The following is a 55,739-nucleotide window of genomic DNA, read 5'->3' on the forward strand; positions in this document are numbered from 1 at the left end:
GGACCCGCACTTCGCCGAGGTCTTGGAAAACCTGGAGAAACTGTCCGCCGGCGACCTGGCCGACATCTCGTCAGACGAGACCGGGCAGCGGTGGGTCGTCAGCTTCACCCACGACCGCGATCCTGGGGCCGCGTACTACTACGACCATTCCTCAGGCGAGAGCCGGCTCCTGTTCCGTCCCCGTGGTCACCTGGATCCCGAGCAACTGGCGTCTATGACACCGGTGACGATCACCTCTCGGGACGGTCTTGCGCTTCCCTCGCACCTGACGCTGCCGCTCGGGGTGGAGCCGCACCGACTGCCGCTGGCTCTGCTCGTGCACGGCGGCCCCTGGGACCGGGACAGCTGGGGTTTCAACCCTCTGGTCCAGCTGTTGGCCAATCGGGGCTACGCGGTCCTGCAGGTGAACTTCCGCAGCTCCACGGGGTACGGCAAATCGTTCATGAAGGCCGGTATCGGGGAGCTGGCCGGCAAGATGCACGATGACCTGATCGACGGGGTCGACTGGGCCGTTGCCCAGGGATACGCGGACCCGGACCGGGTGGCCATCCTCGGCGGCTCCTACGGAGGCTACGCAGCGCTGGTGGGCGCCGCTTTCACCCCCGACGTCTTCGCCGCCGCCGTGGACATCTTCGGGGTCTCCGACCTTGCGAACTTCCTGCGCAATCAGCCGGAGTTCGTCCGGCCGGCCCTTGCCGCCAACTGGTTCCGCTGGGTCGGCGACCCTGCGGATCCGCACCAGGAAGCCGACATGCTGACCCGCTCACCGATCAGCCGGGTGGACCAGATCCGCACACCGCTGCTCATCGCCCAGGGCGCCAACGACGCGAGAGTGGCGCAGGCGGAATCCGACAACATGGTCCATGCCCTCCGGGCGCGTGGAGCCCTCGTCGAGTACATCCTCATGGGGGACGAGGGGCACTCCATCGAGAACCCGGAGAACTTGACCGCCGTCTACCGCGCGGTGGAGCGGTTCCTGGGCGAACACCTCGGACCCGGCAGGGACGGATAGCCACTGCGGCCCACTTCCACCGGGCCCCGGGTCAGGAACGGGAAACAGGGGCTCCGACGGCGCTGGCCAGCGTGCGGACCGCGTGGTCTACGGCGGCCCCGGTGGAAGGCTGTTCGGAGTCGTGGACGAAGGCGGTGGCTCCGCGCTGGCTGCCGACGTAGTCGATGAGACCGTGCGTGAGTTGTGTGCGCAGCGCCATCTCGTAGCCGTGCCGCTCGTATGCGCCGGCGTCGGCGCCTGCTATCGGTAGCAGGTGCGTCGTGAGTCGCTGGAGCTTGGGCAGTACTCCTCCTGTGGCGGCGTACTCGAAGGCCCAGCCGTTGACGAAGACCCGGTCGATCCACCCTTTCAGGAGGGCTGGTACGGACCACCAGTACACAGGGAAAACGAGAACGAGGTCGGTCGCCCAATCCAGGCGCTGCTGCTCGCGAACCACGTCGGGTGGGTGGCCGCCGCCCTCCTGGTAGGCGCGACGGTCCGCCGAGGTGAACCGGGGGTCGAAGCCCTCCTGGTGCAGGTCTGCGGCCTCGACGGCGCCGGGGCGCAGGGCTGTGCTGAGACGTTCCGCGATGTAGTGGGTGAGGGAGCCGGGGTCGGGGTGCGCGGTGACAAGAAGGGTGCGAGAGGTCTCGTCTGTGCTCATGGCGGTACGTCCTTAGGTGTGGGCCGGGTTTCGGAGGTCTTCGCGGGTGTGGGTGTGCGGGGATGCGGTCCGTGAGCGGCCGGGGTGTGGTCGGCGCCTCACTGCGGGGCATTCCAGACGCCGGCAGCGGCCGCGCGGACGACGTACTCCTCGAGGGTTCGCGGCGCGCGTTCCAGCACGGTGGTGAGGTCGCCGGTCGTCTCGGAGACCGAGCCGCCCGCCATCAACGCGAACATTTCGGCGACCTCGTCGGCCTCGTGCCGGCTTACGCCTTGCCCGACGAGCTCCGCCACGTACGCGTCACAGGTGATCTGCCGGTAGGTGAGCGTCCGTCCGGATGCCCGCGCGATCAGCTCGACGGCCTCGGCGAACCTGACGGGGCGGGGCCCGCTCAGCTCGTAGACCTGCCGCACGTGCCGGTCACGCTCGGTCAGTGCCGCGACTGCAGCGTCCGCAATGTCCTCCACGTCGACGAAGGGCTCGGGAACGTCCCCGGCCGGCAGCGCCAGTTCGCCGGCGAGCAGCGGTGCGTGGAATACGTCCTCGCCGAAGTTCTGGGCGAAGTTGGACGCTCGCAGCACGGTCCACTCCAGAGGCGCACCGCGGACGGCCTCCTCGGCGGAGACCATGTTGCGCCCGAACATGGAGCCGCCCCAGCCGTCCGCACCGCGGCCGGAGAGGAGCACCAGCCGTCGCACCCCGGCGGCCGCTGCCCGCGCCGCGAATGCGTGCACCGGGCCCGGCACCGGCGGGGGCACCACGTAGGCCGCGTAGATGCCGTGCAGGACGGCGTCCCAGCCAGCCGGCTGGGACCAGTCGAAGTGGACCTGGCTGGACCGGGAGGCCGCGCGCACCGGGATGCCGCGAAGTCGCAGCCGGGCTGCGACACGGCGCCCCGTCCGGCCGGTCGCGCCAACCACAAGACAAGTGTGTGTGTTCATGGCTCCACTCAACACGGGCCGCCCGGACGTTCCCATGGGTGAAGAGCCGCCTTGCCTTTGTAATCGTCTACTCTGGTGGGGTGGACATCACCAGCGAGCTGTTTCGAGGCGTGAGAGCGCACGGCTCACTGTTCGGTAGTTCGACGCTGTCCCCACCTTGGTCCCTGCACTTCGTGGACGGGCCCCCACTGACTCTGTGCACCGTTCTCACAGGCACCGGCTGGATCGTTTTGGACGGCCATCCGCCCGAACGGCTCGGCCCCCACGACACGGTCGTGGTGCGCGGCCCCGCGACCTTCACCTTCGTCGACGACCCGGCAACCACTGCCGAGCCCCTCGTCTGCAGTGAGGAGTGCGCCGCCCCCGAGCAGGGCGGCACCCGCCATCGGCTCGGCTGGCACGAACCCGGCGAGGACGGGGAGGGGCACGGCACAACGACCCTGGTCATCGGCGCCTACCCGATGAGCGGCGAGATTGGCCGCCGGCTGCTGGACAGCTTGCCCGTCGTGCTGCGCGTACCCGCCGGCGGCGACGGCGACCCGGTGCTCGATCATCTCGCCGCCGAGGTCTCCCGCGACGAACCGGGCCAGCAGGTGGTGCTCGACCGGCTCCTGGACTGGATGCTGGTGTGCACGCTGCGCACCTGGCTCGACGAGCCAGGTCGGCGTCCCCCGGCCTGGTGGTCCGCGCAGAAGGACCCGGTGGTCGGCGAGGCCCTGCGCCTGCTGCACGCCGAACCGGCCGCGCCCTGGACGGTGGCCGCACTGGCCCGCCGTGCCGGAGTGTCCCGCTCGACACTGGCCAAGCGGTTCACCGAGCTGCTCGGCGAAGCGCCGCTGGCCTACCTCACCCACTGGCGCATGACACTCGCCGCGGACCTTCTGGCCGAGCAGCCCTCCGCTACCGTCGCGTCCATTGCCCGCACCGTCGGCTACACGGACCCGTTCGCGTTCAGCGTGGCCTTCAAACGGACCCGCGGCGTCACACCCAGCACCTACCGCCGGACCACCGAAGCACGCTGACGCACCCATGTGCCGGACGCCGGACTCACGCAAGAAGTCCGCGACCGGCGAGCTGGGCGTTTGCGCCCCCGCACCGCACGTGCGCCATGACCGGCAGGGCGTGTCAGCTCGCCGAAGTAGTGAGCCCCTCTGCTCGATACCTTTGCTCGGTGTGGTGTTCGACAGCCGCGCGGGAGCGCTGTTCCGGCTCTGCGTGGGAACGGACTCCCTGTGGGAGGGCCGCCGGCCTTGTCCGAGGTGCCGGAGTCGTCTGTGGTCACATCCCGCCGGCGATCCGCATCACCGTGCCGGTCGCGTAGGAGGCGTCGTCCGAGAGCAGCCAGGCGACCGCTCCGGCGATCTCCTCGGGCTGGCCGGCGCGGCCCATGGGGACGAGTGCCGCGATCTTGGCGGGCCGCTGCGGGTCGGCGTGGAAATCGGTCCAGATCGTGCCCGGTGCCACGCAGTTGACCCGGATCCCGTCGGCCGCCACTTCCTTGGACAGTCCCACCGTCATGGCGTCCACGGCGGCCTTGGCCGCAGCGTAATGGACGTAGGTCCCCGGGCTGCCCAGGGTCGCGGCTGCGGAGGAGACGTTCACGATAGCCCCGCCCGCCGCCATGTCCCTGATGGCCCGACGGGCACAAAGCAGGTATCTGAGGACGTTGACTCTCAGGGCCTGTCGCATCCCCTCAGGGTCGGCGTCGGCCAGTGCTCCCACCGGCCCGCTCACGCCGGCGTTGTTCACCAGCCCGGTGACCGGCCCCAGGTACTCGGCAGCAATATCGAACAAACGGTCCACCTCTGCCGCGTCGGCGGTGTCGACCGCGACTGCCACAGCCGCCCGGCCCAGCGCACGCACCCTTTCGGCCACGCCCTCCGCGGCCTCGGCGTCCGACCGGTAGCCCACGGCCATATCGTGCCCCTCGGCCGCCAGCCGCAGGCAGATCGCCGCGCCGATGCCCCGACTGCCGCCGGTGACCACAGTCACTCGCTGGTCCACTTGTCCCACCTTGTCCGGCCCTCCGAGTAGGGACCGATGAATGATCGATCAAATAGTCACTCTACTCACGCGTCTCCTGTGCCGATCCATGCCACCGGAGCGGAGGGCCCGCGGTTCGTGCGGGCGGGCGGGATTTCCGCGGCCGCCCTACGGGTCGCACCGCTGCCGGCTTCCGTGATCGCCGCGCAGCGCGCGACGCGGGCCGCGCAGCAGGAGACTCTGGCGGCGGTCACCCGTGAGCGGGATGCCAAGATCGGTGAGGCCCTCGCCCTGGAACGGGCGGCGATGGCGCGAACTGCACGACATCGTCGCCCACCGTCTGTCCGGAATTTCACTGATGGCCTCGGTCGTCGCTCGGCAGACCGCCTCGGCACCGGGCGAGGCCCGCTCCGGAGCGTTGGAGATCCGCAAGCAGAGCAACGCGATCCTGGATGACCTGCGTCGTCTGGTCGGACTGCTCCGCGGTGTCGGTCACCAAGACGAGGGCGTCAAATCCCTCGACACTCTTTCCGGTCTGATCGAGACGGCCCGTCCCACCGGAGCCTGTGTCGACTTCGATCCGCGGAGCGGCGAACGACGGGACGCCTCCTCCCTGGGTGGTTGATGCCCTTGCTGCGAAGCGCCTATGCACTGGGCGCTTGTGCAACACGGACAAGCGCGGACGGCTGAGTGGCTGGGCGGCCTCCGCGGTGCCGACGGGCCAGAGGGTGGTCGTCACGGGGGTGAGCGCCGAGGTGCAGCGGTGGACAGCCGGTGGACAGATGCCTTTGGACGCGGCAGCACGAGGCAGCACGCCCCAACACGGTGCACCTTCTCTGATCAGCTCAGATGTCTCCAGGCCGCATCACGCTGCACCGGTCAACATGATCGCTCTCGGTCTCGTAATGCGTAGGTCCCAGGTCCGAGTTGCCAGGGACTTTTCAGGGACTTTCAGCTCTGTCGGAGGGACATCCGAGGGAGTTTTCGCAGTACAAGAACGGAAGGCTGCGACAGCGCTGAAAGGCCCAGGGCTTCGGTCCCGCGCATCCGCGCCGTCGCTCCGCAACGCTCCGGCATGGTGTCGGGTCGGCAGGAGGAGACGAGGCTCTTCGGGACGTACACGGTCCTGAACTGGAGGAACGTGCCCCGGCGGGCCTGCCGACGTGAGCGACGGCCCGCCCGGGGGGGACGGTCAGTAGGCGTAGAACCCCGACCCCGTCTTGCGGCCGAGGCGCCCCGCGTCGACCATCCGCTGGAGCAGCGGGGGAGCGGCGTACAGCGGCTCCTTGTACTCGGCGTACATGGAGTCGGCGACCGAGGCCACCGTGTCCAGGCCGATCAGGTCGGCGAGCTTGAGCGGGCCCATCGGGTGGGCGCAGCCCATCTCCATGCCGTTGTCGATGTCCTCACGGCTGGCGATGCCCGACTCGAACATCCGGATCGCCGAGAGCAGGTAGGGGATCAGCAGGGCGTTGACGACGAAGCCCGACCGGTCCTGGGCGCGGATCGCGTGCTTGTCGAGCACGTTCTGCACGACGGCCTCGGCCCGCTTGACGGTCTCGTCGGACGTCGTCAGCGCCGGGATCAGCTCGACGAGGCGCTGTACCGGGGCCGGGTTGAAGAAGTGGATGCCGATGACCTGGTCGGGCCGGGAGGTCGCGACCGCCAGCTTCACCAGCGGGATGGACGAGGTGTTCGAGGCGAGGATGGCGTCCGGCCGGGTCACCACCTGGTCGAGCACCTGGAAGATCTCGGTCTTGACGTGCTCGTTCTCCACGACGGCCTCGATCACCAGATCGCGGTCGGCGAACTCGCCGAGGTCGGTGGTGAAGCTGAGGCGGGCGAGGGTCTCGTCGCGCTCGGCCACGGTGATCTTGCCGCGTTCGGCGGCCTTGGAGAGGGAATTGTGCAGCCGGGTACGCCCTATCTCCAGAGCCTCGCCGGTGGTCTCGGCCACCTTGACCTCGAGGCCGCTGCGGGCGCACACCTCCGCGATGCCTGCGCCCATTTGGCCACAGCCGACCACTCCGACGCGTGCAATGTCGGCCATAGAGTCCGTCACCTCGTGCCTTTCGCTGATCTTCGTGCGGCAGTTCCCGTTTGATTCCGGTGCCCGCCTCGATCCCACGACGTTATCCCGCGACCGGGCTGTTCGGGGCTGCGGGTCGTGAGGTCCTGAGGTGGGCATGATCTGTGTCACGTGCGGACGACGTGGCACCCGGGGAACCGAGAGGCGAAAGGTACACAGATGCGTCGTATGAGCCGGAGGTCATGGGTGATGGGGGCGGCGGGCACGGTGGCCGCGATGATGACGGCGGGTGATGCCGTCGCGGCCCGCAGGCCGTCGCCCCGGCCGTACCGGGGGAGCAGGGCGGACGCGGGCGAGATGCGGGGGGTGTGGATCGCCACCGTGGCCAACCTGGACTGGCCCTCGGCGCCGGGCCTGACCGCCGCGGCCCAGAAGGCGGAGCTGATCGCCCATCTGGACCGGGCCGTCGCACTCCGGCTGAACGCCGTGGTCCTCCAGGTCCGCCCGAGCGCCGATGCCCTGTGGCCCTCGTCGTACGAACCGTGGGCCCAGTGCCTCACCGGCGTGCAGGGCAAGGACCCGGGGTGGGACCCGCTGGGGACCGCGGTGACCGAGGCGCACGCCCGCGGGCTGGAGCTGCACGCCTGGTTCAACCCGTACCGGGTCGCGAACCACACCGACCCGGCCCGGCTGGTGGCCACCCACCCCGCGCGGCTGCACCCGGACTGGGTCCTGCCGTACGGCGGCAAGCTGTACTACAACCCGGGCCTGCCCGAGGTCAGGGCCTTCGTCCAGGACGCGATGCTCGACGCGGTCAGCCGCTACGCGGTGGACGCGGTGCACTGGGACGACTACTTCTACCCCTACCCGGTGGCGGGCCAGACCTTCGACGACGACGCCGCGTTCGAGGCGCACGGCGGGGACTTCACGGACCGGGCGGCCTGGCGGCGCGACAACACCGACCGGCTGGTGCGCGAGACGGCCGCACGGATCAAGGAGGTCAGGAGCGGCGTCCGCTTCGGGATCAGCCCCTTCGCGGTCTGGCGGAACGCCTCGACCGACCCGCTGGGCTCCGACACCGCCGCGGGTGTGCAGACCTACGACGACCTGCACGCCGACACCCGGACCTGGGTGAAGGAGGGCTGGATCGACTACATCTGCCCGCAGATCTACTGGAACATCGGCTACGCCGCGGCCGACTACGCGAAGCTGCTGTCCTGGTGGGCCGGGACCGTCCGGGGGACCGGCGTCGGGCTGTACGTCGGAGAGGCCCTCTACAAGGCCGGCGACCCGGCCCAGCCGGCCGCCTGGCAGGACCCCGCCGAACTCTCCCGGCACCTGGACCTCGCCGCGGACCACCCGGAGGCGGGCGGGCACGTCTACTTCTCGGCGACCCAGGTGAAGACCGACCCCGTCGGGGCCATGGCCCGGGTGGTCGCCGACCACTACCAGGCGCGCGCCCGCGCGCCACGCTGAACCGAGCCGGTCGCGCTGCGTTGACCCGGGCCCGCCCGCCCTGCCCGGCCTGGTGTGCAGGGCGGGCCGGGGCCTGGCGCGCGCGGGACGTGGGCGGCGCGGGTGTCGTGAGCCGCTCGTGCCCCGGCGCCCGCGTGCAGGGCCTGGGACGTCCCTTCCGGTTCCGGATCCCGGTGCGGAGCGGCCCGTCAGCCGCCTTCCCGGACCGGTCGCGACGCTGCGGGCGTGCAGCGTGGACGACATCGCGCGGTACGCGGACGTCCACGGCGCCCAGCCGGTGAACGCCGGATCCCTGTCGGCCGAGCTCGGGGCCGGGCGCGAAGCCGACCGGCCGGGGCCGCCGCCCCGGCGGTCGTGACGGCTGCATCCGCGCCCTCCCGGCCGCCGCACCCTGCGCACCGCGCGAGGCCCACGCCCGACCGGCCGCGAAGCGCTGGGCGCTTCCGCGGGCTCGCCCCGTTGCCCGCGGGCCGACCGTCGTCGGCTTTCCGTCGCGTGCGCGGGCGGGGGCGGCTCGCGGAGGCGCCCGTTGACGTTCCATTAGACCGGTCGTATAGTTCTCGGCATCGGGACGCGGCGCACGCCGGTTCCGCTCACCACTTCCCGAAGGGGTACGTGTCATGGGGCGCATCAAGGTCGGCACGGAGAACAGCACCGACATCGAGCTGCACTACGAGGACAAGGGGGAGGGGCGGCCGGTCGTGCTGATCCACGGCTATCCCCTGGGCGGCAATTCCTGGGAGGGGCAGGTGCCCGCCCTGCTGGCGGCCGGCAACCGGGTCATCACCTACGACCGGCGCGGCTTCGGCAAGTCCAGCCAGCCCGCGACCGGTTACGACTACGACACCTTCGCCGCGGACCTGCACACCCTCATGGAGACCCTGGATCTGCGCGACGCGGTCCTGGTCGGCTTCTCCATGGGGACCGGCGAAGTCGCCCGCTACCTGTCCACCTACGGCTCCGCCCGCGTCGCCAAGGCGGTCTTCCTGGCCTCGCTGGAACCCTTCCTGCTCGTCACGGACGACAACCCTGACGGCGCCGCCCCCGCCTCCTTCTTCCAGGGCATCTCCGAGGCCGTCGAGAGCGACCGCTACGCCTTCTTCACCGGCTTCTACAACGACTTCTTCAACCTGGACGAGTACCTCGGCACCCGGGTCAGCGAGGAAGCGGTGCGCCATGCCTGGGGCGTGGCGGCGGGCGCCGGTGCGATCGCCTCGGCGGCTGCGCCGCTGACCTGGCCCACCGACTTCCGCGCCGACATCCCCCGCATCGACGTCCCGGCGCTGATCGTCCACGGGACCGCCGACCGCACCCTGCCCATCGACGCCACCGGGCGCCGCTTCGCCAAGGCCCTGCCCGCCGCGCGGTACGTCGAGATCGAGGGCGCCCCGCACGGTCTCCTCACGACGCACACCGCCGAGGTCAACGAGATCCTGCTGGACTTCCTCGGTCACTGACCAGCTAGACGACCGGTCTATTCGACGCTAAGGTGGGGACCATGCCAGCCACCCAGGGCGACACGCGTCGCAGCATTCTCGACACGGCCCAGCGGATCATGTCCCACAAGGGGTTCGCCGCAGTGGGGATCAACGAGGTCCTCTCTGCGGCCGGAGTGCCCAAGGGGTCGTTCTACCACTACTTCAACTCCAAGGACGCCTTCGGTGAGGCGATGATGCGGTCGTACTTCGGCGACTACCTCGCCGACATGGACCGCATCCTCGGCGAACCGGGCCCGACGGCGGCGGAGCGGCTGATGAACTACTGGCAGACCTGGCGCGAGACGCAGAGCGTCGACGAGTGCCAGGGCAAGTGTCTGGCCGTGAAGCTCGGCGCGGAGGTCGCCGACCTGTCGGAGTCGATGCGGCTCGCGCTGAAGGAGGGCACCACCGCCATCGTCGACCGCCTGGAGCGGGCGATCGCCGCCGGCCTGGAGGACGGTTCGCTCGCGGTGGACGACGACACCCGCACCACCGCGCAGGTCCTGTACGACCTGTGGCTCGGTGCCAGCGTCATGGCGAAGATCCACCGCGATACCGGCCCCATGGACAATGCCATGACGGTCACCCGCCGGCTCCTGCACCTCTGACACCCCCGCCGCGCCGCCCTGGCGGCGACCTCTCCCCGTACCCGCGTGTCCGCGCGCGGTTTCATGCCTATCAAGAGACGACCGGTCTACTGTAAAGCGGACCGGCACACCACCAGAAGGAGCAGTAACCATGAAGGTTCTCATCGTCCTCACCTCGCACGACGAGCTCGGCGACACCGGCCGCAAGACCGGCTTCTGGCTGGAGGAACTGGCCGCCCCGTACTACCGCTTCCGCGACGCCGGCGCCGACCTCGTGCTCGCCTCGCCCCTCGGCGGCCGGCCCCCGCTGGACCCCAAGAGCAACGAGCCCGCCAACCAGACCGACGAGACCCGCCGCTTCGAGAGCGACCCCGAGGCCATGGCCGCCCTCGCCCACACCGTCCGCCTCGACTCCGTCTCGGTCGACGACTTCGACACCGTCTTCTACCCCGGCGGCCACGGCCCCCTGTGGGACCTGGCCGAGGACGCCACCTCCATCCGCCTGATCGAGACCACCCTGCGGGCCGGCAAGCCGCTCGCCCTGGTCTGCCACGCCCCCGGTGTCCTGCGGCACGCGGTGAACGAGGACGGCACACCGCTGGTGCGGGGGAAGAGGGTCACCGGGTTCACCAACAGCGAGGAGGAAGGCGTCCAGCTCACCGACGTGGTCCCCTTCCTCGTCGAGGACGAACTCGTCCGACTGGGCGGCGACTACTCCCAGGGCGACGACTGGGCGCCGTACGTCCTGCGGGACGGGCTGCTGATCACGGGGCAGAATCCCGCCTCCTCCGGTCCGGCCGCCGACGCACTCATCGCCTTCGTCGCCGAGCGTGCCGGGACCGGCGCGTGAGCGTCCCGGTGTGACGCCGTGCGCGCGGCTCGATGATCCCGCCGGACCGGCGGCCGACACGGCCCCGGCCCGGCGGGCCCCCCCGGGCCGCCCGATCGCGTCGCCGCTCCCCGGCCGGGCCCGTCCGCACCCCTCGACCGCGCCGCGTGATCCCCGGACCCCCGCGGCCCCACACCGATCACCGGCGCCCTTCGGCACCGGAGCAGGGACCGAGAACCGATGCTCGTTCACGCCCCCACCCACGCCCCCGACGCGCCCGCACCCCCGTCCACCGCACCGTCGCCGGCCCGGAGCGGCGGCGGAACCCGCGTTACGCCGGGGGCCGCGCGTCTTGCATGGGCCCGGCCGGCCGCCGCCGTGTTCGTCGTCGGATGGGGAGCGAACATGTTCGCCTCCCTGCTGCACGCCTACACCCACCTGAGCGGGACCCGGGCCGACGGCCTGTTCGGGGCCTACGCACTGGGGCTCGTCCCGGCCCTGCTGGTCGCGGCGCGCGTCTCGGACCGTATCGGCCGCCGCCGGTCGCTCCTGGCCGCACTGCTGCTCTCCGCGCTCGGCTCGGCGGTGCTGTGGCTCTCGGACGGGACGTTCGCCACCGTCCTGACCGGGCGCATACTCGTCGGGATCAGTGCCGGTGCCGCCTTCGGGCCGGGCACGGCGTGGATCAAGGAACTGTCCGACACCGCCCGGACACCCGGCTCGGGAGCACGACGAGCGACCGTCGCGCTGACCGCGGGTTTCGCCGTCGGCCCCCTGCTGTCCGGAGCCCTCGTCCAGTGGCTGCCCGCACCGCGGACCACGTCCTACCTCGTCCACATCGCGCTCGTGGCGCTCGTACTGCCCCTGGTACTCCGAGCCCCGGAGGCCGCCCGGCGCCGGCACGGCCCGGACACCCGCCGCCCGGCGGCGGACCGCCGCCCCGGCGCCCACCTGACCGACCGGGCCTTCCTGGCCGCCGTCTTGCCCACGGCGCCATGGATCTTCGGGGCCGCCACCGTGTCCTTCACCGCCCTGCCCGCAGTGGTGTCTCTCGGCGACTTCGGTCCCGTCGCGAGCGGCGCCGTCGCCGCGCTCACGCTGGGCACCGGCATCGCGGTACAGCCATGGGCGGGCCGGCTCGCGCGTCGCTCCCCGGCCGCCCCCTTCCGGACGGGCATGACCGCCGCGATCGCCGGCATGCTCCTCGCGGCCCTCACCGCGGGCACCGGCTCCCCGGCCGTGCTGGGCGCCGCCGCCGTGGTGCTCGGCTCGGCCTACGGCATCCTCCTGGTGAGCGGACTACGGCTGGTGGAGACGCTGGCCCCCGCGCAGCACGCAGCCACCGCGATCGCCGTCTTCTACAGCCTGGCGTACGCCGGCTTCGCCTTCCCTGTCCTGGTGCAGGCACTGAGCAGCCTGTGGGACGCGGTCCCCGTGTTCGCCGCGGGGGCCGGACTGGCGGCGGTCGCCCTGGCGCTGACCTTCCTCGCCCGGCCCCGCACGGTCCGTTGAAGCTCCGCGGCCGGGCCGTACCCCCGGGTCGTCGGCAGCTCGCGAAGTCAGCACGCGTGTTCCGCGTGGGCCCGGACGGTCCGTGACCGGTACGCCCCGTCCGCCCGCACCGCCAAGAGCCGGCCCTGGAACCGCCTGCCTCACGTGACCCGGACGGCAGCCGTCACCGACCGGATACCGGCCTCGGCGTCCGGTCGGTGAGGGGATCGGCGTCCGAATCAGCCAACGACCGCTTCGTCCGCGCCCGCCGCGCGTCGGCCGACGGCGCGATCGGACCGGCGGTCCGATGCCCGGACGGAACGCTCTAGTGCTTCTCGTCCTCGGGGGCCTTGTGCTGGACGACGCTGTCGGGCCCCGGGGACCTGATCGTCTCGTGTCCGTCCTCGAAGCGCAGCCGGTACGGGGGGCCGCCCCCGTCGCCGAGCACCTCGATGATCTCCGCGACCTGGTCGTGCCGTCCCACGGTCCTGCCGTGCGTCAGCAGCCGGTCGCCCGCGTGTGCCTCCATCGGGAGTGACCTCCTCACGGGTGGCGGTCCATGTCGACAAGTCTATGACCCGACGGGCGAGTCGGCTTCCCTGCGGCGGCGGGCGCCGGGGCTCCCCGCGCGCTGGGTGACGGCGATGCAGACCAGGACGGCCACCGCGGCCACCGGGGCCGCCCCGGACACCTCCTCGCCGAGGACGAGGAACGACCAGACCAGTGTGAGCAGCGGCTGCGCCAGCTGGAGCTGACTCGCGCGCGGGACCCCGATCTCCGCCATGCCCCGGTACCAGACGTACAGGCCCAGGAAGGTGGAGCCGACGGCCACCCAGACCAGCCCGACGACACCGTGCGCCGTGAGGTGCACCGGTTCGAGGGGCAGCGCCACCGCCGCGCCCGCCACCGCGAGCGGCAGGACGAGGACCAGCGCCCAGCCGATCACCTGCCAGCCGGGCATCACCCGGGCCAGCCTGCCGCCCTCGGTGTAGCCCGCCGCGCAGACCAGCAGTGCCCCGAAGAGGTACAGATCGCCGCCGGAGAGCTTCCCGCCGCTCTGCCCGACCGTGAAGGCGATCACGACGGCCGCACCCGCCAGCGCCGCGGCCCAGAACGCACGCGGCGGACGGGCTCCGGTGCGCAGCGCCGAGAGGAGTGCGGTGGTCAGCGGGAGCAGCCCGACCACGACGGCCGCGTGCGAACTGGTGGAGGTCTGCAGGGCCAGCGAGGTCAGCAGCGGGAAACCCACCACCACGCCGCCGGCGACGACCGCGAGGCCGGTCCAGTGCCGTCTCCCGGGCGCCGGCACCCGGCCCGCGAGCAGGGCGCACCCCGCGACGAGTGCGGCGAGCGCGCTGCGCAGGGCGACCAGCGACCAGGGGCCGAAACTCTCCAGGCCCCACACGGTCGAGGGGAAGGTCAGGGAGAAGGCCAGGACGCCGAGCCCCGCGAGGACGACCCCGCTTCCGGGGCCGCGGCGCGCCTCGGAGACGCGGTCGTCGACCGCTATCGCAGTCTCTGGGGTAGCGCTATTCTCTGCTCTCATGCATGAGCGTAGCAGCGTGTCCGAGCTGGTGAAATCCCTTCGGGGTGAGCTGAACCGCTACTCACCGGGTGAGAAGCTGCCGTCGAGCCGGGTGCTCGTCGAACGGTTCAGGGTCAGCCCGGTGACGGTCTCCCGGGCGGTCGCGCAGCTCGCCTCCGAGGGCCTGGTCGTCACCCGGCCCGGCTCCGGGGCCTTTCGCGCCGCCGCCGAGACCGCGGTCCCCGCCCCGGGGGACACCTCCTGGCAGGAGGTCTCGCTCAGCGGGGACGGCGGCCCGGAGGTGGTGCCGCGCACCGTCGACGCCTCGGGTGTCCTCGTCACCCTCGCCGCACCGCCCCCCGGGGTGATCGAGTTCAACGGCGGGTACCTGCACCCCGGCCTCCAGCCCGAGCGCGCCCTGGCCGCCGCCCTGGCCCGCGCGGGGCGCAGGCCGGGGGCCTGGGGGAGGCCGCCCACCGACGGGCTCGCCGAGCTGCGCGCCTGGTTCGCCCGCGAGATCGGCGGCACCCTCACCGGGTCCGACGTCCTGATCACGGCGGGCGGCCAGAGCGCCCTGGCCACCGCGCTGCGGGCGCTCGCCCCGCCGGGAGCCCCCGTCCTCGTCGAATCACCCACCTACCCGGGCATGCTGGCCGCCGCCCGCGCCACGGGGCTGCGGCCGGTCCCGGTGCCGGTGGACGCCGACGGGGTGCGGCCCGACCTGCTGGAGGCCGCGTTCCGGGCGACCGGGGCCCGGGTCCTGGTCTGCCAGCCGCTCTTCCAGAACCCGACGGGCGCGATCCTCGCCCCGGACCGGCGCGCACGGATCGTGCGGGCCGCCCGGCAGGCCGGCGCCTTCGTCGTCGAGGACGACTTCGCCCGCCGCCTCGCCCACGCGGACGCGGGCCCGCTGCCCGCCCCGCTGGCCGCCCACGACCCGGACGGCGTCGTCGTCCACGTACGCTCCCTCACCAAGATCACGTCGCCGAGCCTGCGGGTCGGCGCGCTGGCCGCCCGCGGCCCCGTCCTGGAGCGGCTGCGCGCCATCCAGGTCGTCGACAGCTTCTTCGTCCCGCGCCCGGTCCAGGAAGCGGCACTCGAACTCGTGGGCTCCCCGTCCTGGGAGCGCCACCTCCGGGCCGTGGCCGCCGAACTCGCCGTCCGCCGCACCGCGATGACCGCGGCGGTGCGCACCGGACTGCCCGAGCTCGCCCTGCCGCACGTGCCGTCGGGCGGCGGGAGCATCTGGCTCAGGCTCCCCGGCCCGCCGGCAGGCGAACCCGCCCTGGTCGCCGCCGCCCTCAGGGCCGGGGTCGCCGTCGCACCCGGCCGTCCGTACCACTGCGCCGAACCGCCCGCCGCGCACCTCAGGCTGAGCTTCGCGGCCGTCTCGGGGGTCGCCGAGATCGCCGAGGGGATGCGCAGACTGCGCACCGCCGTCGACGAGCTGCCCACGGTGCGCGACGGCCTTCCCGGATGAACGACGAGGCCCCGCCTCCCGGATGGCCGGACCGCAGCCGGGGGAGGGGCGGCGCGGCCCGGGCGCCCGGGCCGTGACGAGGCGCCGCCGTGACGAAGGCACCGCGACGAAGGCACACCCCGCCCGGGCCCCAGGGCCGTGACGAAGGCAACGCCGCGACGAACGCACCCCGCCCTGACCGTGAACGGCTGAACTCCCTTTCCGTACCGCCCTCTTGACCCGTGGCGCGGACGGCCCCACGATCGCGCCCATGAGTGTTCGGGTGTCCCTGGTCGCCGCAGCACGCAGCTCCGCCCTCCTCGCCGAGCGTTTCGATGACGACCGGCCGCTCGACCACGAGGGCTGGCGCGAGATCCAGCTCGCCGCCCACACCCTGGTCCCGCTCGGCGCCGCCGAGCTCCGCTATTGCTCACCGACGCCCCGCAGCCGCGCCACCGGCGACGCCCTCGGCTTCGCCCCGCTCGTCCAGCCGGCACTGCGCGACTGCGACATGGGCCGCTGGCGGGGGATGACGCTCGCCGAGGTCGCCGCGCGCGAGCCGGCCGGTGTCGACGCCTGGCTCACCGATCCGCGCTCCGCCCCGCACGGCGGTGAGTCCCTGCTCGCCTTCATCACCCGGGTCGGCAGCTGGCTCGACACCCGGCCGGTCCTGGACGGTGCCGTCGTCGCCGTCGCCGAACCCGCCGTCGTCCGCGCGGCCCTGGTCTACGCCCTCAGGGCGCCGCCGTCGACGTACTGGAACGTCGACGTCCGCCCGCTCTCCGCCGTGACGATCACCGGGCTGCCGGGCCGGTGGAGCCTCAGCCTCGAATCGGTCGGTCACTGACCCGGTCACCCGGTCACCCGGTCGAAGGAACCGCGCGCCCTGCGCCTTCCCGCCCGTCCGACCAGTCGGTATGGTGCCTGGCACCGACGAGGGGAGCGCCCGTGCCGCACATCGAAGGCCACTGCGACGACCGGTTCGCCGCCGTGCGCGACGCGTTCGCGGCGAACTTCGCCGAGCGCGACGAGCTGGGGGCCGCGGTCACCGTCCTGCTCGGCGGACGGCCGGTGGTGGACCTCTGGGGCGGCTGGGCCGACGGAGCGCGGACCCGGCCCTGGGAGCGGGACACGGTGGTCAACGTCTGGTCGACGACGAAGGGCCCGACCGCGCTCTGCGCGCACCTCCTCGTCGACCGCGGACTGCTGGACCTGGACGCCCCCGTCGCCGCCTACTGGCCCGAGTTCGCCGCCCGAGGCAAGGAGGCGGTGCGCGTCCGCCACCTGCTCTCGCACCGTTCGGGCGTCGCCGGACTGCGCGACCCGCACACCCTGGCCGAGCTCTACGACTGGGAACTGACCACGGCCCGCCTCGCGGCCACCGAGCCCTGGTGGGAGCCGGGCACCCGCTCCGGGTACCACGCCATCTCGTACGGCTTCCTGGTCGGCGAGGTCGTCCGCCGGATCACCGGTCTGCTGTCCGGGGAGTTCCTGCGACAGGAGGTCACCGGGCCGCTCGGGATCGACTTCACGGTGGGCCTCCCCGAGGAGGACGCGCACCGGGCCGCCGAGCTCGTCCAGCCGAAGTCCGTCGCCCGCGAACAGGCCGCCCTCTTCGCCCGGATGGAGCCGTTGGCCATCGCCTCACTGCTCAACCCGGTGACCGGCACGGCCGCCGCCAACACCCCGCAGTGGCGGGCCGCCGAGATCCCCGCGGCCAACGGCCACGGCACCGCGCGCGCCGTCGCCTCCCTCTACGGCGTCCTCGCGGGCCGCGGCAGCCTCGACGGCAGGCGGATCCTGTCCGAGGAGGCGGCCGAGCGGGTCCGCGAGGGGCAGGGCAGCTGCCGGGACCTGGTGCTGGGGGAGGGCTTCACCCACGAGACCGAGCTGGGCCTCGGGCTCTGGCTGAGCGGTCCGAACGGCTCCTACGGCCCGAACCCGCGTGCCGTCGGCCACGACGGGGCGGGCGGCTCCTGCGGCCTCGCCGACCCGGAGGCCGGCCTGGCGCTCGGGTACGTCATGAACCGGATGGGCCCGCACATCGCCGACGACCCGCGCAAGACGGCACTGATCGACGCGGTGTACGCGGCCCTGTGAGCCCCCTGCGCTGCGGCCGGCCCGACGGCCGCCCGTGGGGCCGGACGGCTACGGCCGGCGGCGGGGCTTCCCGCGCTTGGCGCCGCCCCGCGGATTCTTGGCGCCCTTGCCACCACCTGAACCGCCCTTGCCACCACCTGAACCGCCCTTGCCACCACCTGAACCGCCCTTGCCACCGCCGGAAGCACCCTTGGCGCCGCCGGGCCCCCCCGAGCCCGAACCGCCCCGGCCCGTCCTGTTCCCGGCGGCCTTGCGCGGAGCGGCGCCACCCGTCTTCTCGGCGCGCCCGCCCTTCGGCTGCGGCGGCGTCGGAGGACGGCCCCGGGTGCTGTTCACGGTCCGTCCCCGGACGATCCCGATGAACTCCTCCACCAGGTCGGTGGTCTTCTCCTCCGGCCACGACAGGGCGATCCGCGACTCGGGGACACCGGTCAGCGGCCGGTAGGTGAGGTCCTTGCGGTGGTGCAGACGGGCCAGCGACTGCGGGACGACGAGCAGCCCCACCCCCGCCGCCACCAGCTCGACGGCGTCCGCGGTCGTGGCGGGCCGCTCGAAGGCGGGCCGGCCCGGCGGACGCTCCCAGTCGAGCGTGTCGTCGAGGGGATGGAGCACGATCTCCTCGGCGAGGTCCGCCACCGCCAGCTCCTCGACGGCGCAGGCGTCGTGGTCCTTGGGGATCACCACGACCGTCGTCTCGGTGTACAGGGGGATCGCGCTGAGGCCGGTACGGTCGACGGGCAGCCGCACGAAACCGGCGTCCGCGCCGCCGTCGCGCAGCAGGGCGGCCGCGTCGGCCGCGGGGACGCCGACGAGGGTCAGCGGGGTCCCGGGCAGCCGTTCGTTCCAGATCCGCACCCACTTGGTCGGGGTCACGCCCGGGACGTAGGCGAGCCGGAACGCAGGGGGTGTTTCCGAGCCTGTCACCCCGCCAGGTTACCGGCCGTGGTCGGAGGGGCCGCACACGCTCGATACCCTGGACACCATGACGTCGCACCAGACCACCCAGACGATGAAGCCCGCCACCGCGGCGAAGAAGCTGGGTGTGTACCTCGAAGCCACCCCCGCCGAGTTCCAGGAGGGCGTCGTCTCGCGCGCCGAGCTGAACGCGCTGCAGTCCGACCCGCCCCGGTGGCTGGAGGAGCTGCGCCGCAACGGCCCGCACCCCCGCCCGGTGGTCGCCTCGAAGCTGGGCGTCTCCATCGCCGGCCTCGCGCGCGGCGGTGTCACGGAGCCGCTCACGACGGAGCAGATCGACGCGCTGAAGCAGGAGGGCCCGGAGTGGCTCCTGAAGGAGCGCGCCACCCAGGCCGAGGTCCGCAAGGAGGCGGTCCGCATCAAGGAGCGCAACGCCGCCCGGGCCGAGCGGGCCGACCGCGACTGAGCCCCCCGGCGGGGCGTCCCGGGTCCCGCCCGCCGTGGCCCCCGGGACGCGGCGCGCCGCCCCGGGCCGTCCACTGCCGCCGGTCGAGTGGTCCGTGTCCCATGTCTCGTGGGCCATCGGTCGAGTGGTCCGTGTCCCGTCCGCCGCCGGTCGAGTGGCCCGGGTCCCGTACGCCGTCGGCGCGAGGCAGCTCCGGGCCGGGGACGCTCCCGGCCGCAGGCACCGCGGCGCGCCGCGCGGCGGTACGGGGAGGACCGCGCCGGCCGGGCCGCCGTACCGTGGCCGGAGCGGTCCGCCCTACTCGCCCGTGTAGAACGCGACCGTCGCCACGGTCGTCGCCGTCACGGTCTCCGGGTCGGCCCCGGTCGCGGCGAAGGCACGTCCCCACTCCTCGCCCGAGCGTGTGACGAAGGCCCTCGCCTCGGGCGAGGACTGCCACTCCACGGCCTCCTCCGGGCTCAGCCCGTCGCCCGCCAGGTGCCACCCCAGCCCCAGCAGGGCCAGGTCCCACCCGATGCCGACGGCGCCGGGGCCGTACTGACTCCGGAATTCCTCCGGGACCACGGACACGTGCTCCAGCTCGAACACCGTCGACCCGTCCCGGGGCGTGAGGCGCACCTCCACCTCGCTGAAGCCGGGGTCGGGGCCGAACAGCCAGGACACCCGCAGGCGCTCCTCGGGCACGCACTCCAGGATCTCGCCGCCCGCGTTCCCCTCCAGCTGGTAGCTCCCGCCCACCCGGAACTCACCGGTCACCGGGAGGAACCACCGCGCGATCCGCTCCGGGGAGGTCACCGCGCTCCAGACCTCGGCGGCACCGGCGTCGAAGGTGCGCCGCAGCAGCACCGTGCCGGCCGACTCCGAGGCCACCCGGCGCGTACCGACCTTCCGGTGCACCCGGCCGATCTCGTCCACGATCTCACCCATGCCGCTCAGCCCCTCTCCGTACGCCCGTCCGTCCGTGCCGGACCCGGTGGTCCCCGTCCATACAAGCGGAGTTCCGCCCCTCGCGCCCGACCGGGTGCGACCGAGGCCGGCCCCCTCGGTCGTGCAGAGCGCTCCGCTCACGAGACTCCGCTCGGGGAAGCCTCCGGCGGCGCATCCGTGTCGCACCGGTGCATCCCCGCGGAGACCGCGGTCCGGGCGGGCGCACCCGGACCGACCTGCGACGGCTCGGGTGCCACGGGGGCCGGGCGCCCCGGCGTCGGCCGCCCGTCGGCGTCGGCCCGGCGGCTCTCCGGAGCGGCGGACGGGAGCCGTCACGCAGGGGCGCCGAGCGGCGGGTGGTCGAGCACCCGGGGCGTGTACTCGACCAGCTGGATACGGCCGTCGAAGGTACGGTGCTCGATCATCTCCAGGGCGACGTCCGGATAGCCGTCGTAGATGCGTTCCTCGCCCGTGGCCCCGGTGATCACAGGGAACATCACGACCCGGAAGCGGTCGACGAGTCCGGCTCGGAGCAGGGTCCGGCACAGGCTGAGGCTGCCGAGCGTGCTCAGGAGCCCCGAGCCGCTCGACTTCATGGCGCGGACCGCCTCGACGGCGTCGTCGCGGACGAGGGTGGAGCCGGCCCATGCCAGGGGTTCCTCGAGGGAGGAGGAGAACACCACCTTGGAAGCTCGCGTGAGCCCGTCGACGGATTCTTCTTCCTCGGGCCTGAACTCGTCCTGGCCCTGCGGGACCTCGCCTGCGGCGAAGCCCGACATCAGGCGGTAGGTGTTCGCTCCCATCAGATAGGTGGCCTCGGGCTGCTCGCCGAGCCATGCGAGGTACTCCGGGCCCTCGAGGCCCCAGAACCCGGGCCACCCCTCTCCGGCTGCGTAGCCGTCGAGGGAGGTGATGAAGTTGACGAGAAGCTCTGACATGGCAGTGTCCTTTTCTGAGGTGTCACGAGCTTGGACCGGCCGGGAGCCACAAACTCATCGGCCGCGCCGTGGAGCGAAAAGGGTCCGGCCGAGCGTCACGCTCAGCCGATCCACGTTCCACGTGCAGGATTTCGCCGAAGCGCTCAGCCACACCGGGACCCCGGTACGCCCCGCTCCGGCTTTTGCATAAAACTGCATAGATGCGTATAGTCATGCCATCGATGAGGAGGAATTCCGATGGTGGTACGTGCGGCAGTGGCAGGGGCGAGCGGATACGCCGGCGGGGAGCTGCTCCGCCTGCTCCTCACCCACCCACAGGTCGAGATCGGGGCCCTCACCGCCCACTCCAACGCCGGTGAGCTGCTCGGCGGGCTCCAGCCGCACCTGAGGCCGCTGGCGGACCGCGTCCTGCAGCCGACCACCGCGGAGGTGCTCGGCGGACACGACGTCGTCTTCCTCGCCCTGCCGCACGGACAGTCCGCCGCCGTGGCCGAACAGCTCGGTGACGAGGTGCTCGTCGTCGACATGGGCGCCGACTTCCGGCTCGTGGACCCGGCGGACTGGGAGCGCTTCTACGGCTCGCCGCACGCCGGCACCTGGCCCTACGGCCTGCCCGAACTCCCCGGCGCCCGCGCCGCCCTGAGGGGGACCAGGCGCATCGCCGTGCCCGGCTGCTACCCGACGGCCGTCTCCCTCGCGCTCTTCCCGGCCTACGCGGACGGCCTCGCCGAACCGGAGGCCGTGGTCGTCGCGGCGTCCGGCACCTCCGGCGCGGGCAAGGCGGCCAAGCCGCACCTGCTCGGCTCCGAGGTCATGGGCAACATGACCCCCTACGGCGTCGGCGGCGTCCACCGGCACACCCCCGAGATGATCCAGAACCTCGGTGCGGCGGCCGGTGAGCCCGTCTCCGTGTCCTTCACGCCGACCCTCGCGCCCATGCCCCGGGGCATCCTCGCCACGTGCAGCGCCCGGGCCAGGCCCGGAGTGGACGCCGCGTCGCTCCGCGCCACCTACGAGAAGGCCTTCGCCGACGAGCCGTTCGTCGACCTGCTGCCCGAGGGGCAGTGGCCCTCCACCGCGGCGGTGTACGGATCCAACGCCGTGCAGATCCAGGTCGCCCACGACGAGGCGGCCGGCCGGATCATCGTGATCAGCGCCATCGACAACCTGGCCAAGGGCACCGCCGGAGGCGCCCTGCAGAGCATGAACATCGCCCTCGGACTTGCCGAGGACACGGGTCTCTCCACGATCGGGGTCGCACCGTGAGCGAGGCACGCCCGGCCGTCCGGCCGCGGACCACGAAAGCCGCGCCGCCGCACCGCGCGGACGCAGGAGCGAACGAGGAGATGCAGTGAGCGTCACGGCAGCGAGAGGATTCACGGCGGCGGGCATCGCCGCCGGGATCAAGGAGAGCGGCGGTCCCGACCTGGCCCTCGTGGTCAACAACGGTCCCCGCCGCGCCGCCGCGGGCGTCTTCACCGCCAACCGCGTCAAGGCCGCGCCCGTCCTCTGGTCGGAACAGGTGCTCAGGAGCGGCGAGGTGACCGCCGTCGTCCTCAACTCCGGCGGCGCCAACGCCTGTACGGGACCCCAGGGCTTCCAGGACACCCACGCCACCGCGGAGCGGGCCGCCGAGGTCCTCCCCGGGCACAGCGCCGGCGAGATCGCGGTCGCCTCGACCGGTCTGATCGGGCAGCTCCTGCCCATGGACAAGGTCCTGGCCGGCATCGCCGAGGCCGCGGAGGCGCTGAGCGAACACGGCGGCGAGAAGGCCGCCCTCGCGATCAAGACCACGGACACCGTCCACAAGACCGCCGTCGCGGACGGGGACGGCTGGACCGTCGGCGGCATGGCCAAGGGCGCGGGCATGCTCGCCCCCGGGCTCGCCACGATGCTGGTCGTCCTCACCACCGACGCCGACGTCGAGGCCCCCGCCCTCGACACCGCGCTGCGCGCCGCCACCCGCACCACCTTCGACCGGATCGACTCCGACGGCTGCATGTCGACCAACGACACCGTGTTGCTGCTCGCCTCCGGGGCGAGCGGGGCCACCCCGGAGCCGGCCGAGTTCGACGCCGCCGTGCAGCGCGTCTGCGCCGACCTCGCCCGCCAGCTGATCGGCGACGCCGAGGGCGCGTCCAAGGACATCCGCATCGAGGTGACCAACGCGGCGACCGAGGACGACGCCGTCGAGGTCGGCCGGAGCATCGCCCGCAACAACCTCCTCAAGTGCGCCGTCCACGGCGAGGACCCCAACTGGGGCCGGGTCCTCTCCGCGATCGGCACCACCCGGGCCGCCTTCGAGCCCGACCGGCTCAACGTCGCCGTCAACGACGTCTGGGTGTGCAGGAACGGCAGCGTCGGGGAGGACCGGGAACTGGTCGACATGCGCTACCGGGAGGTCAGGATCACCGCGGACCTCGCGGCGGGCGACGCGTCCGCCGTCATCTGGGCCAACGACCTCACCGCCGAGTACGTCCACGAGAACAGCGCGTACAGCTCATGAGCGCCGCGAGGAAGCACACCGCGCTGCCGAAGGCACAGATCCTCATCGAGGCGCTGCCCTGGCTGACCCGGCACCACGGCAAGACCGTGGTCATCAAGTTCGGCGGCAACGCCATGGTCGACGAGGAGCTGAAGGCCGCCTTCGCCCAGGACGTCGTCTTCCTGCGGCACGCCGGGCTGAAGCCCGTCGTGGTGCACGGCGGGGGCCCGCAGATCAGCGCCCAGCTCGACCGGCACGGTCTGGTCAGCGAGTTCAAGGCCGGGCTGCGCGTCACCACGCCCGAGGCCATGGACGTCGTCCGCATGGTTCTGGCCGGGCAGGTCCAGCGCGAGCTCGTCGGCCTGCTCAACGAGCACGGCCCGCTCGCCGTCGGGATGACCGGCGAGGACGCCCACACGATCACGGCCGTCCAGCACCGGCCCGTGATCGACGGCGAGGCCGTCGACATCGGCCGGGTCGGAGAGGTCACCGCCATCGACACCGGGGCCATCCAGGCACTGCTGGACGACGGCCGGATCCCGGTCATCTCCTCCATCGCCCGCTCGGCGGAGGACAACCACGTCTACAACGTCAACGCCGACACCGCGGCGGCCGCACTCGCCGCCGCGCTGAACGCCGAGACGCTGATGGTCCTCACCGACGTCGAGGGCCTCTACGAGGACTGGCCGAACAGCGACGACGTCATCAGCCGGCTCACCGCCACCCAGCTGGAGAAGCTGCTGCCCGACCTCTCCAGCGGCATGGTGCCCAAGATGCAGGGCTGCCTCCACGCCGTGCGCAACGGCGTCGAGACCGCCCGGGTCATCGACGGCCGGGTCCAGCACTCGATCCTGCTGGAGATCTTCACCGACGAGGGAATCGGCACGATGGTCGTGCCCGACGCAACGCCCGCCGCACGCGCCGGCGCAGAGGGGGAGTCATGAGCAACCAGGAGTTCGCGCAGCGCTGGCAGGGTGCGCTGATGGACAACTACGGCACCCCGCAGCTGCCTCTGGTGCGCGGCGAGGGGCCCCGGGTCTGGGACGCGGAGGGCACCGAGTACCTCGACTTCGTCGGCGGTATCGCCGTCAACGCGCTCGGCCACGCCCACCCCGCAGTGACCGCGGCCGTCTCCGCGCAGATCGCCACCCTCGGCCACGTCTCCAACCTCTACACCGCCGAGCCGCCCATCGCGCTCGCCGAGCGGCTGCTCCAGCTCTTCGGACGCGCGGGCAGGGTCTACTTCTGCAACTCCGGCGCCGAGGCCAACGAAGCGGCCTTCAAGATCGGCCGGCTGACCGGGCGCACCCACATGGTCGCCACCGACGGCGGCTTCCACGGCCGGACCATGGGCAGCCTCGCCCTGACCGGCCAGCCCGCGAAGCGGACCCCGTTCCTCCCGCTGCCGGGCGACGTCACGCACGTGCCGTACGGCGACGCCGAGGCGCTCCGGGCCGCCGTGACCACCGACACCGCGCTGCTGGTCATCGAGCCGGTCCAGGGCGAGAACGGTGTCGTCGTCCCGCCCCGGGGCTATCTGGAGGCGGCCAGGGAGATCACCCGGGCCACCGGCACGCTGCTCGTCCTGGACGAGGTGCAGACCGGGATCGGGCGCTGCGGCCACTGGTTCGAGCACCAGGCCCACCAGGGTGTCGAGCCCGACGTGGTCACGCTGGCCAAGGGGCTCGGCGGCGGACTGCCGATCGGCGCCACCGTGGCGTTCGGTGCCGCGGCCGACCTGCTGAAGCCCGGTCAGCACGGCACCACGTTCGGTGGCAACCCGGTCGCCTGCGCCGCCGGTCTCGCCGTGCTGGACACCCTGTCCGCCGACGGCGCGCTGGACACGGTGAAGCGGCTCGGCGAGCGGATCCGGGAGGGCGTCGAGGACCTCGGCCACCCGCTGGTCTCCCATGTCCGCGGCTCGGGGCTGCTGCTGGGTATCGTGCTCACCGGACCCCTCGCGCAGAAGGTGCAGCAGGCGGCCCAGGGAGCCGGACTCCTGGTGAACGCACCCGCCCCCGACGTCGTACGGCTCATGCCGCCGCTGATCATCGGTGACGCCGAGGTGGACGCGTTCCTGCGGATCCTGCCGGGAGCCCTCGACGCGGCATACGGGGACGGACGATCCGGGGAGTGACGATCCGGAGAATGAGGCGACGACGATGACCGAGGCGCAGGAAACCGATCAGGGCGGGCCGTCGGTGCCACAGACCCGCACGGCACGGCACCGCAGGATCGTGGACATCCTGAACCGTCAGCCGGTGCGCTCGCAGAGCCAGCTGGCCAGACTCCTGTCCGACGACGGGCTGAGCGTCACCCAGGCGACACTCTCCCGCGACCTCGACGAGCTCGGCGCGGTCAAGATCCGCAACACCGGCGGCGAGCTCATCTACGCGGTGCCGAGCGAGGGCGGTTTCCGCACCCCGCAGGCACCGCTCGGGGGGTCGGCGAAGGAGGAGCGGATGCGCCGGCTCTCCGCCGAACTGCTCATCTCGGCGGAGGCCTCGGCCAACCTCGTGGTGCTGCGCACGCCGCCCGGCGCCGCCCAGTTCCTCGCCTCGGCCATCGACCAGGCCGAACTCCGGGAGATCCTCGGCACCATCGCGGGCGACGACACGCTGATGCTGATCAGCCGTGACCCGCTCGGCGGTCAGGCGCTCGCCGACCACCTGCTCCGCCTCGCCCAGAACGACCGCGGAGTTCAGTAACGGGTGATCGCGGTCGGTCCGGACTCCGTCCCGACCGCGATGTGCGGGCGGCGGGACGGGTCGGCCCAGGCCAGGATCCGGTCCATGGCGTCCGCCGGCACCGACACACAACCCGCCGTCGCCCCCTTGCCGTTCACGTGCAGGAAGATCCCGGCGCCCCTGCCCCGCACCGGCCGGTGGTAGTTGAACCCGATGACGAGGGCCCGGGCGTACTGGACGGCGTAGCCGACGAGGTGCTCGGCCTCCTCGGGGCGGCAGTCCGCGGGCCGCGGGTCCACCCACCGGTTGTAGGCGCGCGACGCGTTGTCCTGGCACCACCACGCGCTCTCGACGGCCCGCCGGTAGGGGTAGCGGGTCCCCGGCGCGGCGGCCTCGGTCCCGAAGGCGTACGGCAGGTCGTACAGGCCGGTGGGCGTGGTGTTCGTGCCCTGGGTGCGGGTGGCGCCGTCCGTCAGGCCGTTCGCCCCGAAGCGGGCGGGGGCCGAACCCGCCGCCGTCCAGCGGCCCCCGCGCCGGTCCCACCAGGTGACCGTGCCCGTGGTGGAGTCCGTGCCGGGTGCCTCCGCGGTGATCAGCTGGGTGCCGCCGCCCGTGTCGGCCAGCCGTTCCGGAAGGGGCGCGGGCCCGGAAGGCCGCGCCGCGAGGGAGCCGGTCAGGGCCAGGAGGACCGATGCGGTCACCAGGAGTCTGCGCATGCTCCGGACCGTACGGGGCGCGGCCGGCCGCCCCCACCGCACTGCTCCGTACGGCCCAGCGCCCCACCCCGCGCGGAGACGCCCGCAGGCACAGCCGCACCCGGCCCCGGCGATCCCCCTGCCGCACCGCACCGCACCCGCTCCGACCGGCAGCTTTGACAATGCATGCAGACCATTGCATAGTTATGCCATCACGCCGCGAGGCGGACGCACATCCCTTGCACTCCCGAGGAGCACGCAGTGAGCAACGGCACCGGAAACAGCGACGTACGCCTCTGGGGCGGCCGTTTCGCCGACGGTCCGGCCGAGGCGCTGGCCAAGCTGTCCGCGTCCGTCCACTTCGACTGGCGGCTGGCCCCCTACGACATCGCCGGCTCCCGTGCCCACGCGCGCGTGCTCACCGGGGCGGGGCTGCTCACCGACGACGAGCTGACCCGGATGACCGAGGGCCTGGACGCGCTGGAGGCCGCCGTCGCCGACGGCTCGTTCACCGGCACCATCGCCGACGAGGACGTGCACACCGCGCTGGAGCGCGGCCTCCTGGAGCGGCTCGGCCCGGACCTCGGCGGAAAGCTGCGCGCCGGCCGGTCCCGCAACGACCAGGTCGCCACCCTCTTCCGGATGTACCTGCGCGACCACGCCCGGATCATCGGCGGGCTGGTGGCCGAGCTCCAGGACGCGCTGGTGGGACTGGCCGAGGCGCACCCCGACGTCGCCATGCCCGGCCGTACGCACCTCCAGCACGCCCAGCCCGTCCTCTTCGCCCACCACGTCCTCGCGCACGTGCAGTCCCTCTCCCGGGACGCCGAGCGGCTGCGGCAGTGGGACGAGCGGACCGCGGTGTCCCCGTACGGTTCCGGAGCGCTGGCCGGATCCTCGCTCGGCCTGGACCCCGAGGCGGTCGCCGCGGACCTCGGCTTCGAGCACGGGTCCGTCGCCAACTCCATCGACGGCACCGCGTCCCGCGACTTCGTCGCCGAGTTCGCCTTCATCACCGCGATGATCGGCGTCAACCTCTCCCGGATCGCCGAGGAGGTCATCATCTGGAACACGAAGGAGTTCTCCTTCGTCACGCTCCACGACGCCTTCTCCACCGGCTCCTCGATCATGCCGCAGAAGAAGAACCCGGACATCGCCGAGCTGGCCCGGGGCAAGTCCGGCCGCCTGATCGGCAACCTGACCGGCCTGATGGCGACCCTGAAGGCCCTCCCGCTCGCCTACAACCGCGACCTCCAGGAGGACAAGGAGCCGGTCTTCGACTCCTGCGACCAGCTGGAGATCCTGCTCCCGGCCTTCACCGGGATGATGGCCACGCTCACGGTCCACCGGGAGCGCATGGAGGAGCTGGCCCCGGCCGGCTTCTCGCTCGCCACCGACATCGCCGAATGGCTCGTCAAGCAGGGCGTCCCCTTCCGGGTGGCGCACGAGGTCGCGGGCGAGTGCGTGAAGGTCTGCGAGCAGGAGGGCATCGAGCTCGACGAGCTCACCGACGAGCAGTTCGCGAAGATCTCCGGTCACCTCACCCCCGAGGTGCGCACCGTGCTGAACGTCCCCGGCGCACTCGCCTCCCGCAACGGGCGCGGCGGTACGGCGCCCTCGGCCGTGGCCGTCCAGCTGGCCGAGGTGAAGGCCGACCTGGTGACGCAGCACGCCTGGGCGACGGCGCGCGGCTGATTCGCAGGCGTCGCGGGCTACGTTGACGGGAAGGCGTTCGGAACCGACCCCGAGGAGCCCGCGATGCCCTTCTCCCGCCTGAACCGAGCGACCACCCCGACCTCGCACATCGGGCTCGGCCTGGCCGCCGTCGGCAGGCCCGGCTACATCACCCCGCACCGCGAGCGGGACCTGCCCGGCGACCGCGGTGTGGACGCCCTGCGCGTCCGCACCCACGAACTCCTGGACGCCGCCTACGCCCAGGGCGTGCGCTACTTCGACGCCGCCCGTTCCTACGGCCGGGCCGAGGAGTTCCTCGCCGAGTGGCTGACCGCCCGCCCCGAGGCGACGGACGCGGTCATCGGCAGCAAGTGGGGCTACACCTACACCGGTGACTGGCGGCCGGACGCCGAGGAGCACGAGGTCAAGGACCACTCGCTCGCCGCCTTCGAGCGCCAGCACGCCGAGACGGCCGCGCTGCTCGGCGACCGGGTCGACCTCTACCAGATCCACTCGGTGACCCCCGACAGCCCCGCGCTCGGCGACAAGGACCTGCACGCGCGGCTCGCCGGGCTGGCCGCCGGGGGCACCACGGTCGGCTTCTCCACGAGCGGCCCCGGACAGGCCGACGCCATCCGGGCGGCCCTCGCCGTGACCGTGGACGGCGAGCCCCTCTTCCGCACCGTCCAGGCCACCTACAACGCCCTGGAGACCTCCGCCGGGGCGGCCCTCGCCGAGGCGCACGACGCCGGGGTCACCGTGATCGTCAAGGAGGCCATGGCCAACGGCCGGCTCGCCGGCACCGAGGCACCCGCCGTCGTCCGCGCGATCGGGGCCGAGGCCGGGCTGGACGCCGACGCCGTCGCCCTGGCGCTCGTCCTGCGCCTGCCGTGGGCGGGCGTCGTCCTGTCCGGCGCGGCCACCGTCACCCAGCTGGCGGCCAACCTGCACGCGCCGCTGCTCGACCTCGACCCGGAGCGGCTGGACCGGCTGGCCGCCCTGGTGGAGGAGCCGGAGGCGTACTGGCGCCACCGCGCCGCACTGCCCTGGAGCTGACCGGCCCGCCCCGCGCGCCGCGCACGGAACCCCGTCGGCCGGAGCCGCGGTCCCGCGCCGGGCGCGGGGCGGCGTCCGGCGCGGCGTCCGGTCCACACGGCCCGGCCGGCGCGGGCGGCGAAGCCCTCCCGCGGCAGCCCCGCCCGGGCGCCGGTCCGCCGGAGCGGGGCCGGCCGGCATGCGACCGCCCGGCATGCGACCGCCCGGGCCGCCGCAGGGGCGGCCCGGCCCACGTACCGGCCTCGGGGCGGCGCGCCGCGCAGGACCTCCCGCACATGATCGCCGAGTTGCTCCCCGGCGGAGCACGCCGGAGCGTGGAGAAATGAGCAGCACCTTCTCGCGGGCGGGCGTCACGGGCGACGAGCACCACCCGGGCCGGTGGATCGCCCTCGCGGTCCTCGTCCTCGCGGTGCTGCTGGTCGCCGTCGACGCCACCGTCCTCGGCCTGGCCACGCCCTTCCTCAGCGAGGACCTCGAACCGACCGCGACCCAGCTGCTGTGGATCGGCGACGTCTACTCCTTCGTCATCGCCGGGCTGCTGGTCTCCATGGGCAGCCTCGGCGACCGCATCGGCCGGAAGAAGCTGCTGCTGACCGGTGCGACCGCCTTCGGCGCGGTCTCCCTGCTCAACGCCTACGCGACGAGCCCCGAGATGATGATCGTGGCCAGGGCCCTGCTCGGGGTCGCGGGCGCCACGCTGATGCCGTCCACCCTCGCCCTGATCCGCAACCTCTTCCACGATCCGCGCGAACGCAGCCTCGCCGTCGGCATCTGGGGTGCCATGGCCGCGGCCGGGGCCGCCGTCGGCCCGGTCGTGGGCGGACTTCTGCTGGAGCACTTCTGGTGGGGCTCGGTCTTCCTGATCAACCTGCCCGTGATGGCGGTCCTCGTCGCCGTCGGCAGCAGGATGATCCCCGAGTCCAGGAACCCGGCGCCGGGCCCCTGGGACCTGCCCAGCGTGGGGCTGTCCCTGGTCGGCATGATCGGCGTCGTGTACGCGATCAAGGAGGCCGCCGCCCACGGCGTGAGCGGGGGGAACGTCGCCGCGGCGGTCGCCGGGCTGCTGGCCCTCACCTGGTTCGTACGCCGCCAGCTCACTCTTCCGGCGCCGCTGCTGGACATGCGGCTCTTCCACCACCGCGGCTTCTCCGGCGCGGTCCTCGCCGACCTGCTGACCATCCTCGGCCTCTCCGGGATCGTCTTCTTCCTCTCGCAGTTCCTCCAGCTGGTCCAGGGCCGGGGACCGCTGGAGGCCGGCCTCGCCGAACTGCCTGCGGCCGTCGGCGCGGTGACCGCGGGGCTGCTGGCCGGGCGGGTGGCGCGCCGCTACTCCGTGCGCTCCGTCGTCGCCCTCGGGCTCGGGGCCATCGGCGTGTGCCTCGCCGTGGTCACGGTGATCCACAAGGAGACCGCGTACCCCCTGATCGGGGCGCTGCTGCTGGTGGTGGGCGTCGGTGCGGGATTCGCCTTCACCGTCACCTCCGACGTCATCCTCTCCAGCGTCCCCAAGGAGCAGGCGGGCTCCGCGTCGGCGGTGTCCGAGACGGCGTACGAGCTCGGCGCGGCCCTCGGCATCGCCCTGCTCGGATCCATCGTCACCGGGGTCTACAAGGGCTTCGGCACCCCCGAGGGCATCCCGGCCGCCGCGGCGGCGGCGGCCCACGAGTCGCTCGGCGGGGCCGTGGAGGCGGCGGGGCGGCTGCCGGCGCCCCAGGGCGGCGAACTCGTCGTCGCGGCCCAGGAGGCCTTCGTCAACGGGCTGCGGGTGTCGGCGGCGGTCGGTGCCGTCGTCCTGCTCGCGACCGCGGTGTCCGCCTGGTACCTGCTGCGCGGCCAGAGACTGGAGGAGGGGATCATCCCCGACGAATGAGAGGCCCGGCGCACCATCGCGCCGGGCCTCCGGGACGTACCCGAACGGGTCAGGCGGCCTTGGCCTTCGTGGCGTACATGTCGACGTACTCCTGACCGGACAGCCGCATCACCTCGGCCATCACGGAGTCGGTGACGGCCCGCAGGACGTAGCGGTCGCGGTCCATGCCCTCGTACCGGGAGAACTCCATCGGCTCACCGAAGCGGACCGTCACCTTGCCCGGGCGGGGCAGGCCGGCGCCGCCCGGCTGCAGCTTGTCCGTGCCGATCATCGCGAACGGCACGACCGGCGCGCCGGTCATCAGGGTCAGCCGGGCGATCCCGGTGCGGCCCCGGTAGAGGCGGCCGTCGGGGGAGCGGGTGCCCTCGGGGTAGATGGCGAAGGCCTGCCCCTCCTCCAGCACCCGACGGCCCGTCATCAGCGCCGCGACACCGCCGCGGCCACCGTCGCGGTCGACCGGGATCATGCCGCAGCCCGTGAAGAACCACGCCATCGCCCGGCCCTTGAGGCCCTTGCCGGTCACGTACTCGTCCTTGCCGATGTAGAACACCGGCCGGTCGCAGCAGATCGGCATGATCATGGAGTCGATGAACGTCAGGTGGTTGCCCGCCAGGATCACCGGACCGGTCCCCGGGATGTTCTCCACGCCTTCCACCTGGGGCCGGAAGAGCAGACGCAGGATCGGTCCGAGCACTGCCTTGATGACCGTGAGTCGGGACAACGCGTCCTCCGGTGTCGTGGCCGGGCGGCCGGGGCGGAAAGTCGTGAGGGTATGTGCAGGTGAGGACGATACTCGCGGGTGCCGCCTCCGCGCACATCGGGTTCACGCGGCCGATACGCAGTGTTGACGCGTGTTTCCGCCGTGTTCGTCCACGGGCCGCCCCACCGATGGCGCAGCCGCCTACCATCAAGCCTCCCCCGAAGGTGCCGGACATCACAGGCGAGGAGCATTCATGACAGACCGCGCGCAGACTGCACCCGGTCGGCGGACCCTCCTGGGAGCCGCCGTCCTCGGTACGACGGCACTCGCCGCGTCCGGAACCGCGCACGCCGCCGGGCGTGGCGCGCCCGCCGACCGGGGCGCCGGGCACGGCTCCTACCGGGACCTGCCGGTGCCCACCGTCATCGGACACCGGGGCGCCAGCGGCTACCGGCCCGAACACACGCTCGGCTCCTACCGGCTGGCCCTGGACCTGGGCGCGCACATCGTCGAACAGGACCTCGTGCCGACCCGGGACGGCCACCTCGTCTGCCGGCACGAGAACGACATCACCGGCACCACCGACGTCGCCGAGCACCCCGAGTTCGCGGGCCGCAGGACCACCAAGCGGATCGACGGCGCGTCCCTCACCGGCTGGTTCACCGAGGACTTCACCCTCGCCGAGCTGAAGACGCTCCGCGCCACGGAGCGGATCCCCGGCAACCGCCAGGAGAACACGGTCTACGACGGGCGCTGGGAGATCCCCACGTTCGAAGAGGTCCTGCGCTGGGCCGACGAGGAGGGCCGCAGGCGCGGCAGGGCCGTCTGGCTCTACGTCGAGACCAAGCACCCCAGCTACTTCCGGAGCCTGGGCCTCGGCCTGGAGGAGCCCCTCGCCCGGCTGCTGCGCCGCCACGGACGCCACCGGGCGGACTCCGCGCTGATCCTCCAGTCCTTCGAGCCGAGCTCCGTGCGGCGGCTCGCGGACCTCGTCGCCACGCCCCGGGTCGTCCTGCTGTCCGGGGCCGGCGAACGCCCCTGGGACTTCGTCGAGTCCGGCGACCCCCGCACCGTCGCCGACCTGGTCACGCCCGCGGGGCTGAAGTGGATCGCGTCGTTCGCGCAGGGCATCGGCCCCACCCTGGACCTGGTCGTCCCCCGGGACGGCGCCGGACGGCTGACCACCCCCACCTCGCTGGTCGCGGACGCGCACGCCCGGGGCCTGGTCGTGCACCCGTACACGATGCGCAACGAGAACACCTTCCTGGCCGCCGACTTCCGCCGCGGCACCGACCCGAACGCCTACGGCGACGTGTTCGGCGCCCTGCGCGTGTACTTCGGGACGGGCATCGACGGGATCTTCTCCGACAACCCCGACACCGCCCTGCTCGCGGCGGCCGACTTCACCGCCGGCTCCGCAGAGAGCTGAGACCGGGGGACCGGGCCGGGGGCGTCAGCCGCCCGGCCCGCATGCCCCGGTCGGGTGGAGCTCCCCGGGGCCGGCAACCGGCCCCGTCCGGGCGGCGTTGACCCGGCATGACTCCTGATGATCATGTCCCGCCCGCGTCTGCACAGGCCCCTGCCGTCCCCGTCCCTGCACATGTCCCGTCCGCCGCCCCGGTCCCCGCGGCGGACGGCCCCGCGGAGCGCGCCGTCCGCACCCTGCACGCGCTGGTGCGCGCGGAGGCGGCGGCCGAGGCCCAGTGCGCCGGGTTCGAGGCCGCCGACCTCGAACAGGCCGTCTGGCTCCGGCTGCTGGAGCGGCGGCCCGGCCCGGTGGTGCCCGCGGACCCGGTGCGCTGGGTCCGCACCGCGGTCCGCGCGGAGGCCCGGGTCGCCCGCCGCAGGATCCGGCGCGAACGCGCCTACGGCACGGGCGAACCCCCGGGCGATTGGTCCGGCTGCCCCGAGCGGATCACCGTGGGCACCGACGAACGCCGCGCGCTGCACGCCGCGGTGGGCCGGCTGCCCGGCCGGTGCCCGCGCTTACTCGGGGCGATGCTGGCCGACCACGACCCCACGTACCGGGAGATCGCAGGGGAGTTGGGTATGTCACAGGGCAGTTTGGGCCCGATGCGTTCCCGATGCCTGGGATGTCTGCGCAGAATGCTGACGGCGGAGGTTGTGGCTCCTGAACCGTGGGGAATGGAGCGGTAGACAACCGGCGGAGCAGGTGAGCGGGAGGCATGCGCACATGGGCAAGAGCGTGACCATCTCGGCGGCGACGGCACAGGACGTCGAGCAGATTTTCAGACTCCAGTACCTCTGTTTCCAGAGCGAGGCGGAGCTCTACGGCAACTACCGGATCGAGCCGCTCGTGCAGTCCCTCGACTCCGTACGGGACGAAGTCGGCGCGGACCTGGTGTTCGTGGCCCGGCTGGGCGACGAGGTCGTGGGATCCGTGCGCGGCTTCACCGACGCGGACGGCACCGGCCGGATCGGAAAGCTCTGCGTCCACCCCAGGCTCCGCAAGCACGGCCTCGGCACTCGTCTCCTGCGCGCCGCCGAGTCCGCCCTGACGGACGGGCGTGCGGCCACCCGCTTCCGGCTGCACACCGGCGAGCGCAGCGAGGGAAGTCTGCGGCTCTACCGCAAGGCGGGCTACGCCCGGGTGGGCAACACCACCGGGGGCGACGGGGTCCGGATGGTCCTGCTGGAGAAGGACGCCGACGCGCCGGCCTTCGTGGCCAGCGCCTGAACCGCTCCCGCGACGCCCGGGGTCAGGCCCTGCGCGCCCGGCGCAGCCAGATCATCCCGGTGACCGGCAGGATCACCGGGATGAACAGGTAGCCCATGCCGAACTCCGACCAGACCGTGCTGTCGGGGAAGGCGGACGGCTCCAGCCGCGTCCAGGCGCCGACGACCAGCACGCCCGCGAGCTCGGCGGCGCAGCACAGCAGCGCCGCCCTGCGCGCCCTCTCCCCGCCCCGCACCAGCGAGTACGTGATGAAGCCGTACACGACCGCGGCCACGGCCGAGAGGACGTAGGCGAGCGGCGCCCGGCCGAAGTCCAGGATCATCTCGACGATCGAACGGGACGCGGCGGCCACGGTGAACACCCCGTAGAACCAGACCAGCACCCGGCCGGGACCGGAACCGAGCTCGAACCGCTGCCGCTGCTCCGGTGCGTCGTGCTGCGGGGCGGGCGCCCCGGTGCGGTCGGTGTCGCTCATCGTCAGTTTCCCCAGATGTCGTAGAGCCGTACTTCGAGCACGGCGAGGACGACCGCTCCGGCCGCCACCGTCACCGAACCCCAGCGGGTGCGTTCCGACAGCGACAGGAACCCCGCCGCCGGTACGGCGGCGAAAGCGCCGATCAGGTACGCGATGAAGATCGTCATGCCCTGCTCGGGCCGCTCGCCCCGCGCCAGCTGCACGATCCCCACGACCAGCTGCGCCAGCGCCAGCACGGACACGACGGCCATGCCGATGAAGTGCCAGTCCTTCGTGGGCTGGTCCCGGCAGGCGGCGACTCCGCACCAGGCGGCGAGGGCGAGCGCGGTCACGGCGACCGCGACCGTCAGGGCGTCAAGCATGCAGTGAGGGTATTACGGACGTACCGAGCCGCCGCGTGCGGGCCCGGCGCGGGACGGGGCGGCGCGGGCGTCCCGGGAAGCGTGGCCTTGACCACAGGCGTGCCGTGCATGATCGCGTCACCACCGGTACGGGCACCGGGCCGCGCCCGCGTTCACGCAGGTCACAGCGCTGTGGGTCTGCGGTCGGGCCGGACCGCGCGAGCTGGACACGCAGTCCGCTATGCGGACACGGCGGATCACCGGAACGTTACGTCTGTTTTACTTGCGCCATGACCACGACGAGCTACCGCAGCCCTGCGACCGAGGCGATCCTGACGCCCGGTGCTCGTTGTATGTGTCGAATGCGCGCCTTCTGAGGGCCCCCGCCGAGCCTCGCGCCCCGAAGCGAGACCGCGCCCGCGCCGCCCGTGGACCGGTCCGGCCCGGGCACACGTCCCGCCCCGGCCCGCCCGCCGGAATCCGGACCGTGCCGGGACTCCCACCGGTCGACCACCGAGAACAGTCCCATCAGACGAATGCCCCGTGCCCGGCGGACACCGCGCCGCGCACTCGACAGTGACGGAAACCCTGTGATCACCACTTCGGGCCTCACGAAGGTCTACCAGTCACGCGGCCGCGAGGTCACCGCCCTCGACGGCGTGGACCTGCACGTCCGCGAGGGCGAGGTCTACGGCGTCATCGGACAGAGCGGCGCCGGCAAGTCCTCCCTCATCCGCTGCGTCAACCTGCTCGAACGCCCCACCTCGGGGACCGTGACGGTCGACGGCCAGAACCTCACGGCCCTCGCGGGCCGGGGCCGCCGGGCCGGCAAGGACCTCCGCCGGGCGCGCAGCCGCATCGGCATGGTCTTCCAGCACTTCAACCTGCTGGACTCGCGCACCGTGCGCGACAACGTCGAGCTCCCCCTGGAGATCCTCGGGATCTCCGGACAGGCACGCACCCGCAAGGCGCTCGAACTCCTCGACCGCGTCGGCCTCGCCGACAAGGCCAAGTCCTACCCCGGCCAGCTGTCCGGGGGGCAGAAGCAGCGCGTCGGCATCGCCCGCGCCCTCGCGGGCGACCCGAAGGTGCTCCTCTCCGACGAGGCGACCTCCGCGCTGGACCCCGAGACCACCCGCTCGATCCTGCACCTGCTGCGCGACCTCAACCAGGAGCTCGGCCTCACCGTCCTGCTCATCACGCACGAGATGGACGTCGTCAAGACCGTCTGCGACTCGGCCGCGCTGATGAAGAAGGGCCGTGTCGTCGAGGCGGGCACCGTCGGCGCCCTGCTGGCCACCCCCGGCTCCGAACTGGCCCACGAGCTGTTCCCGGTGGGCGGCGCCGGTTCCGGCCCCGGAGCCACCGTCGTCGACGTCACCTTCCACGGCGAGGCCGCGGCCCAGCCGGTGATCTCGCAGCTCTCCCGCACGTACAACATCGACATCTCGATCCTCGGCGCCGCGATGGACACGGTCGGCGGCAAGCAGATCGGGCGCATGCGGATCGAGCTGCCCGGACGCTTCGAGGAGAACGTCGTCCCGATCGGCTTCCTGCGCGAACAGGGCCTCCAGGCCGAGGTCGTGGACGGTGACCCCGCCACCGACGGCCCCGCCGCCACCGCACCCGCCGGGGCCGGTGCGGCCACCGGAACCACCACGATCACCCAGGAGGTGGCGAAGTGACCTGGTCCGAAATGCAGCCGCTGCTCTCGCAGGGCACCGTCGACACCCTCTACATGGTGCTCTGGTCCACGCTCGTCACCGTCGTCGGCGGGCTTCCGCTCGGCATCCTGCTCGTCCTCACCGACAAGGGCGGACTGCTGCAGAACACCGTGGTGAACAAGGTCGTCGGCGTGGTCGTGAACATCGGCCGCTCGCTGCCCTTCATCATCCTGCTGATCGCGCTGATCCCCTTCACCACCTGGGTCGTCGGCACCTTCATCGGACCGTCCGCGATGATCGTGCCGCTCGCCATCGGCGCCATCCCCTTCTTCGCGCGGCTCGTCGAGACCGCGGTGCGCGAGGTCGACCACGGACTCGTCGAGGCCGTCCAGTCGATGGGCGGCTCGGTCCCCACCATCGTCCGCAAGGTCCTGCTGCCGCAGGCGCTGCCCTCGCTGGTCTCCGGCGTCACCACCACCGTCATCGTGCTCATCGGCTACTCCGCGATGGCCGGCGCGGTCGGCGGCGAAGGGCTCGGCTCCAAGGCCGTCACCTACGGATTCCAGCGCTTCGACAACCAGTTCATGCTCATCACCGTCGTGCTGCTCATCGTGATCGTGACCGTGGTCCAGCTGATCGGCGACGGAGCCGTACGCCTGCTGGCCCGACGGGGCCGCACCACCTCCTGACCTTCCCTCCCCCCAGAAGCCCGAACTCCTTGTCCGGGCGCACCACCCACCACCGGAAAGAGGCACTCTTCGTGCGCAGGAACATCAAGATCACCGCTGCCGCCGCGGCCACCGCCGCCCTCGCCCTCGGGCTCAGCGCCTGCGGCACCGACTCCGACCCCGCCGCCAAGGGCGAGACCGGTGCGAAGGCGGACACCTCCAAGGCGCTCGTCGTCGCCGCGTCCCCGACGCCGCACGCCGACATCCTGAACTACGTCAAGAAGAACCTGGCGGAGAAGGCCGGCCTCAAGCTGGAGGTCAAGGAGTTCACGGACTACGTCCTGCCGAACACCGCCACCGAGAACGGCCAGGTCGACGCCAACTTCTTCCAGCACAAGCCCTACCTGGACGACTTCAACAAGAAGAACAAGACCCACATCGTCCCGGTGGTCGACGTCCACCTGGAGCCCCTCGGCCTCTACTCCAAGAAGATCAAGGACGTGAAGGACATCAAGGCGGGCCAGACCGTCGCCGTCCCCAACGACACCACCAACGAGGGCCGTGCGCTCCAGCTGCTCGCCGAGAACGGGCTGATCACCGTCAAGGACGGCGTCGGCACCAACGCCAAGCTCAGCGACATCACGGACAAGAAGGGCCTGGAGTTCAAGGAGATCGAGGCCGCCACCGTGCCCCGCGCCCTGGACGACGTCGACGCCGCCGTCATCAACGGCAACTACGCCATCGAGGCCGACCTGAAGCCCGGCCAGGACTCCCTGGTGCTGGAGAAGGCCGACGGCAACCCGTACGCCAACTTCCTCGCCGTCAAGGAGGGCAACGAGGAGGACCCCCGCGTCCAGAAGCTCGCGAAGCTCCTCAACTCCGACGAGGTCAAGAAGTTCATCGAGGACACCTACAAGGGCTCGATCATCCCCGCCTTCGGCGCTCCCGTCACCTCCTGACACCCGGGCACCACCTGCCCCGAGCCCCGTCCCCCCGCACCGGGAGGGCGGGGCTCCGCCGAGCGGACCCGGCCATGCGCCCGCACCGTCCGATGCTGCATGCTGGTGGCTTTACACGGTCTTCGGCATGGAGCTGCGCATGAATACCACCTTCCCGTCCATCTCCATCAGCACGGACCGGTTGGTGCTGCGCCCCTTCGACATGGCCGACGTCCCCGCGTACATCGAGATGATGAACGACGAGCTGGTCACCGCCTGGACCGACGCACCGCACCCCTACACCCAGGTCGACGCCGAACGGTGGGTCCGCAGGATCGCGCCCGCCGAGCGGACCCAGGGCAACGGCATCGTCTTCGCCGTCACCGAGTTCCTCACCCAGCGCCTCGTCGGCTCGGTGCGGCTCCTCAACACCGACCGGCGCACCCTCGCCGCCGAGGTCCGCTACATCACCGCGCCCTGGGCACGCGGTGAGGGGTACGCCACCGAGTCCGTGCTGGCCCTCGCCGAGTGGCTCTTCCGCGACCAGGGCTTCGAGCGCATCGAACTGCGCACCCCCGCCGGGAACACGGCCTCCCAGCAGGTCGCCCAGAAGCTGGGCTGCATCAGCGAGGGCGTTCTGCGCAACGCCCGCATAGCCAGGACCGCCACCGAGGACGGAGGATGGACCGACATCAGGACCGACCTCATCGTGTGGGGGCTCCTGCCCGAGGACCTGGAGGGCGTCGCCGAGCAGCTGGCCGACGCGGGCGGCTACGGCACGTACAACGACTGGAACTGACCTCCGCCGCGCGCTTCGGGAGCCCCCGGCGGGCCGTTGGTACGGACCGGATACGCTCACCCTTGCTCCGCCCGCCCGCGCGGAGTTGCCGCCTGCTCACACCCCTGGAGAATGACGACGATGGCCGATCGGGTCACGGTGATCGGCTGGGACGGCTCGCCACTGACCAGAGCGGCCACGGCGGCGCTCTCGGCGGCCACGCTCGTCGCCGGCGCCGGCCACCACCTCGCGCTCCCCGAAATCCCCGAACGCGCCGAGCGCATCCGGCTCGGCAGCGTGGACCTGGCCGCCCGCAGGATCGCCGGCCACCGCGGCAGCGCCGTGGTCCTGGCCGACGGCGACCCCGGCTTCTTCGGCGTCGTCCGCACCCTCCACAAGCCCGAACACGGGCTGGAGGTCGAGGTGGTCCCGGCCGTCTCGTCCGTCGCCGCCGCCTTCGCCCGCGCCGGAATGCCCTGGGACGACGCCCAGATCGTCGTCGCCCACCCGCGCACCCTGCGCCGCGCGGTCAACGTCATACGCTCCCACCACAAGGTGGCCGTGCTGACGTCCCCCGGAGCGGGCCCCGTCGAACTCGCCCTGCTGCTCGACGGCGTCCACCGCACCTTCGTGATCTGCGAGGAACTGGGCACCGCACGGGAACGCGTCACCGTCCTCACCTCGGACAAGACGGCGGACCACACCTGGCGCGACCCCAACGTCGTCATCGTGATCGGCGGTGGCCCCGAGGCCGCCGCGAACGGCGCCTGGATCGCCGGCCGCCGCTCCGCCGACCCCGAGGGCGTCCGTGGATGGGCCCTGCCCGCCCCCGCCCACACCGGGACGGGCGACCGGAGCGAGGCGGGCGAGGGGGAGTCGCCCGGCCTCCGCGCGGCCCAGCTGGCCCGGCTCGGCCCCCGCACCGGCGACCTGGTCTGGGACATCGGGTGCGGCGGCGGCGCGTTCGCCGTGGACGCGGCCCGCTTCGGCGCGGCGGTGCTCGCCGTGGACGGCGAACCGGACGCCTGCGCGCGCACGACGGCCGCCGCCCGCAGGTTCCAGGTGGCCGTCCAGGTCGTCCGGGGCACGGCCCCGCACGTACTGGAACGCCTGCCCGAGCCCGACGTCGTGCGCATCGGCGGGGGCGGGGTCCCCGTCGTCACGGCGGTCGCCGACCGGCGGCCGGAACGTATCGTCACCCATGCCTCGAACCGTGACGAGGCGGAGGCGCTGTGCGCGGCCCTCACGGAGAACGGCTACACCGTCGAGTGCACGCTGCTCCAGTCCGTGGACCTGCACACCTCCACCTGGGCGGAGCGCGAACGCTCCGTCGTCTTCCTGCTCTCCGCGGTGCGTTCCGATCTCGCCCCCTGAAGCGTTCGCGGGGGAGCGCGAGGTAGGCTGACCGATTGTTGTACCGCGCCCGGCTGTTCGACGGTTCGTTCGTCAATGTCCGGAAAAGGGGACCGTTTTGGTCCGCGATGTGGTACAGCGCAACCGGGGGACGCGCAACGTGGCGCATTCCACAGCGAGCCCGGGCGGAAGTGTCTGGCGCGTCGGCTGACGGCCGCGAGAAGGTACACCTCCGCGCGCGTCTCGTGCCGCGCGGGGGGCCCGCTCGTTCTTGTTGACGAGCGCCGGCGTGCCGTGGTTCGGGCATCCCGGACGAAGGGCGAAGGAGCACTGACGATGGGCGAGGGGTACGCATGACTGACACCGGCCAGATCCCGGGCGAGGGACTGCCGGAGGACGCAGGCATGGTGGAGCAGCCGGGCGTCCCCGCGCCGGACGCCTACACCTACCTCGAACCCTCCGAGCCTGCCGCCGAGGACGACGACCTGCTGCTGATGCCCGCCGCCCAGGGGGCGTGGAGCGACGCCCCGGCCGCACCCGCCGCCGCGTCCGCGCAGGTCCCGCCGCAGGGCCAGGCCGCGAACGGCACGCACGGGTCCCCTGCGGCGGGCGTCGGGGGCGTCCGCATCCCGGCGCACATGCCCGTCCAGGTCCCGGTCGCCGCCGCGCCCGGCCGGCGTCCGCTGCACCGCGGCCCGGCGTCCACCGAGGCCCCCTCCTACGGCGGTTCGCACACCGGCGGAGTGGTCCGCTCGCTCGCGGACCGGGGACCGGCCGGTCCGCAGAACCCGAACCCCGTGCCCGTGCGGCACGCCGGACCGCCCACCATCGGTCCCGAGTACTTCGAGGTCCCGGCCGACGCCGGGGCCGCCCTGCCCGGCCCGCAGGTGGGCGAGATGCCGCCGCAGGGCGCCCCGGCCTGGGGCGCGCCCGAGCCCGTGCCGGCCCCGGAGCCGGTCGCGGTGCCGGAGGCCGCTGTGCCCGCCCCGGAGCCGGTGCCGGCCCCGGAGCCGGTCGCGGTGCCCGTGGCCGCCGCCGAGCCCGAGGCCGCGGCGGAACCGGCGGTCGTGCCGGAGGCGGCGGTGGAACCGGCGGTCGCGCCGGAGGCCGCTGTGCCGGAGGTCGTGGTGCCCGAGGCGGTTGCGGCGCCGGAGGCCGTGGTGCCCGAGGCCGCTGGGGAACCGGCGGCGGTGCCCGAGGCCGCGCTGCCTGAGGCGGTCGTGGTGCCGGAGGCGGTTGCGGCGCCTGAGCCCGTGGCCCCCGAGACTGTAGACATGCCCGAGGCGGTGGAGGCGCCCGAGGCCGCCGTGCCCGAGGAGCCCGTCGTACCCGCCGAGCCGGTCGTCCCCGCCACGCCCGTGGTCTCCGCAGAAACGGTCGCTCCGCAGCCGGTGGCGGTCCAGGACGCTCCCGTCGAGCCCGCGGACGAAGCGGTGAGCGAGGTCCCGGTCGCCGCCCCCGCCGAGGTCCCGGTCGAGGCGCCCGCCGAGACGGTCCCCGAGACGGCTGTTCCGGCTGTCCCCGTCGAGCCCGCGGCGCCGCTCGCGGCCGACGAGGCCCCCGAAACCGTCGCCGCGCCGGCCGGGCCCGAGCCGGTGGTCGAGCCCGAGCCGGTGGTCGAGCCCGAGCCGCCGGCCGAGCCCGTGAGTGCACCGGTCGCCGAGCCCGAGCCCGAGCCGGTGGCCGAGACGGTCGCTCCTGAGCCTGCGGTCGTGGTCGAGCCCGTGGCCGAGCCCGCGCCCGTCGTGGCGGAGCCCGAGCCGGCCGTACCCGAGGCCACAGTGGTCGCCGAGGTCCCGGACGCGCCGGAGGCCCCGGAGACTCCGCAGGCGGTCGACGTCCAGCAGCCCGAGATCCAGCCCGAGCCCGTCGCGGAGGACGTACCGGCCGCCGGACCGCAGATCCTCGCCGCGGTCGAGCCCGACAGCGGGCCCGAGGTCGTCGAGGCCCCGGAGGCCGCCCCCGCAGCCGAGGACCCCGTGGTCGACCCGTCGCTCGCGGAGCCCCTCGCGGTCGCGGTGCCCGTCACCGAGATCCCCCCGGCCGAGGCCCAGGCACCCGCCGCGGAAGCCCCGGCCGAAGCCCTCCCCGCCGAAGCCCTCCCCGCCGAAGCCCTCCCCGTCGCGCCCGCGGAGGAACCGCAGGCCGCCGAGGAACCGCAGGCCACCGAGACACCGGCCGAAGCCGAGGCCACCGAACCCGGCACCGAACCCGGCATCGAAGCCGAGGCCGGCGCCGAAGCCGGGGCCCAGCCGCCGCCCGAGGCTGCCGAGACCGCTCAGGCCACCGAGGCCGCAGCGGCCCCCGTCGCCCCTCCGGCCCCCGGCTACGACGACGCCGAGCGCGAAGCCGTCCTGCGGGTCATGCGGGAGCGCCGGGACATCCGCAACGGTTTCCGCAGCGACCCCATCCCGCACGAGGTCCTCCTCCGCGTCCTGGAGGCCGCCCACACCGCGCCGAGCGTCGGACACTCGCAGCCCTGGGACTTCGTCGTCATCCGCTCCGCCGAGACGCGCCGTTCCATGCACGAACTGGCCCAGCGCCAGCGGGAGGCGTACGCCAAGTCGCTGCCCAAGGCCCGGGCCAAGCAGTTCAAGGAACTGAAGATCGAGGCCATCCTCGACACACCGGTGAACATCGTCGTCACCGCCGACCCCACCCGCGGCGGACGCCACACCCTGGGCCGGCACACCCAGCCGCAGATGGCCCCGTACTCCTCGGCGCTCGCCGTGGAGAACCTGTGGCTCGCCGCCCGCGCCGAGGGCCTCGGCGTCGGCTGGGTCAGCTTCTTCGACGAGCGCGAGATGGTCCGTGCGCTCGGCCTGCCCGAGCACCTCGAAGTCGTCGCCTACCTCTGCGTCGGCTACGTCGACGAGTTCCCCGAGGAGCCCGAGTTGATGCAGGCCGGCTGGGCCAAGCGACGCCCCCTGTCCTGGGTGGTCCACGAGGAGACGTACGGCCGGCGTGCGCTCCCCGGCGAGGAGCCGCACAACCTCCTCCAGGAGACCATCGCCGGCATCCGCCCGCTGGACGCCAAGGCGCTCGGTGAGGCGTGGGAGCGGCAGAAGCGGATGACGAAGCCCGCCGGTGCGCTCGGCATGCTGGAGATCATCTCCGCCCAGCTGTCCGGACTGTCGCGGCTGTGCCCGCCGCCCGTCCCCGAGCCCGCCGCCGTCGCGATCTTCGCCGGTGACCACGGGGTCCACGCCCAGGGCGTCACGGCGTGGCCGCAGGAGGTCACCGGCCAGATGGTCGCCAACTTCCTCGGTGGCGGCGCCGTCTGCAACGCCTTCGCCGCCCAGGTGGGCGCCGAGGTCTGCGTCGTCGACGTCGGCGTGGCGGTCGAACTGCCCGCGACGCCCGGTCTGCTGCCCCGGAAGGTCCGCCCCGGCACGGCGGACTTCACCACCGGTCCCGCGCTCACCCGCGAGGAGGTGCTCGCCGCGATCGAGGTGGGCATCGAGACCGCCCGCGATCTGGTCGCCGCCGGCAACAAGGGCCTGCTCACCGGTGAGATGGGCATCGCCAACACCACCGCCTCCGCCGCGCTGATCTGTGTCTACACCGGCCTGGACCCGTCGGAGGTGACCGGCCGCGGCACCGGGATCAACGACGAGATGCACGCCCGCAAGGTCGATGTCGTCCGCCGGGCCCTGGAACTGCACCAGCCCGATCCGGCCGACCCGATCGGGGTGCTGGCCGCGGTCGGCGGTCTGGAGCACGCCGCCATGGTGGGCTTCCTGCTGGGCGGTGCCTCACTCCGTACGCCGGTGATCCTGGACGGCGTGAGCGCCGGCGCGGCCGCGCTGGTCGCCCGGGCGATCGCCCCCGAGGCGCTCGCCGCGTGCATCGCGGGCCACCGCAGCGCCGAACCCGGTCACGTCGCGGCCCTCAACAAGCTGGGCCTGCGCCCGCTGGTGGACCTGGATCTCCGCCTCGGCGAGGGCACGGGCGCGCTCCTCGCGCTGCCCATCGTGCAGAGCGCCGCCCGCGCGATGCACGACGTGGCCACCTTCGACTCGGCGGGTGTCACGGAGAAGTAGCCGACCCGGTGTCCGGGAGGTGCCCGTCCGGACACCTCCCGGCCCCGTGCGAGGCCCCGGCACCCCGGCGCTCACGCACCCGGGCGTCCCGGGAGCCTCGCGCCCGGGAGCCCCGGCGGCCCCCGCGGACCCGGTCGGCGGAGCCCGGTCCGGCCGTCGTCCGCCCGGGCACGCGTCCACCGACCGTGGCAGGGCCGGCGCCGGGGTGCGACCGGCGCGGACGGTGCCGTCGCCCGTCATCCGCCTGCCGTACCACCCCGCGGAACCGCCCCGGCCACCGTGCCGATCACCCCGTATCGTGTTCCCACGCGTCACCGCTCCATCGTCCGACCCGCCCACGTCACCGCCGCTCCACCGCCGCAGCGGCCCGCAGCACACCGCACCCGCCCGAGGAGCCCGCACGACCATGGCCGAGTATGACGATCACCCCGCCTACCCCGTCGGACTGCGTCTGAACGGGCGCCGTGTCGTCGTCGTCGGCGGCGGCCAGGTCGCCCAGCGCCGGCTGCCCGCCCTCATAGCGGCCGGGGCCGACATCACCCTGGTCTCACCGTCCGCGACCGCGTCCGTCGAGGCGATGGCCGACACCGGTGAGATCCGCTGGGAGCGCCGCAGGTACCGGGACGGTGACCTCGCGGACACCTGGTACGCCCTCGTCGCGTCCTCCGACGCGGAGGCCAACGACGCCGCGTCCGCCGAGGCGGAACGCACCCGCACCTGGTGTGTCCGGAGCGACGACGCGGAGGCGGCGACCGCCTGGACCCCGGCCACCGGCCGCAGCGAGGGCATCACCGTCGCCGTCCTCAGCACCACCTCGCACGGCCGCGACCCCCGGCACTCCGCCGCCGTCCGCGACGCGATCGTGGAAGGGCTGCGCGACGGCACCCTCGCCGCCCCGCACCACCGCACCCGCGCCCCCGGTGTCGCACTGGTCGGCGGCGGGCCCGGCGACCCCGACCTGATCACGGTCCGCGGCCGCCGCCTCCTGGCCGAGGCCGACGTCGTCATCGCGGACCGCCTCGGCCCCCGCGACCTCCTCGACGAGCTCCCGCCGCACGTCGAGGTGATCGACGCGGCGAAGATCCCGTACGGGCGCTACATGGCGCAGGAGGCGATCAACCAGGCGCTGATCGACCACGCCAAGGCCGGCCGGTCCGTGGTCCGGCTCAAGGGCGGCGACCCGTTCGTCTTCGGCCGCGGCATGGAGGAGGCGCAGGCGCTGGCCGCCGAGGGCATCACCTGCACCGTGGTCCCCGGCATCTCCAGCTCCATCTCCGTCCCGGGCGCCGCCGGCATCCCGGTCACCCACCGGGGGGTCGCCCACGAGTTCACCGTGGTCAGCGGCCACGTCGCTCCGGAGGACCCGCGGTCCCTGGTCGACTGGAAGGCCCTCGCCCGCCTGCGCGGCACCCTGGTCCTCCTGATGGCCGTCGACAAGATCGGTGCCATCGCCCAGGCCCTCGTCACCCACGGGAAGGACCCGGGGACCCCGGTGGCCCTGGTCCAGGAGGGCACCACCGCGGCCCAGCGCAGGGTCGACGCGACCCTCGCCGACGTCGGTGAGCGGGTCGTCGCGGAGGCGGTACGGCCCCCGGCCGTCATCGTCATCGGCGACGTCGTCGGCGTCGGCCCGGAACCGGCCGGACCGCTCGCGGACTGACCGCGCCTCCACCGTCGTCCACCACCACGACGGCGCCCCCGTAAGCACCGGCCCCGTACGACGCGGCCCCGCACGGTCGCGTCGTCGCACGGTCCCGACCCGCATGATCCGGTCCCCGCTCGGTCCGGTCGTCGTGCGGTGACCCGACCGCCGTCCCCTTCCCCTCCGACAAGGCAAGGAGCACCCCGTGGCTGAACTCATCACCGCCGACGACCCGGACGACCCGCGCCTCGGCGACTACACCGGCCTGACCGACGTCGAGCTGAGGCGACGGCGCGAACCCGCCGAGGGCCTCTTCATCGCCGAGGGCGAGAAGGTCATCCGGCGCGCCCTGAACGCCGGCTACACGATGCGCTCCATGCTGCTCTCCGCCAAATGGGCCGACGTCATGCGCGACGTGATCGAGGAGGCCACCGCACCGGTGTACGCGGTCACCCCGGCCCTCGCCGAGCGGGTCACCGGCTACCACGTGCACCGCGGGGCCCTCGCCTCCATGCAGCGCAAGCCGCTGCCCGGCGTCGGGGAACTGCTGTCCCCGGAGGGCGGCCGGGTCCGGCGGGTCGCCGTGTTCGAGGACATCGTGGACCACGCCAACATCGGGGCCGCCTTCCGCAACGCCGCCGCACTCGGGGTCGACGCCGTCCTGCTCACCCCGCGCTGCGCCGACCCGCTCTACCGGCGCGCGGTGAAGGTCTCCATGGGGTCCGTCTTCCACGTCCCGTGGACGCGCCTGACCTCCTGGCCGGACGACCTCGCCCTGCTGCGGGAGACCGGCTTCACCACCGCCGCGCTGTGCCTCAGCGACAGGTCGGTCACCCTGGACGAACTGGTCGCGCGCCGGCACGAGAGGCTGGCGCTCGTCTTCGGCACCGAGGGCGACGGCCTCACGCCCCGGGCACTCGCCGCGGCCGACGTGCACGTGCGGATCCCGATGGACGCCGGGGTCGACTCGCTCAACGTGGCCGCCGCCTCCGCCGTCGCCTTCTACGCGACCCGCGCCGACCCCGCCTGACGCACCCGTCCCACGACGGTCCGGCGGGACGGGGCACCGCCCGCGGGTGCGGGGACGGATCCCGCCGGTCACCGGGGGAAACGGGCCTCCGACAGGCCGACGGCGGCCCCGTCGTACGTCGGCTGCGTGCCGCCCAGCCCGCGCGCCGGGCCCTGGCAGCCCTGTGCCGCCGCGATCCCCAGGGCGACCAGCAGCGTCACCACGACGAAGACGACCAGCCGCTGACGCAGCAGCCGCGGGTTGGCCGGCCGCCGCTTTCCGGCGTTCCCCGCCGACGTCGTCCGGACACCGGACCGGGAGGCCTGCCTGCCGTTCGTGCCCTTCGGTCCCGGAGGCTGCTGACCGGAGCGCGGCCCGCCGCGCGGGGCCCGGGACTGCGAGCCACCCGTACGGGGCGCAGCCGGGCGGGACGAGGACGCCGGACGCCGCCCCGGAGACCGCGACGCCGAGGAGGCGCTCCCGGCGGTCCGGCGGCCCGACTGCTCGGTGTAGGGACCTTCCAGCCGGCCGGTGGGCCGCTCCAGCTCCTGCTCGCCGCGCTGCGCGGGCGGGCGGCGCTCCTGCAGCCCCTGCGCCTCGCGTGCGGCGATCTCCTTGAGCCGCATGGAGAGCTGCAGGGTGCTCGGCCGGTCCTCGGGGTCCTTCGCCAGACACGCCCGTACGAGCGGGGCGAGCGCGTCGTGCACGTCGAACAGGTGCGGTTCCTCGTGGACCACGCGGTAGAGCATCACCTCGGAACTGCCGTGCCCGAAGGGTGAGTCGCCCGTCGCCGCGTAGGCCAGGGTGGCGCCCAGCGAGAAGACGTCCGTCGCGGGCGTCACCGCGGCGCCGCGCACCTGTTCGGGCGCCAGGAAGCCCGGCGAGCCGACGGCCGTCCCGACGTGGGTCAGGGTGCTGGCCCCGGTCGCCCAGGCGATACCGAAGTCGATGATCCGGGGGCCCTTGGGGGAGAGGAGGATGTTCGACGGCTTCAGGTCACGGTGGACGACCCCGGCCTCGTGCACCGCCACCAGCCCCTCCGACAGCGCCGCCCCGATCGAGGCCACCTCGGCGGCCGGGAGCGGCCCCTCCTCGGCGACCTTGTCGTGCAGCGAGGGGCCGGGCACGTACTGCGTCGCGAACCACGGACGGTCTGCCTCCAGATCGGCGGCCACCAGCCGGGCCGTACAGCCGCCGCGGATCCTCCGGGCGGCCGACACCTCGCGTGCGAAGCGCGAGCGGAACTCCTGGTCCTCCGCCAGGTCCGGCCGGATCACCTTGAGCGCCACCCGCTGGCCCCGGCGGTCCGAACCCAGGTATACGACGCCCATGCCGCCCGCGCCGAGCCGCCGGTGCAGCCTGAACGATCCGACGAGACGCGGGTCCTCGCGCCGGAGCCGCATCATCGCCATCGTCTGCCCATCCCCGCTGCCGGTCCGCCTGACGAGGCACAGCTTACGTACCCGTGGCGCGGCGCGCTCAGAGGCCGCGCCCTCGCCGGCCCATCGATTGTCAGTGCCCGGTGGGAGAATCGAAGCGTGGTCAGGGAGCCGGAGATCCAGGTTCCTTGGCCCGTGCGAGATCTCAAAGGACCGTCGCAGAAGGGGGATTGGATCAATGAAGGGCGATCGTGTGGAAATAGTCGTGGACGCGGGTGACACGACCAGGACGTACGAAGTGGTGGCCTCCAGGGCAGGCCGCCGGGTGGAGACAGCGGTCCGCCGGGGTGTGGTGGAAGTGAGTGAAGTCACCCGAAGTGGATCAGTTGTCCGTACCGCCCGCTTCATGGCGACCCGGGTGCTCGCCCTGGTCGAACAGCCGGTCCCCCGGGAGGACGAATCCGAGCGCCCTCCCGCCGCCGCCTGAGCCCGCCGCCTCCGCCCCCGGGACACGCAGCCCCGGGGGCAGGGGCTCCCACGCCGTCCCCGGGGGCCCGCGGTGCGCGGCGCCGTGGCCGGGGTCCGGCCGCCTCGCGTCGCCCGATGGGGGAGCGGGGCGAGCGGAGGCCGCCCCGGGCTCGCGGCGCCGCGCCACCCGGGGGAGGAGGGGCACCGGGATCGCCCCGCGCCACCGGGAGGCTCGGCGGAATCCGCACCCCCCGTGAGCCGGCCCGTTGTCCCTCAGAGCCGCCCGTCGTCCCCGGCGGGCGTACGACGACGGCCCAGGCGCGCCTCACCGTGTGCTCGGAACGCCCGGACACCTCCGCGACGCGGGCCTCCCTCCCCGCCCGACGCACCGCATCCGACGCCGCCCGCCGCCCCGCCGGCGACTCCGGGCAGCCCTTAGGTGCCGGGTGCCGTCACCACCACCGCTTCTCCACCCAGGGGAGTACACCGAAGGCCGCCGGCTCATCCTCCGGGAGGCCCGCCAATCGGTACGCGGGCATGACGCCGTGCGGCCGGCGTCTCCCTAGTCTTGGAATCAAGCGGCGGGTGCGGAACTCGTCCCCCGAGGCCAGACGCCCGCCGCTCTCGACCAGTCAGGAGAGGAACCATGGCGGACACGGCTGTGCGGACCATCATCCGCACGCAGGGCCGCAGGGCGTACGCCTCGTTCGGCGCACGCCCGTCCGGCACCCGCCACCCGCTGGTGGCGACGGCCATGGTCCTTCCCCTGGCGGCCCTGCTGGTCGTCGTGTTCGGCGGCTGGGACGCAGTGGTCACACAGGCGTCGTCCGTGGGCGTGATGCTGGGGCGCTGAGCGGCGCCCCGGGTCCGGAAGAGCGGTCCGGACCGGGACATCCGGCCAACAGCCCCGTGGGGACGGGGGTGCGGCGGACGGCAGCGTTTGTCCGGTCAGCTGGGGAGCTGGCCGGACATCGCGCTGTCCGGGCCCGTGCGGGCCCGCCGCGTACGATCGCCGCCGGGGCCCGCCGCGCGGCCGGCCGACACCTCCGCGGGAGCAGAGCCGATGACCACCACCCCCGTTGTCCGCGCGCTGGGCGAACTCGCGCACGACCGCGCGCACCCCGCGACGACGCCGTGTGCCTGCGCCCCTCCCCGGGTGCTCGCGGACCGTCCCGACGGCACGGTGGTCCGCAGCGGCCCGGTCGTCGCCAAGGCCCACGCCCCGGACTCCGACACCACCGCCCTGGCGGCCCGGCTGGCCCTGGCCGGATCGTCCCCGCTCGCGGGCATCCTGCTCCCGCCGCTCCCCGCCCCGGACGGAACGCCCACCGCTGCCGGCGGGCGCACCGTCAGCCTCTGGCCCTACGGCCGGCCCGTCGACCCCGAGGACCCCGACGCCGCCCCCTGGGAGGAGGCCGCCGTCCTCCTGGCCCGTCTGCACCGCACCCCACCGCCCCGCTCCCTCCCCCCGATGCGCGGACCGGCCAAGGCCGCCCGTGCCGTCGCACGGATGTGCGGGGCGCGGCCCGGTGACCCCGTCACGGCGCCCGTCCTGGCCGCCTGGCACGGGCTGCCCCGCTGGGCCCGTGCCGAGGCGCCCGCGCACCGGGACCGCCGGATCTGCCACGGCGACCTGCACCTCGGCCAGCTCGTGCGGCACCCCGCACCCCGGGGCCCCTGGCTCCTCATCGACATCGACGACGCGGGCCTCGGCGATCCGGCGTGGGACCTCGCACGGCCCGCCGCCTGGTACGCGGCCGGACTGCTGCCGGCCGAGGTCTGGCTGCGCTTCCTCGACACCTACCGGGCCGCCGGCGGCCCGGCCGTGCGCGCCGCGGGCGACCCGTGGCCCGAGCTCGACGTGCCGGCCCGGGCGCTCACGGTGCAGACGGCCGCAGTCGCCCTGGCCAAGTCCGCTGCGGAGGAACGCGTTCCGGACGAGGTGGAACAGCTGATGATCGACGCGTGCGCCCGAATCGCCGCCGTCCCGCCCCAGTTGGTGTCCGACTCCGCGTCGTAGGCTGAGGCGATCGCCGCCGGGCATGCATCCGGCGACGTCCCACGAGGAGGAGTCGGTCCGATGATCCAGTGCCCCAAGTGTCATGCCCAGATGCACACCTACAACCGCAACGGCGTCCAGATAGAGCAGTGCAGCGGCTGCCGGGGGATCTTCCTCGACTACGGCGAGCTGGAGTCCCTGACCCGCCTGGAGTCGCAGTGGGCGCAGCAGGCCCCGCCCCCGCCGCCCGCCCCGCAGGCCTACCCCGCGGCTCCGGCCCCCGCCTGGGGCGCGCCGCACCAGGGCGGCCACTACGGCGGCCACCACCACCGCCAGAAGAGCTTCGGCCGGATGCTGTTCAGCTCCTGATCCGGCGCCCTGAACGGGCGGTGCGGCAGGGCGGGTCCGGGTGTGGCGCCCGGACCCGCATTGCATACGGTCGACCGACTTCCGTTCATGATCTGGTCATGGACGCGGCTGATGCCTAGAGTGCGGGTGCATGAACTTCCTCGACAGGTCCCGAACTGTCGCGCCCCCGGGGTGGAGCCGCTGGCTCGTACCGCCCGCCGCGCTCGCCGTGCATCTCTCCATCGGACAGGCCTACGCCTGGAGCGTGTTCAAGCCGCCGCTCGAATCCGCCCTCGACCTTTCGGGTACCGCCAGTGCTCTCCCGTTCCAGCTGGGCATCGTCATGCTCGGGCTCTCCGCCGCCTTCGGCGGGACCCTCGTCGAACGCAACGGCCCCCGCTGGGCGATGTTCGTCTCGCTCGTCTGCTTCTCGTCCGGTTTCCTCGTCGCCTCGCTCGGCGCGGCGACCGGCCAGTACTGGCTCGTCGTCCTCGGCTACGGGTTCATCGGCGGCATAGGCCTCGGCATCGGCTACATCTCGCCCGTCTCCACCCTCATCAAGTGGTTCCCCGACCGGCCCGGCATGGCGACCGGCATCGCCATCATGGGATTCGGCGGCGGCGCCCTCATCGCCTCGCCCTGGTCCACCGGGATGCTGGAGAGCTTCGGAACCGACCGCTCCGGCATCGCCACCGCCTTCCTCGTCCACGGCGTCGTCTACGCGGCCTTCATGACCCTCGGGGTGCTCCTCGTGCGGGTGCCGGCGGACGGCTGGCTGCCGGACGGCTGGGAACCGAAGCAGGAGACCCGGCGGCTCGTCACCAACGCCCAGGTCTCCGCCCGCAACGCCCTGCGCACCCCGCAGTTCTGGTGCCTGTGGGTCGTCCTCTGCATGAACGTGACGGCGGGCATCGGCATCCTGGAGAAGGCCGTGCCGATGATCCAGGACTTCTTCGCCGACACCTCCACCCCGGTGTCCGTCTCCGCGGCGGCGGGCTTCGTCGCCCTGCTCTCGCTGGCCAACATGGGCGGCCGCCTGCTGTGGTCCTCCACCTCGGACCTGATCGGCCGCAAGAACATGTACCGGGTCTACCTCGGCGTCGGCGCGCTCATGTATGTGGTCATCGCCCAGCTGGGCAACGACTCCAAGCCGCTGTTCATCTGCTGCGCGCTCGTGATCCTCTCCTTCTACGGCGGAGGCTTCGCGACCGCTCCCGCCTACCTGCGGGACCTCTTCGGCACGTACCAGGTCGGAGCCATCCACGGCCGGCTGCTCACCGCCTGGTCCACCGCCGGGGTGCTCGGCCCGCTCATCGTCAACCGGGTCGCCGACGCGGGGGAGCGCGCGGGACACAGCGGCCCCAGCCTCTACACGACCTCCCTGACGATCATGATCGGGCTGCTGGTCGTCGGCTTCGTGGCCAACGAATGCATCCGCCCCGTCCACGCACGCTTCCACGAGGCACCGGAAGGGAGCCCCCGTGTCCACCAGCAGTCGTAAGCCACTCATGGTGTTCGTCTGGCTCTGGGTCGCCGTGCCCTTCGCCTACGGCCTCTACGAGCTCGCGCGCAAGGCCACCCAGCTCTTCACCGGCTGACCCGCACCCCGCACGACGAAACCCCCGGTCGTCGAGACGACCGGGGGTTTCGGCTGGTGCGCGATACTGGGATTGAACCAGTGACCTCTTCCGTGTCAGGGAAGCGCTCTCCCGCTGAGCTAATCGCGCAGGGTGACCCTGCGTGTACTGCGTGCGCGATACTGGGATTGAACCAGTGACCTCTTCCGTGTCAGGGAAGCGCTCTCCCGCTGAGCTAATCGCGCGGGGATCCTTGCGGACCGGTGGACGATACTGGGATTGAACCAGTGACCCCTTCCGTGTCAGGGAAGTGCTCTCCCGCTGAGCTAATCGTCCTTGGAGGTGGAGACGGGATTTGAACCCGTGTAGACGGCTTTGCAGGCCGTTGCCTCGCCTCTCGGCCACTCCACCAGGGGTGGGGGTTCGGGAAGATCCCCCACCTTCTGCGAGCGGACGACCAGGTTCGAACTGGCGACCTCAACCTTGGCAAGGTTGCGCTCTACCAACTGAGCTACGTCCGCTTGTCTTTCCCAGGACCGCTTGCGCGTCCCGGCGACGTGTTGAACTCTAGCGGATTCCCGGGCCAGTACAAAAACGCGTTTGCGCAGCGTGCTGCGCCGACGCCGCCCGCCGCAGGTCATCGCGTGCCGTCCTAGACTCGGTCACGTGCGCGCCCTCACCCCCCTCGCCCGCTTCGGAGGCCTCGTCGCCTCCGGTCTGCGGGACGTCACCAGCGACCCAGCGGCTCTCGATTCGTCCGGCTTCTGGGCGGTCTCCGCCGGTTTCGAGGGGCGTACGGTCTGTGCCCGCTTCGACACCGTGCGGCGCGAGGAGGTGCCCCTCCCGGTGCCCGGCGCCTGGCGGGGACCCGCCCCCGCCGACTGGACCTCCTCGCTGGACAGGGCCGCCTACACGGCGGGCGTACGGCGGATCCGCGAGCACATCGCGGCCGGCGACGTCTACCAGGCCAACCTCTGCCGGGTGCTGTCCGCTCCGCTGCCCGGACCGGCGGCCGACGTGGACGCCCTCACCGCCCTGCTGGCCCGCGGCAACCCGGCCCCCCACGCGGGCACGATCCGGCTCCCCGGGCACGGGGTGGAGATCGCGACGGCCTCGCCCGAGCTCTTCCTGGCGCGCGACGGCCGGAGCGTCCGGTCCGGGCCGATCAAGGGCACCGGCCGCACCGAGGACGACCTGCTGGAGAAGGACCACGCGGAGAACGTGATGATCGTGGACCTGGTCCGCAACGACCTGGGACGGGTCTGCGTGCCCGGCAGCGTCGGCGTCCCCGACCTCTGCGCCGTGGAGAAACACCCGGGGCTCGTCCACCTCGTCTCCACCGTGCGCGGGCGGCTCGCCGAGGGGACGGGATGGCCCGGTCTGCTCGCCGCGACGTTCCCGCCCGGCTCCGTCACCGGCGCGCCGAAGTCCAGCGCGCTGGGGATCATCGAGGCGCTGGAACCGGTCCCGCGCGGTCCCTACTGCGGAGCCGTCGGCTGGGTCGACGCCGACCGGGGCACCGCGGAACTGGCCGTCGGCATACGGACCTTCTGGATCGAGCGCACCGGGCCCGCCCCCCTCCTGCGCTTCGGCACCGGAGCCGGCATCACCTGGGGATCGGATCCGGAGCGCGAATGGGCGGAGACCGAGCTCAAGGCCGCGCGGCTGCTCGCGGTAGCGTCGGGAACCCACGGGGGACACGGCCAGGACGAGCACCACGGGGAAACGGAAAGGACCGCGTCATGAGGATCTGGACCGGCGGCGGACTGCGGGACGCCGACGACGCACGGCTGTCCGTGCTCGACCACGGGCTGACCGTGGGGGACGGAGTCTTCGAGACGGTCCGGGTGGCCGGCGGGCGTCCCTTCGCCCTCACCCGGCATCTGGACCGGCTGACCCGCTCGGCGCGGGGGCTCGGGCTGGCCGACCCGGACCACGACGCCGTCCGCCGCGCGGTGGCGGCCGTCGTCGAGGCCAATCCCGTGGAGCTCGGACGGCTGCGCATCACCTTCACCGGCGGCCCGTCCCCCCTGGGTTCCGACCGCGGCGACGACGGCCCCAGCCTCGTCGTCGCCCTGGAGGGCACGACGCGCAGGCCGGACAGCACCGCCGTGGTCACCGTCCCCTGGACGCGCAACGAACGCGGCGCGGTGACCGGCCTCAAGACGACCTCGTACGCGGAGAACGTCGTCGCCCTCGCGCGCGCCCGCGGCGAGGGCGCCTCCGAGGCGATCCTCGCCAACACCGTCGGACAGCTCTGCGAAGGCACCGGCTCCAACATCTTCGTCGTCCTCGACGGCCGGATCCACACCCCTCCGGTCGCATCGGGCTGTCTGGCCGGAATCACCCGCGCCCTGACGATGGAGTGGGTCGGCGCGCAGGAGACCGAGCTT

52 protein-coding genes and 5 tRNA genes (2 of these 57 cut by a window edge) are annotated in these 55,739 nt (G+C 73.1%); 38 read left to right on the plus strand and 19 right to left on the minus strand.

Annotated features, from left to right (window positions below; all coding sequences use genetic code 11):
- A protein-coding gene (locus ABZ172_RS06185) for a S9 family peptidase (RefSeq protein WP_003949694.1) crosses the window boundary here: on the plus strand, positions 1–1,012 show its 3' portion. The gene continues 878 nt to the left of window position 1, outside the view; the window shows 1,012 of its 1,890 coding nt (coding positions 879–1,890); its start codon lies off the left edge, out of view; its stop codon occupies positions 1,010–1,012.
- 31 nt (positions 1,013–1,043) lie between these two features.
- Here ABZ172_RS06185 and ABZ172_RS06190 read toward each other — a convergent pair whose 3' ends face one another.
- Positions 1,044–1,655 carry an NAD(P)H-dependent oxidoreductase gene (locus ABZ172_RS06190; protein ID WP_003949695.1) on the minus strand — a complete coding sequence of 204 codons (612 nt, stop codon included), beginning with the start codon at positions 1,653–1,655 and terminating at the stop codon, positions 1,044–1,046.
- A gap of 98 nt (positions 1,656–1,753) precedes the next feature.
- On the minus strand, positions 1,754–2,596 hold the full coding sequence (locus ABZ172_RS06195) for an NAD(P)H-binding protein (RefSeq protein WP_003949696.1): 843 nt from the start codon (positions 2,594–2,596) through the stop codon (positions 1,754–1,756).
- 80 nt (positions 2,597–2,676) lie between these two features.
- Here ABZ172_RS06195 and ABZ172_RS06200 point away from each other — a divergent pair, with 80 nt between their 5' ends.
- Positions 2,677–3,618 (plus strand): AraC family transcriptional regulator, encoded by a 942-nt coding sequence (locus ABZ172_RS06200; RefSeq protein ID WP_030632294.1) that lies wholly within the window; start codon positions 2,677–2,679, stop codon positions 3,616–3,618.
- A 256-nt stretch (positions 3,619–3,874) separates the two neighbouring features.
- On the opposite strand, the gene ABZ172_RS06205 is transcribed toward ABZ172_RS06200, so the two are convergent.
- Positions 3,875–4,600, minus strand: a complete 726-nt coding sequence (locus ABZ172_RS06205) for an SDR family oxidoreductase (RefSeq protein ID WP_356880671.1) — start codon at positions 4,598–4,600, stop codon at positions 3,875–3,877.
- 256 nt (positions 4,601–4,856) lie between these two features.
- On the opposite strand from ABZ172_RS06205, the gene ABZ172_RS06210 reads away from it, so the two are divergent.
- Positions 4,857–5,204, plus strand: coding sequence for a histidine kinase dimerization/phosphoacceptor domain-containing protein (locus ABZ172_RS06210; protein ID WP_356880673.1), 348 nt, complete (start codon positions 4,857–4,859; stop codon positions 5,202–5,204).
- A gap of 567 nt (positions 5,205–5,771) precedes the next feature.
- On the opposite strand, the gene ABZ172_RS06215 is transcribed toward ABZ172_RS06210, so the two are convergent.
- On the minus strand, positions 5,772–6,629 hold the full coding sequence (locus ABZ172_RS06215; protein ID WP_356880675.1) for a 3-hydroxybutyryl-CoA dehydrogenase: 858 nt from the start codon (positions 6,627–6,629) through the stop codon (positions 5,772–5,774).
- A gap of 198 nt (positions 6,630–6,827) precedes the next feature.
- On the opposite strand from ABZ172_RS06215, the gene ABZ172_RS06220 reads away from it, so the two are divergent.
- From ABZ172_RS06220 to ABZ172_RS06240, 5 genes are all read left to right on the plus strand, one after another.
- Complete coding sequence (locus tag ABZ172_RS06220) at positions 6,828–8,084, plus strand: family 10 glycosylhydrolase (protein ID WP_356880677.1); 1,257 nt, start codon at positions 6,828–6,830, stop codon at positions 8,082–8,084.
- A gap of 620 nt (positions 8,085–8,704) precedes the next feature.
- Positions 8,705–9,541 (plus strand): alpha/beta hydrolase, encoded by an 837-nt coding sequence (locus ABZ172_RS06225; RefSeq protein WP_356880679.1) that lies wholly within the window; start codon positions 8,705–8,707, stop codon positions 9,539–9,541.
- Between the two features lie 41 nt (positions 9,542–9,582).
- The gene (locus ABZ172_RS06230; protein WP_356880681.1) at positions 9,583–10,170 is read left to right on the plus strand and encodes a TetR/AcrR family transcriptional regulator; all 588 of its coding nucleotides are present in this window, start codon (positions 9,583–9,585) and stop codon (positions 10,168–10,170) included.
- 130 nt (positions 10,171–10,300) lie between these two features.
- Complete coding sequence (locus ABZ172_RS06235) at positions 10,301–10,999, plus strand: type 1 glutamine amidotransferase domain-containing protein (RefSeq protein ID WP_356880683.1); 699 nt, start codon at positions 10,301–10,303, stop codon at positions 10,997–10,999.
- 219 nt (positions 11,000–11,218) lie between these two features.
- Positions 11,219–12,490, plus strand: coding sequence for an MFS transporter (locus ABZ172_RS06240; RefSeq protein WP_356880685.1), 1,272 nt, complete (start codon positions 11,219–11,221; stop codon positions 12,488–12,490).
- A gap of 304 nt (positions 12,491–12,794) precedes the next feature.
- On the opposite strand, the gene ABZ172_RS06245 is transcribed toward ABZ172_RS06240, so the two are convergent.
- Positions 12,795–12,998 carry a DUF1918 domain-containing protein gene (locus ABZ172_RS06245; protein ID WP_356880687.1) on the minus strand — a complete coding sequence of 68 codons (204 nt, stop codon included), beginning with the start codon at positions 12,996–12,998 and terminating at the stop codon, positions 12,795–12,797.
- 42 nt (positions 12,999–13,040) lie between these two features.
- Positions 13,041–14,015 (minus strand): DMT family transporter, encoded by a 975-nt coding sequence (locus ABZ172_RS06250; RefSeq protein ID WP_356880689.1) that lies wholly within the window; start codon positions 14,013–14,015, stop codon positions 13,041–13,043.
- On the opposite strand from ABZ172_RS06250, the gene ABZ172_RS06255 reads away from it, so the two are divergent.
- The 3 genes from ABZ172_RS06255 to ABZ172_RS06265 all read left to right on the plus strand — a co-directional run bounded on the left by ABZ172_RS06255 (position 14,014) and on the right by ABZ172_RS06265 (position 17,553).
- Positions 14,014–15,474, plus strand: coding sequence for a PLP-dependent aminotransferase family protein (locus ABZ172_RS06255; RefSeq protein WP_356880691.1), 1,461 nt, complete (start codon positions 14,014–14,016; stop codon positions 15,472–15,474). The genes ABZ172_RS06250 and ABZ172_RS06255 overlap by 2 nt on opposite strands.
- Positions 15,475–15,724: 250 nt before the next feature.
- Complete coding sequence (locus tag ABZ172_RS06260; protein WP_356880693.1) at positions 15,725–16,300, plus strand: histidine phosphatase family protein; 576 nt, start codon at positions 15,725–15,727, stop codon at positions 16,298–16,300.
- Between the two features lie 101 nt (positions 16,301–16,401).
- Entirely contained in the window at positions 16,402–17,553 is a 1,152-nt protein-coding gene (locus ABZ172_RS06265; RefSeq protein WP_356880695.1) for a serine hydrolase domain-containing protein, read from the plus strand.
- Between the two features lie 48 nt (positions 17,554–17,601).
- Here ABZ172_RS06265 and ABZ172_RS06270 read toward each other — a convergent pair whose 3' ends face one another.
- On the minus strand, positions 17,602–18,477 hold the full coding sequence (locus ABZ172_RS06270) for a LysR family substrate-binding domain-containing protein (RefSeq protein WP_356880697.1): 876 nt from the start codon (positions 18,475–18,477) through the stop codon (positions 17,602–17,604).
- 58 nt (positions 18,478–18,535) lie between these two features.
- Between ABZ172_RS06270 and ABZ172_RS06275 the strand changes: the two genes are divergently transcribed.
- Positions 18,536–18,934: a DUF5997 family protein gene (locus ABZ172_RS06275; protein WP_356880699.1), complete on the plus strand. Its 399-nt coding sequence runs from the start codon at positions 18,536–18,538 to the stop codon at positions 18,932–18,934.
- Between the two features lie 297 nt (positions 18,935–19,231).
- Here ABZ172_RS06275 and ABZ172_RS06280 read toward each other — a convergent pair whose 3' ends face one another.
- Positions 19,232–19,861 carry an SRPBCC family protein gene (locus ABZ172_RS06280; RefSeq protein WP_356880701.1) on the minus strand — a complete coding sequence of 210 codons (630 nt, stop codon included), beginning with the start codon at positions 19,859–19,861 and terminating at the stop codon, positions 19,232–19,234.
- 332 nt (positions 19,862–20,193) lie between these two features.
- Entirely contained in the window at positions 20,194–20,799 is a 606-nt protein-coding gene (locus ABZ172_RS06285) for a dihydrofolate reductase family protein (RefSeq protein WP_356880703.1), read from the minus strand.
- 237 nt (positions 20,800–21,036) lie between these two features.
- Here ABZ172_RS06285 and argC point away from each other — a divergent pair, with 237 nt between their 5' ends.
- From argC to ABZ172_RS06310, 5 genes are all read left to right on the plus strand, one after another.
- The gene (gene argC / locus ABZ172_RS06290) at positions 21,037–22,065 is read left to right on the plus strand and encodes an N-acetyl-gamma-glutamyl-phosphate reductase (RefSeq protein WP_356880705.1); all 1,029 of its coding nucleotides are present in this window, start codon (positions 21,037–21,039) and stop codon (positions 22,063–22,065) included.
- 85 nt (positions 22,066–22,150) lie between these two features.
- Positions 22,151–23,305, plus strand: coding sequence for a bifunctional glutamate N-acetyltransferase/amino-acid acetyltransferase ArgJ (gene argJ / locus ABZ172_RS06295; RefSeq protein ID WP_356880707.1), 1,155 nt, complete (start codon positions 22,151–22,153; stop codon positions 23,303–23,305).
- Positions 23,302–24,228 (plus strand): acetylglutamate kinase, encoded by a 927-nt coding sequence (gene argB / locus ABZ172_RS06300; RefSeq protein WP_356880709.1) that lies wholly within the window; start codon positions 23,302–23,304, stop codon positions 24,226–24,228. The genes argJ and argB overlap by 4 nt, the downstream gene beginning before the upstream one ends.
- Positions 24,225–25,421, plus strand: a complete 1,197-nt coding sequence (locus ABZ172_RS06305) for an acetylornithine transaminase (protein ID WP_356880711.1) — start codon at positions 24,225–24,227, stop codon at positions 25,419–25,421. The genes argB and ABZ172_RS06305 overlap by 4 nt, the downstream gene beginning before the upstream one ends.
- A gap of 25 nt (positions 25,422–25,446) precedes the next feature.
- Positions 25,447–25,992 (plus strand): arginine repressor, encoded by a 546-nt coding sequence (locus ABZ172_RS06310; RefSeq protein ID WP_356880713.1) that lies wholly within the window; start codon positions 25,447–25,449, stop codon positions 25,990–25,992.
- Here ABZ172_RS06310 and ABZ172_RS06315 read toward each other — a convergent pair.
- The gene (locus tag ABZ172_RS06315) at positions 25,986–26,687 is read right to left on the minus strand and encodes a L,D-transpeptidase family protein (RefSeq protein ID WP_356880715.1); all 702 of its coding nucleotides are present in this window, start codon (positions 26,685–26,687) and stop codon (positions 25,986–25,988) included. The two genes, ABZ172_RS06310 and ABZ172_RS06315, sit on opposite strands and share 7 nt — an antisense overlap.
- A 240-nt stretch (positions 26,688–26,927) precedes the next feature.
- Between ABZ172_RS06315 and argH the strand changes: the two genes are divergently transcribed.
- From argH to ABZ172_RS06330, 3 genes are all read left to right on the plus strand, one after another.
- Positions 26,928–28,361: an argininosuccinate lyase gene (gene argH / locus ABZ172_RS06320; RefSeq protein WP_356880717.1), complete on the plus strand. Its 1,434-nt coding sequence runs from the start codon at positions 26,928–26,930 to the stop codon at positions 28,359–28,361.
- 63 nt (positions 28,362–28,424) lie between these two features.
- Positions 28,425–29,396 (plus strand): aldo/keto reductase, encoded by a 972-nt coding sequence (locus ABZ172_RS06325; protein WP_356880719.1) that lies wholly within the window; start codon positions 28,425–28,427, stop codon positions 29,394–29,396.
- A 322-nt stretch (positions 29,397–29,718) separates the two neighbouring features.
- Entirely contained in the window at positions 29,719–31,266 is a 1,548-nt protein-coding gene (locus ABZ172_RS06330; RefSeq protein ID WP_356880722.1) for an MFS transporter, read from the plus strand.
- Between the two features lie 49 nt (positions 31,267–31,315).
- Here ABZ172_RS06330 and ABZ172_RS06335 read toward each other — a convergent pair whose 3' ends face one another.
- The gene (locus ABZ172_RS06335) at positions 31,316–31,987 is read right to left on the minus strand and encodes a lysophospholipid acyltransferase family protein (protein ID WP_356880724.1); all 672 of its coding nucleotides are present in this window, start codon (positions 31,985–31,987) and stop codon (positions 31,316–31,318) included.
- 232 nt (positions 31,988–32,219) lie between these two features.
- On the opposite strand from ABZ172_RS06335, the gene ABZ172_RS06340 reads away from it, so the two are divergent.
- The 3 genes from ABZ172_RS06340 to ABZ172_RS06350 all read left to right on the plus strand — a co-directional run bounded on the left by ABZ172_RS06340 (position 32,220) and on the right by ABZ172_RS06350 (position 34,664).
- Complete coding sequence (locus tag ABZ172_RS06340; RefSeq protein ID WP_356880726.1) at positions 32,220–33,395, plus strand: glycerophosphodiester phosphodiesterase; 1,176 nt, start codon at positions 32,220–32,222, stop codon at positions 33,393–33,395.
- A gap of 107 nt (positions 33,396–33,502) precedes the next feature.
- Positions 33,503–34,123, plus strand: coding sequence for a sigma-70 family RNA polymerase sigma factor (locus ABZ172_RS06345; RefSeq protein ID WP_356880728.1), 621 nt, complete (start codon positions 33,503–33,505; stop codon positions 34,121–34,123).
- A gap of 37 nt (positions 34,124–34,160) precedes the next feature.
- A complete protein-coding gene (locus tag ABZ172_RS06350; RefSeq protein ID WP_356880730.1) occupies positions 34,161–34,664 on the plus strand; it encodes a GNAT family N-acetyltransferase in 504 nt (167 codons plus the stop codon).
- 22 nt (positions 34,665–34,686) lie between these two features.
- Here the strand turns inward: ABZ172_RS06350 and ABZ172_RS06355 are convergent, their stop codons facing one another.
- Together ABZ172_RS06355 and ABZ172_RS06360 are read right to left on the minus strand one after the other, a co-directional pair.
- Entirely contained in the window at positions 34,687–35,139 is a 453-nt protein-coding gene (locus ABZ172_RS06355) for a hypothetical protein (RefSeq protein WP_356880732.1), read from the minus strand.
- A gap of 2 nt (positions 35,140–35,141) precedes the next feature.
- The gene (locus ABZ172_RS06360; protein WP_356880734.1) at positions 35,142–35,501 is read right to left on the minus strand and encodes a hypothetical protein; all 360 of its coding nucleotides are present in this window, start codon (positions 35,499–35,501) and stop codon (positions 35,142–35,144) included.
- A 569-nt stretch (positions 35,502–36,070) separates the two neighbouring features.
- Between ABZ172_RS06360 and ABZ172_RS06365 the strand changes: the two genes are divergently transcribed.
- The 8 genes from ABZ172_RS06365 (at position 36,071) to ABZ172_RS06400 (ending at position 47,596) form a co-directional block, all read left to right on the plus strand.
- Positions 36,071–37,165, plus strand: coding sequence for an ATP-binding cassette domain-containing protein (locus tag ABZ172_RS06365; protein WP_356880736.1), 1,095 nt, complete (start codon positions 36,071–36,073; stop codon positions 37,163–37,165).
- Positions 37,162–37,833 carry a methionine ABC transporter permease gene (locus tag ABZ172_RS06370; protein WP_356880738.1) on the plus strand — a complete coding sequence of 224 codons (672 nt, stop codon included), beginning with the start codon at positions 37,162–37,164 and terminating at the stop codon, positions 37,831–37,833. The genes ABZ172_RS06365 and ABZ172_RS06370 overlap by 4 nt, the downstream gene beginning before the upstream one ends.
- A 71-nt stretch (positions 37,834–37,904) precedes the next feature.
- Complete coding sequence (locus tag ABZ172_RS06375) at positions 37,905–38,771, plus strand: MetQ/NlpA family ABC transporter substrate-binding protein (RefSeq protein WP_356880740.1); 867 nt, start codon at positions 37,905–37,907, stop codon at positions 38,769–38,771.
- 139 nt (positions 38,772–38,910) lie between these two features.
- Positions 38,911–39,549, plus strand: a complete 639-nt coding sequence (locus tag ABZ172_RS06380; protein ID WP_356880742.1) for a GNAT family N-acetyltransferase — start codon at positions 38,911–38,913, stop codon at positions 39,547–39,549.
- A gap of 120 nt (positions 39,550–39,669) precedes the next feature.
- Positions 39,670–40,902, plus strand: a complete 1,233-nt coding sequence (gene cbiE / locus ABZ172_RS06385; protein WP_356880744.1) for a precorrin-6y C5,15-methyltransferase (decarboxylating) subunit CbiE — start codon at positions 39,670–39,672, stop codon at positions 40,900–40,902.
- Positions 40,903–41,234: 332 nt separating this feature from the next.
- Entirely contained in the window at positions 41,235–44,924 is a 3,690-nt protein-coding gene (cobT, locus tag ABZ172_RS06390; protein ID WP_356880746.1) for a nicotinate-nucleotide--dimethylbenzimidazole phosphoribosyltransferase, read from the plus strand.
- Positions 44,925–45,330: 406 nt separating this feature from the next.
- Positions 45,331–46,584, plus strand: coding sequence for a uroporphyrinogen-III C-methyltransferase (gene cobA / locus ABZ172_RS06395; protein WP_356880748.1), 1,254 nt, complete (start codon positions 45,331–45,333; stop codon positions 46,582–46,584).
- A gap of 187 nt (positions 46,585–46,771) precedes the next feature.
- A complete protein-coding gene (locus ABZ172_RS06400; protein ID WP_356880750.1) occupies positions 46,772–47,596 on the plus strand; it encodes an RNA methyltransferase in 825 nt (274 codons plus the stop codon).
- Positions 47,597–47,664: 68 nt separating this feature from the next.
- Here the strand turns inward: ABZ172_RS06400 and ABZ172_RS06405 are convergent, their stop codons facing one another.
- Positions 47,665–48,987 (minus strand): serine/threonine-protein kinase, encoded by a 1,323-nt coding sequence (locus tag ABZ172_RS06405; RefSeq protein ID WP_356880752.1) that lies wholly within the window; start codon positions 48,985–48,987, stop codon positions 47,665–47,667.
- A 205-nt stretch (positions 48,988–49,192) separates the two neighbouring features.
- Between ABZ172_RS06405 and ABZ172_RS06410 the strand changes: the two genes are divergently transcribed.
- From ABZ172_RS06410 to ABZ172_RS06430, 5 genes are all read left to right on the plus strand, one after another.
- Entirely contained in the window at positions 49,193–49,441 is a 249-nt protein-coding gene (locus ABZ172_RS06410) for a hypothetical protein (protein WP_356880754.1), read from the plus strand.
- 627 nt (positions 49,442–50,068) lie between these two features.
- The gene (locus ABZ172_RS06415) at positions 50,069–50,275 is read left to right on the plus strand and encodes a hypothetical protein (RefSeq protein ID WP_356880756.1); all 207 of its coding nucleotides are present in this window, start codon (positions 50,069–50,071) and stop codon (positions 50,273–50,275) included.
- A 210-nt stretch (positions 50,276–50,485) separates the two neighbouring features.
- The gene (locus ABZ172_RS06420; RefSeq protein WP_356880758.1) at positions 50,486–51,442 is read left to right on the plus strand and encodes an aminoglycoside phosphotransferase family protein; all 957 of its coding nucleotides are present in this window, start codon (positions 50,486–50,488) and stop codon (positions 51,440–51,442) included.
- A gap of 60 nt (positions 51,443–51,502) precedes the next feature.
- Positions 51,503–51,790 (plus strand): zf-TFIIB domain-containing protein, encoded by a 288-nt coding sequence (locus tag ABZ172_RS06425; RefSeq protein ID WP_356880760.1) that lies wholly within the window; start codon positions 51,503–51,505, stop codon positions 51,788–51,790.
- 130 nt (positions 51,791–51,920) lie between these two features.
- A complete protein-coding gene (locus ABZ172_RS06430) occupies positions 51,921–53,270 on the plus strand; it encodes an OFA family MFS transporter (RefSeq protein WP_356880762.1) in 1,350 nt (449 codons plus the stop codon).
- Between the two features lie 151 nt (positions 53,271–53,421).
- On the opposite strand, the gene ABZ172_RS06435 is transcribed toward ABZ172_RS06430, so the two are convergent.
- The 5 genes from ABZ172_RS06435 to ABZ172_RS06455 all read right to left on the minus strand — a co-directional run bounded on the left by ABZ172_RS06435 (position 53,422) and on the right by ABZ172_RS06455 (position 53,867).
- Positions 53,422–53,496 (minus strand) — tRNA-Val (locus tag ABZ172_RS06435).
- A gap of 23 nt (positions 53,497–53,519) precedes the next feature.
- A tRNA-Val gene (locus ABZ172_RS06440) sits at positions 53,520–53,591 on the minus strand.
- A 19-nt stretch (positions 53,592–53,610) separates the two neighbouring features.
- A tRNA-Val gene (locus tag ABZ172_RS06445) sits at positions 53,611–53,682 on the minus strand.
- Position 53,683: 1 nt separating this feature from the next.
- Positions 53,684–53,757: transfer RNA gene (locus ABZ172_RS06450), tRNA-Cys, on the minus strand.
- Positions 53,758–53,794: 37 nt separating this feature from the next.
- Positions 53,795–53,867: transfer RNA gene (locus ABZ172_RS06455), tRNA-Gly, on the minus strand.
- A gap of 145 nt (positions 53,868–54,012) precedes the next feature.
- Here ABZ172_RS06455 and ABZ172_RS06460 point away from each other — a divergent pair.
- Positions 54,013–55,092, plus strand: coding sequence for a chorismate-binding protein (locus tag ABZ172_RS06460; RefSeq protein WP_356880764.1), 1,080 nt, complete (start codon positions 54,013–54,015; stop codon positions 55,090–55,092).
- On the plus strand, positions 55,089–55,739 hold the 5' portion of the coding sequence (locus ABZ172_RS06465) for an aminodeoxychorismate lyase (RefSeq protein WP_356880766.1). 171 nt of this gene lie beyond the right edge of the window; 651 of the gene's 822 nt are visible here — the first part of the coding sequence; it begins with the start codon at positions 55,089–55,091; its stop codon lies beyond the right edge, outside the window. Before ABZ172_RS06460 ends, ABZ172_RS06465 begins: the two co-directional genes overlap by 4 nt.

The sequence above is a fragment of the Streptomyces sp. NPDC006296 genome (assembly GCF_040613235.1).
In the GTDB taxonomy this organism is placed as follows: domain Bacteria; phylum Actinomycetota; class Actinomycetes; order Streptomycetales; family Streptomycetaceae; genus Streptomyces.

Bases quoted from the DNA above. Each gene is read 5' to 3' on its own strand.
- ABZ172_RS06190 (WP_003949695.1), bottom strand. From the start codon at position 1,655: ATGAGCACAGACGAGACCTCTCGCACCCTTCTTGTCACCGCGCACCCC.
- ABZ172_RS06195 (WP_003949696.1), bottom strand. From the start codon at position 2,596: ATGAACACACACACTTGTCTTGTGGTTGGCGCGACCGGCCGGACGGGG.
- ABZ172_RS06215 (WP_356880675.1), bottom strand. From the start codon at position 6,629: ATGGCCGACATTGCACGCGTCGGAGTGGTCGGCTGTGGCCAAATGGGC.
- ABZ172_RS06220 (WP_356880677.1), top strand. From the start codon at position 6,828: ATGCGTCGTATGAGCCGGAGGTCATGGGTGATGGGGGCGGCGGGCACG.
- ABZ172_RS06225 (WP_356880679.1), top strand. From the start codon at position 8,705: ATGGGGCGCATCAAGGTCGGCACGGAGAACAGCACCGACATCGAGCTG.
- ABZ172_RS06230 (WP_356880681.1), top strand. From the start codon at position 9,583: ATGCCAGCCACCCAGGGCGACACGCGTCGCAGCATTCTCGACACGGCC.
- ABZ172_RS06235 (WP_356880683.1), top strand. From the start codon at position 10,301: ATGAAGGTTCTCATCGTCCTCACCTCGCACGACGAGCTCGGCGACACC.
- ABZ172_RS06240 (WP_356880685.1), top strand. From the start codon at position 11,219: ATGCTCGTTCACGCCCCCACCCACGCCCCCGACGCGCCCGCACCCCCG.
- ABZ172_RS06245 (WP_356880687.1), bottom strand. From the start codon at position 12,998: ATGGAGGCACACGCGGGCGACCGGCTGCTGACGCACGGCAGGACCGTG.
- ABZ172_RS06255 (WP_356880691.1), top strand. From the start codon at position 14,014: ATGCATGAGCGTAGCAGCGTGTCCGAGCTGGTGAAATCCCTTCGGGGT.
- ABZ172_RS06250 (WP_356880689.1), bottom strand. From the start codon at position 14,015: ATGAGAGCAGAGAATAGCGCTACCCCAGAGACTGCGATAGCGGTCGAC.
- ABZ172_RS06260 (WP_356880693.1), top strand. From the start codon at position 15,725: ATGAGTGTTCGGGTGTCCCTGGTCGCCGCAGCACGCAGCTCCGCCCTC.
- ABZ172_RS06275 (WP_356880699.1), top strand. From the start codon at position 18,536: ATGACGTCGCACCAGACCACCCAGACGATGAAGCCCGCCACCGCGGCG.
- ABZ172_RS06280 (WP_356880701.1), bottom strand. From the start codon at position 19,861: ATGGGTGAGATCGTGGACGAGATCGGCCGGGTGCACCGGAAGGTCGGT.
- ABZ172_RS06285 (WP_356880703.1), bottom strand. From the start codon at position 20,799: ATGTCAGAGCTTCTCGTCAACTTCATCACCTCCCTCGACGGCTACGCA.
- argC (WP_356880705.1), top strand. From the start codon at position 21,037: ATGGTGGTACGTGCGGCAGTGGCAGGGGCGAGCGGATACGCCGGCGGG.
- argB (WP_356880709.1), top strand. From the start codon at position 23,302: ATGAGCGCCGCGAGGAAGCACACCGCGCTGCCGAAGGCACAGATCCTC.
- ABZ172_RS06305 (WP_356880711.1), top strand. From the start codon at position 24,225: ATGAGCAACCAGGAGTTCGCGCAGCGCTGGCAGGGTGCGCTGATGGAC.
- ABZ172_RS06310 (WP_356880713.1), top strand. From the start codon at position 25,447: ATGACCGAGGCGCAGGAAACCGATCAGGGCGGGCCGTCGGTGCCACAG.
- ABZ172_RS06315 (WP_356880715.1), bottom strand. From the start codon at position 26,687: ATGCGCAGACTCCTGGTGACCGCATCGGTCCTCCTGGCCCTGACCGGC.
- ABZ172_RS06325 (WP_356880719.1), top strand. From the start codon at position 28,425: ATGCCCTTCTCCCGCCTGAACCGAGCGACCACCCCGACCTCGCACATC.
- ABZ172_RS06330 (WP_356880722.1), top strand. From the start codon at position 29,719: ATGAGCAGCACCTTCTCGCGGGCGGGCGTCACGGGCGACGAGCACCAC.
- ABZ172_RS06340 (WP_356880726.1), top strand. From the start codon at position 32,220: ATGACAGACCGCGCGCAGACTGCACCCGGTCGGCGGACCCTCCTGGGA.
- ABZ172_RS06345 (WP_356880728.1), top strand. From the start codon at position 33,503: ATGACTCCTGATGATCATGTCCCGCCCGCGTCTGCACAGGCCCCTGCC.
- ABZ172_RS06350 (WP_356880730.1), top strand. From the start codon at position 34,161: ATGGGCAAGAGCGTGACCATCTCGGCGGCGACGGCACAGGACGTCGAG.
- ABZ172_RS06355 (WP_356880732.1), bottom strand. From the start codon at position 35,139: ATGAGCGACACCGACCGCACCGGGGCGCCCGCCCCGCAGCACGACGCA.
- ABZ172_RS06360 (WP_356880734.1), bottom strand. From the start codon at position 35,501: ATGCTTGACGCCCTGACGGTCGCGGTCGCCGTGACCGCGCTCGCCCTC.
- ABZ172_RS06380 (WP_356880742.1), top strand. From the start codon at position 38,911: ATGAATACCACCTTCCCGTCCATCTCCATCAGCACGGACCGGTTGGTG.
- cbiE (WP_356880744.1), top strand. From the start codon at position 39,670: ATGGCCGATCGGGTCACGGTGATCGGCTGGGACGGCTCGCCACTGACC.
- cobT (WP_356880746.1), top strand. From the start codon at position 41,235: ATGACTGACACCGGCCAGATCCCGGGCGAGGGACTGCCGGAGGACGCA.
- cobA (WP_356880748.1), top strand. From the start codon at position 45,331: ATGGCCGAGTATGACGATCACCCCGCCTACCCCGTCGGACTGCGTCTG.
- ABZ172_RS06405 (WP_356880752.1), bottom strand. From the start codon at position 48,987: ATGGCGATGATGCGGCTCCGGCGCGAGGACCCGCGTCTCGTCGGATCG.
- ABZ172_RS06410 (WP_356880754.1), top strand. From the start codon at position 49,193: ATGAAGGGCGATCGTGTGGAAATAGTCGTGGACGCGGGTGACACGACC.
- ABZ172_RS06415 (WP_356880756.1), top strand. From the start codon at position 50,069: ATGGCGGACACGGCTGTGCGGACCATCATCCGCACGCAGGGCCGCAGG.
- ABZ172_RS06420 (WP_356880758.1), top strand. From the start codon at position 50,486: ATGACCACCACCCCCGTTGTCCGCGCGCTGGGCGAACTCGCGCACGAC.
- ABZ172_RS06425 (WP_356880760.1), top strand. From the start codon at position 51,503: ATGATCCAGTGCCCCAAGTGTCATGCCCAGATGCACACCTACAACCGC.
- ABZ172_RS06430 (WP_356880762.1), top strand. From the start codon at position 51,921: ATGAACTTCCTCGACAGGTCCCGAACTGTCGCGCCCCCGGGGTGGAGC.